Source organism: Methylobacterium sp. GXS13 (assembly GCF_001455965.1).
In the GTDB taxonomy this organism is placed as follows: Bacteria; Pseudomonadota; Alphaproteobacteria; order Rhizobiales; family Beijerinckiaceae; genus Methylobacterium.
Window position 1 is genome coordinate 274209 of sequence record NZ_LKKO01000001.1, and the last position, 57671, is coordinate 331879.

The window sequence follows — 57671 nt, forward strand, 5'->3', positions numbered from 1 at the left end:
GCCCGCTGCGCCCGGAGGCCCGCGCCTGCTGCTGCGCCGCCTCCGCGAAGCGATGGCGGAGCCGGTCAGTCCCCAGGCACGCCTGGACCGCATCGTCGTCCTGATCGCCGCCAACGTGGTGGCCGAGGTCTGCTCGGTCTACGTCCTGCGCGACGACAACACACTCGAACTGTTCGCGACGGAAGGTCTGAACCGCGAGGCGGTGCACCGGGCGCGGATGCATGCCGACGAGGGCCTCGTCGGCCTGATCACCCGCACCGCCGAGCCGCTCTCCCTTTCCGACGCGCAGAACCACCCGGCGTTCTCGTACCGACCGGAGACCGGTGAAGAGGCCTATCACGCCTTTCTGGGCGTGCCGCTGCTGCGGGCCGGCAACACGCTCGGCGTGCTGACCGTCCAGAACAAGACCTACCGGGTCTATTCCGAGGAGGAGATCGAGGCGCTCCAGACCACCGCGATGGTGCTCTCGGAGATGATCGCCTCGGGCGAGCTGGAGGGCCTGGCGCCGGATGCCGGCACCGCCGCCCGCCGACCGGTGGTCGCCCGGGGCATCGCCCTGGCGGACGGGATCGGGCTGGGCCACGTGGTGCTGCACGAGCCCCGCGTCGTCGTGAAGACGCTGATTGCCGAGAATGTCGAGCGTGAGGTGGCGCGGCTCGACGCGGCGATCGAGGAGGTCCGCTCGGCCATCGACGCGCTGGTCGAGCGTGGCGACCGGATCGGCACCGCCGAATCGCGCGAGGTGCTGGAGACCGTCCGGATGTTCGCCCACGACAAGGGCTGGCTCCGGCGGATGCGCGAGGCGGTGGCCTCGGGCCTGACCGCAGAGGCCGCGGTGGAGCGGGTGCAGTCGGACAACCGCGCCCGGATGATGCGCCAGTCGGACCCGTATCTGCGCGAGCGCCTGCACGATCTCGACGACCTCGCCAACCGGCTGCTGCGCACCTTGACCGGACCCGAGGCGGGCGGCACCGTCGTCCTGCCCGAGAACGCCATCCTGGTGGCCCGCACCATGGGGCCTGCGGCGCTGCTCGACTACGATTCCTCGACGTTGCGCGGCATCGTTTTGGAGGAGGGCGGGCCCACCAGCCACGTGGCCATCGTGGCGCGAGCCCTCGGCATCCCGGCGGTGGGCGAGGTCGAGAACGCCTCGGCCCTGTGCGACGCCGGCGATGCGATCATCGTCGATGGCGTGGCCGGCGAGATCCACGTCCTGCCGGGCCCCGAGGTCGAGGCCGCCTATGCCGAGATGGTGCGCCTGCGCGCCCGCCGGCAGGAGCAGTACCGGGCGCTCCGCGACGTCCCGGCCCAGACCCGGGATGGCGTGCGGGTCGGCCTGAATCTCAACGCCGGCCTGCTGGTGGATTTCAGCCACCTGCACGAGACCGGCGCCGAGGGCGTCGGCCTGTTCCGGACCGAATTGCAGTTCATGGTCGCCCAGCGCATGCCGTCGGCGGCAGAGCAGCAGGAGCTCTACCGCAAGGTGTTCGCGGCCTCGGCCGGCAAGCCGGTGACGGTGCGGACCCTCGATATCGGCGGCGACAAGATCCTGCCCTACATGGCCAAGCTCGAGGAGGAGAACCCAGCGCTTGGCTGGCGGGCGATCCGCATCGGCCTCGACCGGCCGGCATTGTTGCGGATGCAGCTCCGCGCGCTGTTGAAGGCCGCCGACGGCGACCCGCTCAAGATCATGTTCCCGATGGTCGCGACCGTGGACGAGTTCGTCCGCGCCCGGGGCATCGTCGAGCGCGAGAAGGCCTATCTGCGCCGCCACGGCTACCAGCTGCCGACCGAATGCCGCCTCGGCGCGATGGTCGAAGTGCCCTCGCTGCTGTTCCAGATCGACGAGATCGCCAAGGAAGCCGACTTCCTCTCGGTCGGCTCGAACGACCTGATGCAGTTCCTGTTCGCTGTCGACCGGGAGAACCGCCGGGTCGCCGACCGGTTCGATCCGCTCTGCGTCGCGGCCCTGCGGGCATTCCGGCTGATCGCAGAGCGGGCTAACGCCGCCGGCTGCCCGGTGACGGTCTGCGGTGAGATCGGCGGCCGCCCGCTCGACGCGATGGCGCTGATCGGGCTGGGCTACCGCAGCCTGTCGATGTCGCCGGCCGCCATCGGCCCGGTCAAGGCGATGGTGCTGAGCCTCGATGCCGGCGCCATCACCGAGCTGATCGACACCGAGATGGCCCGGATGCACGACGGCGATTCCCTGCGTCCGGCCCTCACCGCCTTCGCGCATGCCAACGGCGTACCTATCTAACCGGTGATGCGACCCTTGCCGAAGGTTCGGCCGGGGTTGTACGGCACAGCCTCGATGCGCTGCGGCGTCCGCGCTCGGCGGAAATCGAATTGGGGTGGGGGACCTGTCGAGCCGCATGCGTCGGCCTTCCGATCCCGCGCTCCAACCCCTGAGACAAGACTTCGCCCGGCCCGGAACGTCGTGCGCAAAAACCTGCAGAAACACGGGCGATGATCCCCTTTCCCTCCGAGCGCCTCGACGCCATCCTGGCGCGTCATGAATTCGTCACCGCACAACTCGCCACCGGCGAGGGTGAATCCGAGACCGTGATCCAGCTCTCCCGGGAGCTGTCCGACCTCGATCCCGTGGTGGACGCGATCCGCACTTATCGAGCGGCGCTCGCGAACCTCGCCGATCTCGAGGCGATGATCGACGAGCCGGGGACCGACCCCGAGATGCGCGCGCTGGCCGCCGACGAGAAGCCGGAGGCCCAGGAGCGGCTGGAGGCGACCCATCGGGCCCTTCAGCTCATGCTGCTGCCCAAGGACGCAGCCGACGAAAAGAGCGCGATCCTGGAAGTCCGGGCCGGCACCGGTGGCGACGAGGCGGCCCTGTTCGCCGGCGATCTGTTCCGGATGTATGCGAAATACGCCGAGTCGAAGGGCTGGCGGGTCGAGGTGATCTCGGAGAGCGAGGGCACGGTCGGCGGCTTCCGCGAGGTCGTTGCCGAGGTGAAGGGTAAGGGCGTGTTCGCGCGCCTCAAGTTCGAGAGCGGCGCCCACCGGGTACAGCGGGTGCCCAACACCGAGACGCAGGGGCGCATCCACACCTCGGCGGCCACCGTGGCGGTGCTGCCGGAGGCCGAGGAGGTGGACATCGTGGTCAACGATGCCGACCTGAAGATCGATACGATGCGCGCCCAGGGCGCCGGCGGCCAGCACGTCAACAAGACCGAGTCGGCGATCCGCATCACCCACCTGCCCACCGGCATCGTGGTGTTCGTCCAGGAGGAGCGCTCGCAGCACAAGAACCGCGCCCGCGCCATGTCGCTGCTGCGCGCCCGGCTCTACGACGCCGAGCGGACCGCCAAGGATTCCGCCCGGGCCGCGGACCGGCGGGCGCAGGTCGGGTCCGGCGACCGCAGCGAGCGGATCCGGACCTACAACTTCCCGCAGGGCCGGGTGACCGACCACCGCATCAACCTGACGCTCTACAAGCTGGAGGAGGTCATGGCCGGCACGGCGCTGGATGAGGTCGTCGACGCTCTGATCACCGAGCATCAGGCGGAACTGCTGGCCTCTGAGGGGATGGCCTGAGCCGTACCGTGACGGCGGAGACCAGCCAGGGCCTGTCGCGCCGGGAGGCCCTGTGCCGGAGCACCGCTCGGTTGAGCGCCGCCGGCATCGCGGAGGCGACGGGCGATGCGCGCTTCCTGATGCTGGGCCTCCTCGGCCTTGAAACCCGCGACCTCCTGCTGGACGGGGACACAATCCTCAGCGTGGACGCAGCAATGACCCTTGATGCGGCTCTGGCGCGGCGGCTCTTGGGAGAACCGGTGGCCCGGATTCTCGGCGCCTGGGAGTTCTGGGGCCTGCCGTTTCGGCTCGCCCCCGAGACGCTGGTGCCGCGCCCGGACACGGAGATCTTGGTGGAGGCGGCACTTGCCGCCGTGCCGGACCGGAATGCGCCGCTTCGCTGCCTCGACCTCGGCACAGGCTCCGGCTGCATCCTGGTAGCGCTCCTGAGCGAGCTTCCCCACGCTCTCGGGATCGGGGTCGACCGTTCACCGGGCGCCCTGCACATGGCGCAACAGAACGCGATGGCGAACGCGGTCGATCGCCGGGCGGCCTTCATGGCGGGAGATTGGTGCGACGCCCTCCGGGCCGGGTTCGATCTCGTCGTCTCGAACCCGCCCTACATCGCGGATGATCTGATTCAGGACCTCGACCGGGATGTGCGCGCGCATGACCCGCGTGCGGCCCTCGCCGGCGGCCCGGACGGCCTCACTGCCTATCGGCGGATCCTGGAGGGTGTGCGGGCGAACGCCCTTCTCGCGCCGGGGGGGCGGCTCCTGTTCGAGATCGGCTACGACCAGGCGGACTCTGTTCGCGATCTGGCACGCACCGCCGGCTTCACGGATCGCGGCCTCAAACGGGATCTGGCTGGCCATGACCGTGTGCTGATCTTCAGCCTTTCATCCGGTCACACGGATGCCTAAGTCTGGACCGACGATCGGTGCGTTGAGAAAATGCTTGTTGCATCTCCTTGGGAACGCTAGAGTCCGCTTGAAGATCGCGAACGGTTCGTTAAGACGGACGATTGTAAGGTCGGTGACGATCTCTGGTCGCCGCTTGGTTCGCTGATCCCCCGTACCGTTGGACTGGAGCGCGCGTTTGATCGCGCGGCGGTTCGACAGCACTCGAACCTGACAATCGACTGGTTTCTGGCGTCTGGCCCGGGCGCGCGGTGCGAGGGATGGTCAGGCAGTTGCGCGGACCGCGGAGCGGTCGAATGCGCGGCTTTACCGGGTGCATTTAGCCGGAGCGCGTCTGAAGATCGACGCCGGACGCCCCGAAGAACTGTCGTTTGCGTGAACGAGGGTCACTGAAGACCGATGAGACCAAACCAGAATCGACGGATGCGCGGCCGCAACCGGCCCAAAGGTCCGAATCCGCTGACGCGTTCGTACGAATCCAACGGCCCCGACGTCAAAATCCGCGGCACCGCGCAGCATATCGCTGACAAGTACGCGCAGCTTGCCCGGGACGCGCAGGCGGCCGGCGATCCGGTGGCGGCGGAAAACTATTTCCAGCACGGTGAACACTACTTCCGGATCGTTTCTGGCGCCCAGGAGCAGAACCGCCCGGCTAATACCGGCGGCTATGCCAGTCGTTCCTACGAGGACGACATGGACGAGGGGGACGACGAGGGTCAGGGCAACGGCTCGGGTCAGAACGGCCACGCCTATAACGGCTACGACGAAAACGATCCGGGCCAGCAGCCGCAGCCCTACGAGATGCGCCAGGAGTCGAACCAGGACGGCCGCCAGCAGGGCCGCGACCGGTTCCAGAACCGCGACCAGCGCCGGTTCGACAATAACGGGCGCCCGGACTACCGGCGCCAGGACCAGCCCCGGCAGGACTACCAGCGCCAGGACACGCAGCGGCAGGACACGCAGCGACAGGATTATCAGCGCCCGGACTACCGGCAGGATCGCCAGGACAACCGACAAGAGAACCGTCAAGACGCGCGCCAGGATTACGGCCGGCAGGATTATCGCCAGGACCGTCAGGACGCTCGTCAGGACGCTCGCGGCGACCAGAACCGCTACGAATCCGGCCGTTCCGACGCCGCACGGCCGGAGACCCGGCAGCAGGAGAACCGGCAGGAGAACCGGCAGGACGTCCGGCAGGAAAACCGGCCGGACAGCCAGCGGGAGGCTCGCTCGGACGAGCGCCAGCCGCGTCGGTCCGAGCCCCGGAGTGAGGCTGCGCCCCGCAGCGAGGCGCCGCGCCAGGCCGAGCCCGCGCCCCGTCGTGAGCGCCGCCGGGAAGCAGCCCCGACGCCGGTCACCGCCGAGGATCCGGCCAGCCTGCCGGCCTTCCTGATGACGCCGCCCCGTCCGGTCGCCGCAACGACGCCTGTTGAGCAGCCAGCGGCCGCACCGGCGCCCGAGGCCCCCGTCGAGGAGGCACCGGTGAAGCCGCGTCGCCGTCGCCGGCCGCGCTTTGAGGGTATCGCTCCGGAAGAGGGCGAGGCGCGGGCACCCACCGAGGACGCACCGACCGAGTAAGTCGATACGTCGAAGCCGTCGGAACAAGCCGTCCTGGGAAACCGGGGCGGCTTTTTGCTGGCCCCCAGCACTGCGCAATCGGATCAGGCCCGGGCGGCCCGCCAGTCCGGATAGGCGTGGACCCGGTGGATCAGCCGACGGCGTCGGTCGATCTCTCCGAAGGGCGCGAGTTCCCAGTCCCAGGCTTCGGCCGGCTTGGGAAGTGTCACGCCGAACATCAGATCGAGGGTGTTCGTCACCCGGCCGGCGCGGTCCTCCTCGCGCTGCACCGTATCGGTGATCAGGCAGACTCGCCCGGTCCCGGCGGCCAGCCGGTCGAGGGCGGCGAGATGGGTCTCGACGAGCTGTGTGCCGAGCCGCGGGGGCGCCTCGCGGCCCCGGGCCTCATAGGCTTCGATCGGCACGATCGGCAGTTGCGACAGGAGATTGGCCGAGACGATCAGATCGGCTCCCGCGCAGATCTCCCGGAGGTCGGGATCCGTCAGCCCGGCGCTGATCTCCGCGGTCATGAGCCCGACGTCGCTGTGTCGCCGGGCGGCCAGCCGCGCCGGCCAGGGGTGCACCGCATCCACCAAGTGCACCCGGTCGAACAGGTCGGCGAGCGCGTCGAGCGGCACGTCGTCGAGGAGCCCGGAACCCAGCACCACGGCCGACCCTCGCTCGGAGGTCGCTTCGGCGGCGGCGATGATCGCGCCGCGGGCGCGCATCAGGTGCGGCGCCCAGGCCGCGCAGCAGCGACGCGAGCGGGCATGGAGCAGGCCGCTCTGGCGGACATAGCCAAGTCGGCGTAGGCGCCGGGGCGCGGGATTGACCAGCGACAGCGCCCACGCGACCAGCATCGGTCGCGGCTTAAGCCTCGTCCTCCGCCGCTGCCGCGGCCCGGGCCGCCGCGCTGCGATAGCCCGTGGCCAGCACGTAGAGCTCGCTCGAATCGGACCGGCTCGCCGCGGGCTTCACGTGGCGCACGGCGGTGAAATCCCGCTTCAGGTCGGCCAACAGGGCGTTCTCGGTGCCGCCCTGCAGGACCTTGGCGAGATAGGCGCCGCCGGGGCCCAGGATCTCGCGGGCGAATTCGGCCGCGGTCTCCGCCAGCCCGATGATCCGCAGATGATCGGTCTTCTTGTGGCCGGTGGCATTGGCGGCCATGTCGGACAGAACGATATCGGCCGGTCCGCCGAGCATCGCGGTGAGCTTGGCCGGCGCCTCGGGATCGAGGAAGTCGAGGGTGATGAATTCGACCCCCGCCATCGGCTCGATCTCCAGGAGGTCGATTCCGACGACGCGGCCGGTGGCGCCCACGATCCGCGCGGCGACCTGCGACCAGCCGCCGGGGGCGGCGCCAAGATCGACCACCCGCTGGCCGGGCTTCAGCAGCTTGTAGCGCTCGTCGATCTCGATCAGCTTGTAGGCCGCGCGCGAGCGATAGCCCTCACGCTTGGCCCGGGCGACGTAGGGATCGTTGAGCTGGCGCTCCAGCCAGCGCTTCTGCGACAGGGTCCGGCCGCGCCCGGTCTTCACCCGTTGCTTGAGTTCGCCGCGCACGCCCCCGGTGGAGCCCGCGCCGCCGCGCCGGTCGCTCATCGTAGGGTCCTCATCGGACGGCCTTCCGATTCCAGACGCCGTCCTCCCGCATCATGTTCATCAACAGTCCTTCGCGCAGGCCTCGGTCGGCGATGCGCAGGCGTTCCGACGGGAAAGCCCGCCGGATCGCTTCCAGGATCGCGCATCCCGCCAGCACCAGATCCGCCCGGTCTCGGCCGATGCAGGGATTGTCGGCCCGCTGTTCAAGGCGGGTGTCGAGCAGATCGTCGATGGCGGTCGAGACCTCGTCGTCGCTCATCCACAGGCCATCGACCCGCCGCCGCTCGTAGCGCGCCAGGCGCAGATGCATGGCGGCGATCGTCGTCACGGTGCCGGAGGTGCCGAGCAGGTGGAAATGCGGGGCCGTGGCAGCCGCCGCTGCCCGAAGCGCGAAGGCGGACAGCTTCTCGGCCACCTCTTCGACCATGCCCTCGAACATCCGCCGGGTCACCTCGGCACCGCCATGGCGCTCGGCCAGGGTGACAACGCCCACCGGCAGGGAATCCCAGGCGCGGATCCGCAAGGTCGGGTCGGTGGACGGGTTGGCGGCCTCTCCGTCGAGCCAGGCGATCTCGGTCGAGCCGCCCCCGATATCGAAGATCACGACCGACTCGGCCTCGGGATCGGCGAGGGCTGCGCAGCCGGTCACCGCGAGATAGGCTTCGGTCTGGCGGTCGACGATCTCGAGATCCAGGCCGACGCCCCGCCGGACGCGGTCGACGAAGGCCGCGCCGTTCACAGCCAGACGGCAAGCCTCCGTGGCGATCACCTTGGCCCGCCGCACGCCTCGGCTCTGCATCTTGGTCCGGCAAATGCGCAGGGCCTCGACGGTACGCTCGATCGCGGCCTCGTTGAGCCGGTCCGAGGTGCCCAGCCCCTCGCCGAGCCGGACGATGCGCGAGAAGGCGTCGATCACCCGGAAGCCGCTGAAGGTCGGCTCGGCGATCAGCAGGCGGCAATTGTTGGTGCCGAGGTCCAGCGCCGCGTAGGCGACGCGCCGGCGATCACGGCCCGGTAGCGGGGCCGGCGTCTTGAGCGGCGCAGCGCCGGGCGAAATGCGGGACGGCGCGGCCGCAGCGGTCTCGTCCCTCATCGGCGCGGCCGTCGGTCCTTCGGGTCGGCCGGGAGCGTTGCGCTCGGCCATTCGTGATGAAAGACCCTACAGGGTCGGTCGGGAACTGCAATGTCGGATCGAGACCGTACTCAGGCGACGGCCTTCATCGCGCTGGTCCGGCGCGGGATCGGCCGCAGCAGGCTCTTCACTTGGGAATAGGGGCGGGGGCGGTTGATCACCTCGTCGAGGCGCGACCACAGGGTCTTGGGCGAGAACGGCTTGGCGATGATCTCGTTGACCCCGAGCGCCACCGCCCGGTCGACCACGTTCCGACGCGGCTGGGCAAGCATCAGGATGATCGGGATGGTGGGGCAGGGGGAGGTCGCCGGCGTGCGCGCGAGCCGGATGAACTCTTCCCCCGACAGGATCGACAGATCCCAGTCGATGATGCTGATGTCAGGCTTGCTCTCCGCCAGCACACCCAGGGCCTCGGCGCCGTCCGGCGCCTCGAGCACGCGCTTGATGCCGACCCGCATGAGCATGTCGCGCACGATTCGCCGGATATAGAGGCTCTCGTCGACCACCAGGGCCGAGAGATCGGGGAAAGACGGAGTCGCGATCATGGCCGTGTGCCGTTGCGGGGCGCACCGCGAGGTTAGCCGAACAGCCTTTGCGTTTCGCTAACGCCCTTGTCCGCAAAGCGAACGCCCGGTCGGCCGGCGTCGTCAATCTATGTTGTTTGCAGCAAGAAAGTAACGAAACGGGCGCGTCTTGGCCAAGAAGGTCCTTGCGGTCAAGGCCCGATTGCGTCAGGACTGGGGCGTTATTCTTGGTTACCGCGACCGGGGGTAATGATAGTGCGGGGCGTGGGCTGTCTGGGATGGCGCGCACGCGGTATTCGAGACCAGGGCGGCGGACGGTTTTTGCGAGCTTTCGATGGGACGTGGTCGTGATTTCAGGGGGCCGCAGAAGCGCGGCTTCGACGAGAGTGGCGAGCCGAGATGGCCTGATCAGGCTCCCCCCAGCGGCGGATACGGCGGTGGTGGTTTCGGTGGTGGCGGCGGCGGCGGTTTCGGCGGTGGCGGTTTCGACCGTGGCCCGGCCCGTGGCGGTGCGGCACCGGTCGCAACCGGACCGGAGCGTGATGCGACGGTCAAGTGGTTCAACAAGGAGAAGGGCTTCGGCTTCGTCGAACTCGGCGACGGTTCGGGCGATGCCTTCCTCCACATCCGCGCCGTCGAGGCTGCCGGCCACGACGACCTGATGCCGGGGACCCGGCTGACGGTCACCACAGCGCAGGGTCAGAAGGGTCCGCAGGTCACCAGCGTCACCAGCGTCGATACCTCCACGGCCGAGGCGCCTGCGCCCCGGCGCGAGATGCGCCCGCGCACCGGCGGCTTCGGCGCCGATCGCTTCGGCGGCGGCGGCGGCGGCTATGGTGCTGGCGGCGGCGGCGGTTACGGCGGCGGCGGTGGCGGCGGTTATGGTGCCGGTGCTGGCGGCGGTGGCCGTGCGGCCTCCGGCCCCTCGGTCGAGATGAGCGGTACCGTGAAGTGGTACGATCCCGCCAAGGGCTTCGGCTTCGTCTCGGTCAACGATGGCGGCAAGGACGTCTTCGTTCACCGTTCGGCTCTGTCCCGCGCCGGCCTCGAATCGCTGGCCGAAGGTCAGCAGGTCACCCTCGGCGTCGTCGAGGGCCAGAAGGGCCGCGAGGCTTCGAGCATCAACGTCGAAGATTGATCGGCCCCGCGGCCGTCTTGCTGCCGCGATCCGTGAGAATGCTGAAAGGCGGCGGTCCCGAGCGGGGTCGCCGCCTTTCGTGTTCCGGGACTGCCATGCGTTACCTCCTGATGCCGACGATCCTGCTCGTCCTCGCGAGCGTTCCCGTTCGAGCGGAGGATTTCAGCGGCTTCTATGCGGGCGTGAACGCCGGCTACGCCTTGGGCAAGGAGCGGGACCGGTCCGTTGGAATCCCCGTCACGGAACCCGGCGCCGGGGCCGCCGGCCCCGGTACCGGTCCCGATCTGCCGCCGAGTGCGCGTGATGCGGCCGCCGGGCTGCAGCGATCGAGCCGAGGGACGCCTGCGGCGGGCCGCTGACCCACCGGGTTTCCACCAGCGAACAGCCGAGCAATTCCCTGATGGCTCGGGCTATGGCGGCACGACGACATCTCGAAACGTGTCCGCTGAGCCGAGCTCGGCGCCGACCGCGGTAACGCTCACCCACCGCCACGTCTCGAGGTGTCCGGTGATCGCGGACCGCCAGGCCTCCAAGGAGCGCTCTTGTCGTTGCCGTGATCCCGGGAGCCTTCCTTCCGAGTGGCGCCGCGCGTCGCCGCCTCGGGGTGGGGCGAAGACTGATACGAGCGTTCGCCGATGGATGTCGCCCTGCGAATCCATCGCCTAAACAGCTCTCTGCACACTGGAATCGTTCCCAAACATAGCCGTTGCGAGTCCCCGTCGGCCGCTGCTAGGCCGCCTCATGGGATTACGAAACCGGGAGACCGCGCGATGAGCGCTCGCCCTATGCCGGGATTGACCGACCGTCTCTCCGTGGCCGGACGCGTCGTGCTAGCGGCGTTCGGGGGTTACGGCGTCGCGGCTCTGTCGACGGCTCTGTTCGCGCTCGCCCTGCCGTTGCCGCGCTCGGAGGCGGTCTCGACCGGGACGCTCGCGAGCTTCGCGATCATGGCCGGGGCGGTGGTCTGGGTTTTCTCCGCCCGGACCCTGCGTCGTGCGGCTCTGGTCCTCGGTGTCATCGCGGCGCTGCTGGCGGCCGGATTGTGGCTCGCCGGGGCGTTCTCGCCGACGGTCGTCCCATGAGCCATGCCCCGCGAAAAAGCTTCCGGCAGTCGATGGCGTGGCTGCACACCTGGTCCGGGCTCGTGGTCGGCTGGGTGCTGTTCGCGATCTTCGTCACCGGCACCGCAAGCTATTACCGCACCGAGATCTCGCACTGGATGCGGCCGGAGCTGAGCGCGCCCACGGCCGATCCGGCCACCGCGGCCACCCGCGCCGCCGCGTTTCTCGGGCGGACGATGCCCGATGCCCTGGCTTGGTCCGTCAAGCTTCCCACCGCCGAGCATCCGACGGCGGAGGTCTACTGGTGGAACAACCCGGCCGGACCGTATCACCACGCGCTCCTCGATCCCGCCACCGGCGAGCCGTCTCAGGCGCGCGACACCAAGGGCGGCGATTTCCTCTACCGCTTCCATTTCGAGCTGAGCCTGCCGCCGGTCTGGGGCCGCTGGATCGTCGGGATCTGCGCGATGATCCTGCTGGTCTCGCTAATCAGCGGGATCGTCACCCACCGGCGGATCTTCGCCGATTTCTTCACCTTCCGGCGGGACAGATCCGCCCAGCGCGGCTGGCTCGATGCCCACAATGTCGTCGGGGTGCTGGCGCTGCCGTTCCACCTGACGATCGTCTATACCGGCCTCGTCGAGCTGGGGCCGCTGCTGATGCCCTGGGGGGTGAAGGCCGCCTACCAGGACGATATCCTGGCCTATTACGCGGAAACCGGGATCATGGCGGCGGGGCGCAAGCCCGCGGGCCAGCCCGGCACCCTCATGCCGCTGGGCGAGATCGTCGCCCGGGCGACCGCGGCGCATGGGGAGGTGCCCGAGGTCGTGATGGTGACCGGGCCGGGCGACGCGGCCGCGAGCGTCACCGCGTTCTTCGAGGAGCCGCCCGGACTTGCGCATCTTCATCCGCAGATCGTCTATGCGGGCGATACCGGCGCCGAACTGTCGCGAACGGGCGACGTCGCCGCCGCGACCCGTACCGGTGCCGTGATGATCGGCCTGCACGAGGCGCACTTTGCGGCCGCGCCTCTGCGGGTGTTGTTCTTCATCTGCGGCGTCATGGGCGCCGCGACCATTGCCTCTGGCCTTGTCCTGTGGACCGTCGCCCGGGCGCCGAAGGGCGCAGATCCGGCAGGCTTCGGGCTGCGTCTTGTGCGCATCCTGAATCTCGGAACCATCGCCGGATTGCCCACGGGCCTCGCAGCCTACTTCCTGGCCAACCGCCTGCTCCCCCTCGACCTGGTCGGCCGGGCGGATTGGGAGGTGCGTGGCTTCTTTGCCGGCTGGATGCTCGCCGCCCTGGCGGCGCTGCTCTACCCGAAGGCCAGGGCCTGGCCCGCCGCGCTCGGAGTGGCGGCCCTTGCCTTCCTGGCCATCCCCCTCGTCGACGCGCTCACCATCAACGAGACGCGGTTCCTCGGGTTCGATGCGGCGATGCTGGCTGTGGCCATGCTCCTCGCCCTCGGTGCCCGCCTCGCGTCCCGGCCGCGCCGTCAGATGCGAGCGGCCCAACCGAACCGGTCGCGGGCGGTCGAAGCGTGACGGTACCTGCCGTGGTGCTGAGCATCTGCCTCAGCTTCTCCAGTTTCGCCGCGCTTGCGCTGAGCCTCGATCGGCATCACCGGGCCGTGTTCCGCGTGCCTGCCCCCCGGAACCGGACCCGAGGCCTGCGGGTGGCCGGCTGGTGCGGGCTCGCGGTGGCTTTCGCCGCCTCCGTCGCCTGCAGCGGCTGGAATTTCGGACCGGTCCAGTGGATCGGCGGGCTCACCGGAGCGGCGCTGCTGGTGGTGGCGGTGATGTCCTATCGGCCGGCATGGCTGCGGGCCGCGGCGGTCGCGGCGCTGCCGCTGGCAATGCTCGCCCTGCCATTCGCCCTGGGATCCTGACACCGCGTCGGTCACACCGGCCACGCTCACGCTCAAGGTCAGCAAGCCGTCTTAAGACGGCTGTCGAAGTGTTGGCCGAGCAATCGTCGGTGGCACCGGACATTCGGACGGTCTTTGTAACGACATCGGGCAGTTCCGAACCATTCAAAAATTGTCCTCTCGCGATCCTGATCGGGAAGGCGTAGGATCACCGCACTCGCGCACTGGCCAAAAGTCCAGCTTGATTCGGCAGGCCAAAAGTCATTGGCTGCCACCCGAGCCGAACCGGGCCAAGCCGAAACAAGCGGCGGTCCGCGTACCAGCTTCAGCCCAAGAGCCGCGGTTCGCGAGGCCGGGGCTTATGGAGGGAACAGAGCCATGAACAAGCCGGAATTCCTGGGCGACGCCCGGACCAAGTCGCCCTTCTCGGCCCGCTACGACAACTTCATCGGCGGCCAGTGGGTCGCGCCGAGCGCCGGCCGCTATTTCGAGAACACCTCGCCGATCACCGGCAAGGTGATTTGCGAGGTCGCCCGCTCCGACGCGTCCGACGTCGACAAGGCGCTGGACGCCGCCCATGCGGCCAAGGAATCCTGGGGCCGCACCGCCCCGGCCGAGCGCGCCCGCATCCTCAACAGGATGGCCGACCGGATGGAGGAGAACCTCGATCTGATCGCCCTTGCCGAGACCTGGGACAACGGCAAGCCGATCCGCGAGACCACCAACGCCGACATCCCCCTGGCGATCGACCATTTCCGCTACTTCGCCGGTTGCGTCCGCGCGCAGGAAGGCTCGATCTCCGAGATCGACCACGACACCGTGGCCTACCATTTCCACGAGCCGCTGGGCGTCGTGGGCCAGATCATTCCGTGGAACTTCCCGATCCTGATGGCGGTTTGGAAGCTCGCCCCGGCGATCGCCGCCGGCAATTGCGTGGTGCTGAAGCCCGCCGAGCAGACCCCGGCCTCGATCTTGGTGGTGATGGAGCTGCTGGCCGACCTGCTGCCTCCGGGCGTGATCAACATCGTCAACGGGTTCGGCCTCGAGGCCGGCAAGCCGCTGGCTTCCTCGCCGCGCATCGCCAAGATCGCGTTCACCGGTGAGACGACCACCGGCCGCCTGATCATGCAATACGCCTCGCAGAACTTGATCCCGGTGACCCTCGAGCTGGGCGGCAAGTCGCCGAACATCTTCTTCGGGGACGTGGCCAACGAGGACGACGACTTCTTCGACAAGGCCCTCGAAGGCTTCACGATGTTCGCCCTCAACCAGGGCGAGGTCTGCACCTGCCCGAGCCGCGCGCTCGTGCACGAGTCGATCTACGACCGCTTCATGGAGCGGGCGATCAAGCGGGTCGAGGCGATCACCCAGGGCTCGCCCCTCGATCCGGCCACGATGATCGGTGCCCAGGCCTCGGGCGAGCAGATGGAGAAGATTCTCAGCTACATCGATATCGGCCGCCAGGAAGGCGCGCAGCTGCTCACCGGCGGCGAGCGCAACGTCAAGGACGGCGAGCTCGCCGAGGGCTTCTACGTGCAGCCGACGGTGTTCCGCGGCCACAACAAGATGCGGATCTTCCAGGAAGAGATTTTCGGACCGGTCCTGTCGGTCACGACCTTCAAGGACGATGCCGACGCGCTGGCGATCGCCAACGACACGCTCTACGGCCTCGGCGCCGGCATCTGGACCCGCGACGGCACCCGCGCCTACCGCTTCGGCCGGGCGATCCAGGCCGGCCGGGTCTGGACGAACTGCTACCACGCCTATCCGGCCCACGCGGCCTTCGGCGGCTACAAGCAGTCCGGCATCGGCCGTGAGACCCACAAAATGATGCTCGATCACTACCAGCAGACCAAGAACATGCTGGTCAGCTACTCGGCCAAAAAACTTGGCTTCTTCTGAGTTCTGGTCCGGGTCATCCCCCGAGCCGACTTCACCCCGGCCTCACGGCCGGGGCTTTTTGTTTTGGGGCGGGGGCGATAGCTTTCGCGACGCCATCTTGACCGCGCAATTTATCCAACCCGCCCCCTCATCCTGAGGTGCCCGGCGATCGACGATCGCGGGGCCTCGAAGGAGGCCTCCAGGGATCGCAAAGCCTTCTGAAGGGCTCCTTCGAGGCTCGCTGCGCTCGCACCTCAGGATGAGGGGAGGGTAGGAAGGTCCGATTCGGCAGCGGGGCCGATCCGGCGCGCCGTAGAAATCCGGATCCCGGCACGCATATCCAACAACCAGAATGGGAGGGCAGCATGAGTGCGATCTCGACGCCGGAGGCTACCACCGCCGAGCAGGTCGGCGCCGACGGTACGCCGCTGCGGGTCACCGCGACGCCTGCGGCTCTCGCACTGATCGATGAGCTGCGGTCCGACTACGGCCCGGTGATGTTCCACCAATCCGGCGGCTGCTGCGACGGGTCCTCGCCCATGTGCTACCCGGTCGGCGACTTCATCATCAGCGACGGCGACGTCCATCTCGGGCAGGTCGGCGGCGCGGATTTCTTCATCTCCCGCTCGCAATTCGCCGTCTGGAAGCACACTCACATCCTGCTCGACGTGGTGCCGGGACGCGGCGGCATGTTCTCTTTGGAAAACGGGCGGGAAAAGCGCTTCCATATCCGCTCGCGCCTGTTCACCGAGGCCGAGAACCGGGCGCTCGAGGGTGCCTGCAAGCTCTAGGGCGGGGAGGGGAACGATGGCGACTGTGAAGCTGTGGAGCGATGCCGAGGCGGAGGCCGACCCGCGGGTCCAGGCGGTGTTCGCCGAAATCCGCGCGACCCGGGGCTCGGACTTCATCAACAACTTCTGGCGCGGCCTCGCCAACGATCCGGGGCTTCTGGAGCGGACCTGGGCCAGCCTCAAGGTCGTGATGGGGCCGGGCAGCCTCGATCCGCTCACCAAGGAGCTGGTCTACATCGCGGTCTCGATCGCCAATGGCTGCACCTACTGCATCCATTCCCATACCGCGGCGGCGGGCGCGAAGGGTTTGACCCCGGAGCAGCACGGCGAGTTCCTGGCGGTGGTTGGCATGGCGAACCAGACCAACGCCCTGGTCAACGGCATGCAGATCCCCGTGGATGCCGCATTCAAGGTGGGGGAGTTATGAGCACCAGATCCGAGACCTCACGGCCGGGCCTGGTGGTCCTGCGCGAAAGCGCGCCGTTCCGCGGCAAGCAGGGGCATATCTATCGCCCAGCCATCTCGGCCGAGGCCGTGGGCGCCAAGGCGCTCCACATGCAGCTTCTGGAGATCCCGCCGGGCGAGCGCGCGCACGCCCACAAGCACGAGTCGCACGAGACCGCGATCCACGTGCTGTCCGGGATCTCGGGCTGCTTCTGGGGTGAGCGGCTGGAGCATCACGTGATCGCCGGGGCCGGCGAGTTCGTCTACATCGCCGCCGACGTGCCGCACCTGCCCTACAACCGCAGCCAGACCGAGCCGGTCACCGCGGTGATCGCCCGGACCGACCCGAACGAGCAGGAGAGCGTGGTGCTGCTGCCGGAGCTCGAAGCCGGGGTCGATTGGTCGAAGGCGGAGGGTTAGGCGTCGCAGGTTTGAGGCCGCCGTCGATGACGGAGTGCGACAGGCCGCGTCTTTCGTACGGGCTTGCGGATCCACCCATCGAGGTCGGTAGAAGACACGGGAAGCACCGCGGCTCTCCCTCCCCCCCCCTGCGGGGGAGGGTGGCCCCCGAAGGGGGTCGGGAGAGGGGAGCGACGGTGCAGGGTTGAGCTGCGCCCGTCATGCCGGTCGCGCCCTGTCCTGAAGCCGGGTTCCCCTCTCCCGACCCGGCTTGACGGCCGGCCCACCCTCCCCCGCAGAGGGGGGAGGGAGACGCGCTTGGGGTCAGCCTTTTGCCCTTATCCGGCAGCGATGTGTGAGAACGTCGTAGCCCACGCGGATGAGGGAACCCACGCCCTGTCCGAGCGCTCTGGCCTGTCGGTGGACGCGCCTGCCTCCGCTTCATCGTCGGCCGTAGGGGAACCGATCCGATAGATTAACGGCCTCCCAGAATGAAAGCGGGGGTGGGAGAACCCGGCCGAGCACTTTGATCGAGCTATTGGCCTCGGCACCGCTCTACCGCTGCTCGCTGCGCTCGTTGGCCAGCCGTTCGGCGCGGGTGCGCTCGTCGGCGGAGAGCCCCGACAGCGTCTGGTCGAGCCAGGCGTCGGACAGGCCCTGCGCGGCGGCGGCGAGGTTCCAGGCCGCGGCCTCGATCGGGTTTTTCGCAACGCCCCGGCCGACCGCATAGAGCCGGGCGACCCGGTTCTGCGCGATGGCGTTGCCACGGGAGGCGGCGTGCAGGAAATAGCGGGCGGCCGACCGCTCGTCCTTGGTCACGCCGTTGCCGTTAAACAGCAGGATCGCGTACTCGACCTCGCTGGCGAGATCGCCGTTATCGGCCCCGCGCCGGAACCACTGGGCCGCCTGGCTGGCGTCCTTGGGGACGCCGCGGCCCTGGAGATAGAGCACGCCCAGATCGTGCTGGGCGGGGCCGATCTCGGCATCCGCGGCCTTGCGGAACTGCGCCGCGGCCGCGGTCTCGTCGGCGGTGGCGCCGGTGCCGATCAGGATCAGGCCGAGATTGTAGGCTGCCGTGGCCGAGCCGTTGGCGGTGGCCTGTTCCAGCCAGCGCCGGCCGGCCTTCGGGTCCTTCGGCATGCCGCGGCCGTCCAGCGCCATCAGGCCGAGCGACGACATCGCGGCGGCGTCGTTCTGGGCGGCCGCGAGCCGATACCATTCCGCCGCCTTCACGGGGTTCTGCTTGACGCCGAGCCCCTGGTTGTAGAGCTCGCCCAGCAGCGTCATCGCCGGCGCGTCCTTCGGGTTTGCCTCGATGCGCTTCGTCGCTTCCCGGAAGGCGGTGACGTACTGGCCGCGCTGGTAGGCGCCGTAGGCGAGATCCGCCGGCTGGCCGCTGGCGGGCGGGACGGCCCCCCGGGAATAGTTCGGCGTATAGGGGCTGGGCAGCTCCGGCATCGTCCTCTTGTCGGACGGTGCCGCGGTCTTCCCCGGGTCGAGCGGCCCGGACCCGGCCAGCGCCGGCATCGGCAGCGCCGCAACCAGGAAAACCGCGAAACGCAGGGCGCGGAGGCTCACGCCGCCTGCCCCGCCAGTACGGCCTGCGCCCGGGCGACGGCGTCGGGCTCGGCCAGCCACAAGCCACTCTCCAGGCCGACAAACTCGGCGCCGGTGGCCGCCAGCGGACCGATCTCGTCCGCCGCCGCCGCGACCGCGACGCACGGCGTCTCGAAGATCTCGACCCACCATTCGGCGCGGGCCAGCACCGTCTCGGCCTCGGGGGCGACGCCGTCCGGATAGACACCGCCGACCATGAGGTAGTCGATGCCGGCCTCACCCGCCTCCATGGCGCCGTGCTTGGTCTCCAGCCCGCCCGCCCCGAGGATGCGGCCATCCCGAAGTCGGTCGCGCAGATCCTTCAGGTCGCGCGGCTTGTCGACATGCACGCCGTCGGCCCCGCCCCGGGTCGCCACCGAAACAAGATCGCCGGTGAAGCCCGGGCAGGCCACCACCAGGGCCGCCCCGGTCTCCTGTGTGATCGGTGCGATCTGCTTGACCCGGGCGGTGAGCCCGCGCTCGTCGGTGGCGGCGATGCGCAGGATCACCGCCGCCACATCGCCCGCCTTGCAGGCCGCGCTGAGCGCGGCCGCGAAGGCGTCCATGCCATCGGCATCCAGGTTGTGGGGCCCGAGAAGGGCGAGGCGTTGCTGACTGCTCATCGGACGGGTCGGTCGGCGCGTTACTGCGGGCCGATCTTCGGATCCAGCGAGCCGCTGGCGTAGCGCTTGGCCATCTCGGAGACGGAGATCGGCCGGATCTTCGAGCCCTTGCCGGCGGTGCCGAACTCCTCGAAACGCTGCTTGCACAGCTTGGTCATCGCCTCCATCGCGGGCTTCAGATACTTGCGCGGATCGAACTCGGACGGGTTCTCGGTGAGCACCTTCCGGATCTGACCGGTCATCGCCATGCGGTTGTCGGTGTCGATGTTGATCTTGCGCACGCCGTGCTTGATGCCGCGCTGGATCTCCTCGACCGGCACGCCCCAGGTCGGCTTCATCTGGCCGCCATACTGGTTGATGATGTCCTGCAGGTCCTGCGGCACCGAGGACGAGCCGTGCATGACGAGATGGGTCGTCGGCAGGCGGCGGTGGATCTCCTCGATCACGTTCATCGCAAGCACGTCGCCGTCGGGCTGGCGGGTGAACTTGTAGGCGCCGTGGCTGGTGCCCATGGCGACCGCGAGCGCGTCGACCTTGGTGGCCTCGACGAACTTCACCGCCTCGTCCGGGTCGGTGAGCAGCTGGTCGTGGCTCAGCGTGCCCTCGGCCCCGTGGCCGTCCTCGGCCTCGCCCTGGCCGCTCTCCAGCGAACCGAGCACGCCGAGCTCGCCTTCCACCGAGACGCCGGCCCAATGGGCCATCTTGGTGACGTTGCGGGTGATCTCGACGTTGTAAGTGTAATCCGCCGGGGTCTTGCCGTCGGCCTTCAGCGAGCCGTCCATCATCACCGAGGTGAAGCCGTACTGGATCGCGGTGGCGCAGGTCGCTTCGTTGTTCCCGTGGTCGAGATGCATGCAGACCGGGATGTGCGGGTAAATCTCGACCAGGCCGTCGATCAGCTTGGCCAGCACCACGTCGTTGGCGTAGGCGCGGGCGCCACGGCTCGCCTGCAGAATCACCGGCGAGTCGGTGGCGTCGGCCGCCGCCATGATCGCCAGACCCTGTTCCATGTTGTTCAGGTTGAACGCGGGTACGCCGTACTCGTGCTCGGCCGCGTGGTCGAGGAGCTGCCTCAGGGTAATCCGTGCCATGGTGGTCTGTCTTCCCGCTTGCCGTCTGGTGGTCCGCCCGATCGCCGCCGGCGCCGGAAATCTAGTGTGCCTCGCCGTCCAGGCCGGCGATCAGGTTCTCGATGTCCTTGACGCAGGCATCGAATTCGCCGGCCGAGGCGCGCATCGTCGCGAGCAGGGCGAAGGCCTTGCTCTGATCCTGCGGGATCGTGGCTTCGAGACGATCGATACGCGCCAAGGTCTCGGTCCGCGATTGCACGATCTTCGCCTGAACGTCCCTCAGGATCTCGATCGTCACCGTTTCCAGATTCTCGCTCATCGACTCGTCCCTGGCCGCTGGTGGCCAAGCTCTAGATAGGTGTGCGACGACGCCGGGCGAGAACCCGATGCCGCCGCCCGGTTGTCAGCCCCTGGCCCGCAGCGCCTCGACGCCCGGCAGGGCCTTGCCTTCGAGCCATTCGAGGAAGGCGCCGCCCGCGGTGGAGACGTAGGTGAAGTCTGCGGCCACGCCCGCATGGTTGAGGGCGGCCACGGTGTCGCCGCCGCCGGCGACCGAGACGAGCTGACCGGTCTTGGTGCGCGCAGCTGCGTGCTGGGCGGCCGCAACGGTCGCGGCATCGAAGGGCGCGAGCTCGAAGGCGCCGAGCGGGCCGTTCCAGACCAGGGTCTTGGCGTCGTCGATGGCGGCGTTGATCTCGGCGACCGAGCGCGGGCCGGCATCGAGGATCATGCTGCCCTCGGGCACGCAATCCACCGGCACGGTCTCGTGCGGGGCCTGGGCCTTGAATTCGGTCGCCGCCACGGCGTCCACCGGCAGGATGATCCGGCAGCCGGCTTTGTCCGCTGCCGCCAGGATGCGGGTGGCGGTCTCGGCCAGATCCTTCTCGCACAGGGACTTGCCCACGCCCTTGCCCTGCGCATGCAGGAAGGTGTTGGCCATGCCGCCGCCGATCACCAGCATGTCGACCTTGGCGACGAGGTTCTCCAACAGATCGATCTTCGACGACACCTTGGCACCGCCGACGAGCGCGATGACCGGGCGCTGCGGCGCCTCCAGGCCCTTGGTCAGGGCTTCGAGCTCCGCCTGCATCTCGCGGCCCGCAAAGGCCGGGAGGCGGTGGGCCAGGCCCTCGGTGGAGGCGTGGGCGCGGTGGGCCGCCGAGAACGCCTCGTTGACGTAGATGTCGCCGTTGGCCGCGAGCGCGTCGGCGAAGGCCGCCTCGTTCTTCTCCTCGCCAGCGTGGTAGCGCGTGTTCTCCAGGAGCAGGACGTCGCCGTCCTTTAGCGCCGCAATGGCCCTGGCCGCCTCGTCGCCGACGCAATCGGCGGCGAAGGCGACGGTGCGGCCGAGCGCCTGGCTCAGCGCCGGTACCACCGGCGCCAACGTATCCTTCGGCTCGCGCTTGCCCTTGGGGCGGCCGAAATGGGCCAGCAGGATCACCTTGGCGCCCGTGTCGGCGACCTCCCGGATGGTCGGGACGACGCGCTGGATCCGGGTTGCGTCGGTGACGCGACCGTTCTCCATCGGCACGTTGAGATCGACGCGCATCAGCACGCGCTTGCCCGTCAGGGAACCGGCGTCGTCGAGGGTGCGGAAGGCGCTCATGCGGTCCTGTTCGGGTCGGTGATTACTGAACGGTGGTGGTGGCCGGCGCCGGGATCAGGCGGTCGAGATTCAGCCGTTGCACCGCGACCAGCAGCACGACGGTGAGGATCGCGGTGATCACCGCGGTCAGCACCAGCGCCCCGGTGCCGGGCAGGCGCCGGGTGCGATCGGCGAGACCGCGCATTTCGGTGCGCAGGGCGGCGAGGTCGGATTGCCGGGCGGATTCGTTCATCCGGTTGGCGGCGTTCTCGACCTTGTCCTCGACCCGGGACAGCAGCGCCTCGGAGCGGGCATACTTGTCCTCGATCCGCGAACACTTGTCTTCGATGCGCGCGAGCTGATCGATGAGATGGCTGGCCGGCAGACCCTGCGCCGGCGTCGTGGCGACCGGAGTCGCGGTCGGCGGTGGCGGAACGGGTTTCGGCGCGGGCGTTACGACAGCGCCCTGTCCGCTCGACGTGCCCTGCGAAGCGTCGGTCATCCCGGGAGAATTCCTGGTTCGAGGTGAGGCCGTTCGGTCCTGGAAGACGCCCGCCGGCCCTGAGACGGTCGGCGGGCGGCGCGCTTCAGATGAGCTTGGCCATCGCCACGGCCGTATCGGCCATGCGGTTCGAGAAGCCCCACTCGTTGTCGTACCAGGTCAGGATGCGCACCAGCACGCCGTCCATCACCTTGGTCTGGTCGAGATGGAAGGTCGAGGAATGCGGGTCGTGGTTGAAGTCGATCGACACGTTCGGCTGGTCGGTGACGCCGAGCACGCCCTTGAGCGGGCCGGCGGCGGCGGCCTTGATCGCGTCGTTGATCTCCTGGACCGAGGTCGCGCGCTTGGCCGTGAACACCAGGTCCACCGCCGAGACGTTCGGGGTCGGCACGCGGATCGCCGTGCCGTCGAGCTTGCCCTTCAGCTCCGGCAGGACCAGGCCCACAGCCTTGGCGGCGCCGGTCGAGGTCGGGATCATCGAGAGCGCGGCGGCGCGGCCCCGGTAGAGATCCTTGTGCATCTGGTCCAGCGACGGCTGGTCGTTGGTGTAGGAGTGGATCGTGGTCATGAAGCCGCGCTCGATGCCCACCGCCGCGTCCAGCACCTGGGCGACCGGCGCCAGGCAGTTGGTGGTGCAGGAGGCGTTCGAGACGACGAGGTGCTCGCGCGTGAGCTTGTCGTGGTTGACGCCGTAGACCACGGTCAGGTCGGCGCCGTCGGCCGGGGCCGAGACCAGGACGCGCTTGGCGCCGGCATCGAGATGGGCCTTGGCCTTGTCCTTCGCGGTGAAGATACCGGTGCACTCCAGCGCGATGTCGACGCCGAGATCGCGGTGCGGCAGCTCCGCCGGGTTGCGCACGGCCGTGACCTTGATGCGCCGGCCGTTGACCACCAGGAACTCGCCGTCCACCGCGACCTCGCCGGGGAAGCGGCCGTGCACGGAGTCGAAGCGGAGCAGGTGGGCGTTGGTTTCCACCGGGCCGAGATCGTTGATCGCCACGACCTCGATGTCGGTCCGGCCGGCTTCCGCGATCGCGCGCAGCACGTTGCGGCCAATGCGTCCGAACCCGTTGATGGCAACCTTCGTCACGGCGTCACTCCTTCCTGATGCGGCTCACCGCGCGCCGGACCCGCGGGGCGGTCTCGGCTGGCCCGCCTCCAAGCCGACCGGGCCGGGCGGCTCTGGGCGGGCGGGTTTGAACCTGCGATGAACCGGGCCGGGAGAGGCCGGGCTCCGCCACCCTCACGCGTCGGCTCCGACGGCGGCGGCTGGGGCCTCGGGACTGTCACGGACCGGCCATCCGGCATGTCTGGCAGTATGTCTCTTGCGGTCTCTTTCGAGAGCGCGCGGCTGTCTAACATGGCGCCTCCACCTGTCAAACGCACGCCTGTGACAAACACGGGCGTATCCCACATCCAATAAACAGGCGCGGGTGACGGCGATTGCTGAGCCGCGCGGGTTACAGCCTTTGGCAATCACAATGCACGCGCCACGGGCCGTCAGCCTGTCCTTCGCGCGCGCTTGCGCCGACCCGCTCTCCAGTGCGGCGCCGCTTTGGCGGGCGGGCGCCGACATTTCGGACTGGCATTCCGGGCGCATCCGGCCGAAACTTGCACCCCCGAAGCATCGACGTCGCCCGAAAGCCGGACCCCCGGTTCGGGACGATGCGTGCGGCGAGCGGAGCCCCATGGCCGACGACAGCACAGAGACGACGCGCCCGATCGACGACGCCTTCGCCCGGCTCGACGCCGCGCTGGCCCGCCTGGACGCGGTCGTGGCCCGCCGCCTGGAGGCCGACGTTGCGCCCGACGACCGGGATGCCGAGCTGGCGCTGATGGACGAGGACCGGGCGGGCCTGCGCGCCGCCCTCGACGCGGCGAGCGCCCATCTCGCCGATGTCGAGGCCACGACCGGCGTGGTGGGCCAGAGGCTCGACCGCGCGATCGAGACGGTGCAGGGCGTGCTCGGCCGCGCCTGACCCGAACGCCCCGCCGCACGGAGCTGCTGTTGCCCCAGATCAACGTGACTATCGACGGAAAGCTCTACCGCATGGCCTGCGGCGCCGGCGAGGAGGCCCACCTCACCGGGTTGGCCGAGAGTTTCGGGGCGCGCATCGGCGAGATGCGCCAGAGTTTCGGCGAGATCGGCGACATGCGCCTGCAGGTGATGGCCGCCCTCACCATCGCCGACGAGCTGGCCGAGCTGCGCACCCGCCACGCCGCCCTCGAGGCCGAAACGGCCGCGCTGCGCCAGACCGCCGAGGCCGCCGAGCGCAGCCGCGCGGAGGACGCCGCCCGGGCGGCCGATGGGATCGGGCGGGCGGCCGAGCGGATCGGGAAGCTGGCGGATTCGCTGGGTGGGAGCGGCGCGGGGAAGGGTGGGGTGGCGCGGGAAGTGGTGTGAGAGAGCAAGAGTAAAATCTTACCACGTTCGGTTGGTAGAGATTTTTACTTGGCAGGCAACGGGATAGAGTTCTTAAACTCGGATTGTTCCACGCACACCAAAAGAATAACTGACACCATTTTCGTCGGAGATAGTTGTAGAACCACGTCTCATCTTGGGTCGAGCTTGCCGATCCATATGACAGATTATGGATCGGCAGCTAAAATCATGAAACAGAGGCCTGAAGACCACTTGCGTCATCCAGCAAAGGCCTAATGAAGATCGTAACGAGGCGCCAGACGATTGTATCGCCATCGGCGAGCGTCTGACCGTTTTCGGAAGGTTTTTGACTATACGGTATGACCTTCCTCTCGAGCGAGCCTTTCAGTAGACGATTTTTATCGACGAAGTTGCTGTCATAGACATAATACTGCCATGAGAAAATAAATCTATCATCCGGATTGTAGGAGACAAATCTTTTGCTATCTGGAGATAATGTTCCGCTGCTATCTTTGCCGACGTAAGTTCCGGCCGCATATTCCCGGCGTGGCTCTGCAATCTGTCGTGATTTTGCCGGTGTACGGTGTATAATTTTGATTTCGTTCAGGAATTCGCGGCGCCCTGCCCCTAGAGAGCCGCAAAAATCGAAGATAGGACGCGTTGTATTTGGATCAGCGAGATCCAGCCTGCGTGCTTCCATCATGACTTCTTTGATACTGCAGTTTGAGGGCATGTGTATATCTTCCCTCTGATAATACATGCCCGCCACATCTAAACTGACGTGAATGATGGACATTCTGGCTCTCCTCCGCAACGATTTCAATATAAGACGAAAACTTAAAAAGGAAAAGCTTTTTTAACTATCTAATCGACCGCACACTCTTTCGATTGCTGTAATTAATTTACAGTGTTGGGCATAAATGTTGAATTTTAACGGCGATTAAAAAATTTAGCACTGCTCACGAAGCAGATAAAGGCTTGTTATATAATATTAAATCAAAGACAAATATTTTATGGAGCAAATCCCAGTGAAACTTCATCACTTCGAGTTGATATTTGTCTCACGCTTAAGCCGCGCCCCACGTGGTGGGTCTATTCAGTCCCTTGCAGCATCTGCAAATGGAGCCGCCGCTGACGTCGAATATTGCGTCAATTCATACGTTCACACACTGCGCTCAGTCCTGGGGAACCAATCAAGAGATGGTCGCACTTCCAGCTGGCAGGGCTGCGGCGTTCGGTGGGAGGCGTGACGGCACGCCGTAGCGCACCATCCTCCCTCAACCCACCGTCTCCGCGATATACCGCCCCAACGCCGCCGCGGCCCGCAGCATGTGCGCGCGCATCCGCCGGGCGGCCAATTCCCCATCGCCTTCGGCAATCGCCGAAAGAATCTCGCCGTGCTCGTCCCGGGAGCGGCGGATCCGGTCGGCGTGGCGGAGCTGGGTCCGGCGGAAGGCGGCCAGGCGCTCGCGAATCGCCAGGGCCTGCTCGGCCATGAAGCCGTTATGGGTCGCCGCGTAGAGCGACTCGTGGAAGGCGCGGTTGAGCCGGTCGTAGGCGTCCACATCCCCGGCCTCCACGGCGGCGGCGGAATCCTCGTGGAGGTCCATCAGCCGGCCGCGCTCCAGCGGCGTCATCCGGTAGGTCGCGAGCCGGGCGCACATCGCCTCGATCTCCGCGGTGGTCTCGAACATGTCGGCGATGCGCTCGGGCGTCAGCCGGGCCACCACCACGCCCCGCCGGGGCCCGGCCTCCACCAGCCCCGAGGCCGCGAGCTGGCGCAGCGCCTCCCGCACCGGCGTGCGCGAGGCGCCGTAGCGCTGGGCGAGGTTCTGCTCGTCGAGGGCCGTGCCGGCCGGGAGCTCGCCCGAGGTGATCGCATCGGTGAGCGCGTTGCGGATCCGGTCCGAGAGCAGGCCGCTGTCGATCTTCTGGAATTCGCCGTGCATCGATTGGTCCCGCGCCCTCGCGGATGCTCAACCGACCAGCGCCCGCACCGTCAAGTAGAAGATCGAGGGACCGACCAGGCAGCCGATCCCGGTGTGGAAGGTCGCGGTGAGCGCCCCGTAGGGCACCAGCTTCGGGTCTGTGGCCGCGAGCCCCCCCGCGACCCCGCTCACCGTGCCCATCAGCCCGCCATAGGCCATGGCTGAGCGGGGGTTGTCGAGACCGATCAGCTTTGCAACCAGAGGTGTGCCGACCATCACCATCACGGCCTTGGTCACCCCGGTGGCGATGGAGAGCGCCATGACGGTGGAATCCGCCCCGATCGCCGCCCCGGTCACCGGCCCGACGATGTAGGTGATCGCGCCGGCCCCGATGGTCGTGATCGAGACTGCGTCGTGATAGCCGAACGCCACCGCGGTGAGCGTGCCGACGAGGAACGGGATGATCGTGCCGAGCGCCAGCGCCAGCACGCCGATCAGCCCGGCCCGGCGGGCCTCCGTCACGTCGACCTCGAAGGCGGTGGCGACGATGGCGAAGTCGCGCAGCATCGCCCCGCCCATCAGGCCGATGCCGGCCAGGGCCGGAATGTCGGCGATGCCCTTCTTCCCGCCGGTGTAGAGCCCGCCGCAATAGGCGAGCCCCAGCCCCAGAACGATCGCGATGGCCGAGCCGTGAACGCGGCCCCTGGTGAAGCGTTTGGCCGCCAGGTTGGAGACGAGGATCAGCGCCCCGACCACCGCGAAGGCCGCCACCAGGCTCTGCTCGATGAAGACGTGCTCGATGCCGTGCCAGATCTGATGCCCGAGTTCCATGGCGCTCACCCCCGCTTTCCGGCCGGCACCGGATCGGCCTCGCCGCCGATCACCGACCCGCCATGCTCGACCTCCGGGCTGCCCGGGTCGCGCCGGCCGATCCGGCTCAGGAGCGCGACGGCGCCGAAGCACAGGACGAGCGAGCCGGTGGCCGCGATGATCACGATCGGCCCGCCGCTCACCGCCGCGACCACGTTCTGCTGGGCCGCCATGGCGACCACGATCGGGATGTACATGCCGGCCCAGAACTCGACGCCGAACTGCACACCCTTGGTCAGGCCGCCCCGGCGGGAGAGCCAGAGCCGGGCGACGATCAGCAGGATCATGGCGATGCCGACACCGCCGACATTGGCCTTCACCCCCAGCGCGACACCGAGGAGATCGCCGAGATACACGCCGATCAGCGTGCACGCGGCCAGGAGGGCGACGCCCAGGACGATCATCGGCGCGGTTCTCCGGCATGACCGGTCTCGGAGCGACGGGGCGCCCGTCTCGACACGCTCGGCATGGGGCGTTTCCTTCCCGAATCGGTTATCTCTTGATTGCCGGCCAGTATGCAGGATATTGACAGTTCAACAATCCCGTATACGAAACTGTGATAGTACCGGCTTTGAAAATGCAAGGTGGCGGGCATATTCTGCCTCTCACATACCGAGGGAGACAGCCGGATGACAGAGTGGCGCGCCGAGAGGCAGGCCCGCGATGCACGCATCCAGGCGGGTCGCGCCCATGCCGACGGCAAGGTCGTCCCGGCCGGATCCGTCATCGACCTGCTGGAGGCGGTGCTCCGCCCCGGTGATCGGGTCTGCCTCGAAGGTGACAACCAGAAGCAGGCGGATTGTCTCGCCCGGGGGCTCGCCGCCTGCGACCCGGGCAAGATCCACGACCTGCATATGGTCCAATCCGGCATCGTGCTGCCGGAGCATCTCGACGTGTTCGAGACCGGCATCGCCAAGCGGCTCGACTATTCCTATTCCGGCCCGCAGGGCGCCCGCATCGCCAAGATGCTCTACGGCGGCCAGATCCAGCTCGGCGCGGTGCACACCTATCTCGAGCTGTTCGCCCGGTACTTCGTGGACCTGACGCCCCACGTGGCGCTGATCGCCGGCGTCTCGGCCGACCGGGACGGCAACCTCTATACCGGCCCGAACACCGAGGACACGCCCACCGTCGTGGAGGCCACCGCCTTCAAGAACGGCGTGGTCATCGCCCAGGTGAACCAGATCGTCGATACGGTCCCGCGGGTCGACATCCCGGGCGACCGGATCGACTTCGTGGTCGAGGCCGACACGCCGTTCTACGTCGAGCCTTTGTTCACCCGCGATCCGGCGGCGATGACCGAGACCCAGATCCTGATCGCCATGATGGCGATCAAGGGGATCTACGCCGAGTACGGCATCCGCCGGCTGAACCACGGGATCGGCTTCGGCACGGCGGCGATCGAGCTGCTGCTGCCGACCTACGGCGAGAAGCTCGGGCTCAAGGGCCAGATCTGCACCCATTGGGCGCTCAACCCGCACCCGACCCTGATCCCGGCGATCGAATCCGGCTGGGTCAAACAGGTTCACTGCTTCGGCTCGGAAGTCGGCATGGACCGCTACATCCGGGCGCGCCCCGACATCTTCTTCACCGGGGCGGACGGCTCCCTGCGCTCGAACCGGGCCTTCTGCCAGACGGCCGGTCTCTATGCCTGCGACATGTTCATCGGCGCGACGCTCCAGATCGACCTGATGGGCCATTCCTCGACCATCACGCAGTCGCGGGTGGCGGGCTTCGGCGGCGCGCCCAACATGGGCTCGGACCCGCATGGCCGCCGCCACCCGTCCGATGCCTGGATGAAGGCGGGCCGCGAGGGCCAGATCGTCGGCGACCCCGCGCTGATGCGCGGCCGCAAGCTGGTGGTGCAACTGGTCGAGACCTTCGGGGAGAAGCTGGTGCCGACCTTCGTAGAGACGCTCGATGCCCTGGAGCTGGCGAAGAAGATCGGTCTCGAACTGGCGCCGGTGATGATCTACGCCGACGATGTGACCCACATCGTCACCGAGGAGGGCATCGCCAACCTCCTGCTCTGCCGCGACGCCGACGAGCGCGAGCAGGCGATCCGCGGGGTGGCCGGCTACACCGATGTCGGCCGCGGCCGGGACCGCGCCAAGGTCGAGGAACTGCGCGCCCGCGGGGTGATCCGCCGGCCGGAGGATCTCGGCATCGAGCCCCTCGACGCCGACCGGGCGCTGCTCGCCGCCAAGTCGATCAAGGAACTGGTTCACTGGTCGGGCGGCCTCTACGAGCCGCCCGCGAAGTTCCGCAACTGGTAGAGCCGATCACGATATTTCCCCTCCCCCTTGCGGGGAGGGATCAGGGGTGGGGGTGGTGCAGACCCAAGCGGCCCGGTGCCTCCTGAACCACCCCCACCTCCATCTCCTCCCCGCAAGGGGGAGGAGAGGCGTTCGCAAGGAACAGTCGGATGGAATCCCTGACCTTCCGCCACACCACCAAGAAACCACTGCCCGGCTCGGTGCCGAACGCCATCACGGGCGTGGTGGCCTCCGGCAATCTGGAAATCCTGCTGGAGCGGGTGCTGCCGCCGGATGCCTGCGAGGTCGCGATCGAGACCCCGATCGCCGGCTACGGCGCGGTCTGGGAGGCGGTGGTGGCGGATTTCGTCGCCCGGGCCCAGCCCGGCGGCCTGCGCATCAGCATCAATGACGGCGGCGCCCGTCCCGACACCGTGTCCCTGCGCCTGCTTCAGGGCGCCCGGCTGATGGAGGCCTGACCATGGCTGGCGTGCGCCCCGCGAGCACCGACCCGGACGCCTTGAGCTGGTACGAGGCCACCGCGCGCCAGCGCGTGGTCGCCCTGGCCGATCCCGGCACTTTCCAGGAATTCCTGCCCCCGACCGAGCGGCGCATGAGCCCGCACCTGCCGCTGTTCGACCTACCGCGGGCTTTCGACGACGGCATCGTGGTCGGCCGCGCCGCCCTCGACGGCAAGACGGTGCTGGTGGCGGCCCAGGAGGGCCGGTTCATGGGCGGGGCCTTCGGGGAGATCCACGGGGCGAAGCTCGTGGGGCTGCTGCGCGCCGCGCTCACCCTGAAGCCGGCGGCGGTGCTGATCCTGTTCGATACCGGCGGCGTCCGGCTGCAGGAGGCCAATGCTGGCGAGACCGCCATCGCCGAGACCATGCGGGCGATCATCGACGTCCGGGCGGCCGGGATCCCGGTCATCGGGCTGATCGGCGGCCGGGCCGGCTGCTACGGCGGCGGCGGGCTCATCGCCGGCACCTGCTCGCGGCTCGCCGCTTCCGAGGGCGGCCGCATCTCGGTCTCCGGCCCCGAGGTGATCGAGACCAACAAGGGCGCGGAGGAGTTCGATTCCCGCGACCGGGCGCTGGTCTGGCGGACCATGGGCGGCAAGCACCGGCGGCTGATCGGCGGGGCGGACGCCTTCTGCGCCGACAGCGTCTCGGCCTTCCGCAAAGCCGCCCTCGACCTGATCGGCCGGGCACCCGCCTTCGACCTCGCGACGCTGGAGGCCGAGCAGGCCCGGCTCGAATCGCGCCTCGCGCGCTTCGGCGATTGCCGGGACGCCACGGATGTCTGGGCCCGGCTCGGCGTCAACGACCCGGAGGCGGTGCCCGCCATGGACACGCGCGCCTTCGACGAGACCGTGTCCCGGGTAAGGGAGGCCGACCATGACGCTCGCTGAGATCCTGGCCGGGTTATTCCCGCAGGGCCATTCCGTCACCGTGCGCGACGGCCTCGTCACTGGGGCTGGCCGGTTCGCGGACGGAACCCTTCACGTCGTCGGGGTCGACGGCGACACGCCCCTCGGGGTCGACGGGGCGCTCGTCCTGTCCCGCGCCGTGCTCGACGCGGTGCGGGCCGGCGACAAGGCGCCGATCCTGGTGGTGGTCGATTCCGACAGCCAGCGCATGAGCCGGCGCGACGAACTCCTGGGTCTCAACGAGTGCCTGGCCCATCTCGCCAAGGCGCTGCTGCTCGCCGACCGCTCCGGTCACCCGACCATCGGGCTGATCTACGGCCACTCGGCCGCCGGCGCCTTTATCGCCACCGCGCTGGCGACCCGGATCCTGGCGGCGCTGCCCGGCGCCAACCCGAGCGTGATGGATCTGCCTTCCGTGGCGAAGGTGACCAAGCTGCCGCTGGACAAGCTCCAGGAGATGGCGAAATCGACGCCGGTCTTCGCCCCCGGCCTCGACAACATGGTGGCGACCGGCGCGGTCCATGTCGTGCTCGATCCGGGCAAGCCGCTCGACGGCCAGATCCGCGACCTGATCGCCAACCTGAAGCCCGGCGACGACCGCGACCGCCTCGGCGAGGAGCGCGGCGGCCGGCCGGTGGCGCGGGGGATCGGCGCGGCGGTGATCGCCCAGGCCGGGCGGGGATAGGCGCCCACGCCGCGCTCGCAATGACGAAGCGGGAATCTGACGATGGTCGAACCGGATGGACCCGATCGAAATTCCGCTCGCAGCGCCGTAGCTTGGACGGAACAAGGTAATCCACTCCGTCAGTCCGGTGCGCCGCAGGCGAGCCCGGAATCCAGAGCCGCCGGCGGTGCACGCGACTGACACGACGGCGTATCTCGATTCCGGACGCCGCTCACGCAGCCCCGGACTGACGGGGTGGCAGCTCCACCGTTGAGACATGTCGGAACAAGGCCGAAGACCGGATTTCACGATCCCCCAATGCCTCAGCAAACGATCGCGGATGGGACAGACCCTTCAAACAACCATCGAGAGCCGGCCACCCGGCACCCATAGCCGGCAGGACCTCGTCCGCGTCGATCCCCACGCCTGGGCGGCTTGGCTCCGCAGCCGCGACGACCTCGCCGCCGTGCCGCATCTCGCCGGTTGGGCCGAGGCAGGCCGTCCGCTGATCGTCCGCCGCCGCGTCCCGGGGGAGGGTGCCGAAACCGTGCCCCTCGGCCTGCCGCTGCCGCCCGCCGACGGCAAGCGGCGGATCGGCCTCGCCCTGCCGGCCGAACACCTCACCCGAATGGACGGGCCGAGCCTGGTCGAGGCCGCCGCCCACGCCCCCGCGGCATGGGGCGGAACCATCGCGGCGCTGGTCGCGCTCGGCGAGCGCTACGACCTGCATCCCCGCCCGTTCGGCGGCCTGCTCTGGCAGGCCGTGACCGGGCTCCCCTATCTCACCGCGACGTCGGACCTCGACCTGCTCTGGCCCTGCCAGGCGCCCATTCCAACCGGCCTGCTCGACGGGCTCGCGACCATCGCGGACATTGCACCGATGCGCCTCGACGGCGAAATCCTGTTGCCGGACGGGACTGGCCTGCACTGGCGCGAACTGCGCGACGCTCCCGAAGGCGGGACGGTGCTGGCCAAGGGCCTGGACGGGCTGGCGATGCGTGCGGTCGCTCCCCTGCGAACCCGGACAACCGCATGAGTGTCGCGATCCTGCTCTCCGGCCAGGGCGGCCAGCATCCGGGGATGTTCGACCTCACCGCCGACCAACCCGCAGCGCAGGCGGTTTTTTCCGCGGCGACGGCGATTCTCGGCGGCACCGATCCGCGCGACCTCGCCCGAAGCGGCGGCGACGCGCTCCACGCCAACCGGGCCGGGCAGATCCTGTGCTGCACCGCAGCGCTCGCTGCCTGGCGGGCGCTGGGATTCACCGGCCGGGCCATCGTGGCCGGCTACAGCATCGGCGACCTCGCCGCCTGGGGCGTCGCCGGGCAGATCGCCGATGCCGACATCCTGGCCCTGGCCTCCCGCCGCGCCGAGGCCATGGACGCCGCCTCGGGGGAGGGGTTCGGCCTCGCCGGTATCCGGGGCCTCGGCCTCGACGCCCTCGAAGCCCTGGCCGTGCGGCACGATTGCCACCTCGCCATCCGCAACGCCCCCGATAGCGGCGTGGTCGGCGGCGGGCGCGACGCCCTCGACGCCCTGTGCCGGGAGGCCACCGGGGCCGGGGCGCAGCGGGCGGTCCTGTTGCCGGTGAACACGCCCTCGCACACGCCGCTTCTGGCTGAGGCCAGCACCGCCTTTCGGAACGCCCTCGGCACCATCACGCTGAACCGCCCGCCCGCCGGTGCCCCACGGCTGGTCAGCGGTCTCGACGCGACGACCATCTTCCGGCCCGACGACGGCCTCGACAAGCTTGCCCGTCAGATCTCTCACACCCTCGACTGGGCGGCCTGCCTGGAGGCCTGCCGGGAATACGGCGCCGATCGGGTTCTCGAACTCGGCCCCGGCCACGCCTTGGCGACCATGGCGCGCACGGCGCTGCCGGATGCCCGGGTCCACGCCCTGGAAGAGTTCCGGTCGATTACCGGTGTCGCCGAATGGCTGGCCCAACCGTAGAGCGTAGACGGGGCCCATGCGAAGACTTGGCCCATGACCCCGCAATTCTTCGCCGGAACCGGCAATCGCGCGTCCGGTCTGACTTCGCTGCGAAGACGATGCGCAGAGCCGCCTCACCTTGACGCGCAGGCCGCCGCGGTCGTAGCAGCCGGGCAGCAACGGGACGGGACGGATTCATGACGGGCAAGCGCGCGCTGATCACGGGGGTGACGGGCCAGGACGGCGCGTACCTGGCGCAGCTGCTGCTGCAGAAGGGCTACACGGTCACCGGCATCGTGCGCCGCTCCAGCCATGCCGGGGTGTTCGACCATAGGTTGAAGTGGCTCGGCATCCTGAACGATGTCGAACTCGTGGACGGCAACCTGCTGGATCAGTCGGCCCTCCTGCGCATCGTCCAGAGCGCCAAGCCCGACGAGATCTACAACCTCGCCGCCCAGTCCTTCGTCACCTCGTCCTGGCAACAGCCGCTGCTCACCGGCCAGGTGACCGGTCTCGGTGCCGTCCATATGCTCGAATGCCTGCGCTCGGTGGCGCCGAATGCGCGCTATTACCAGGCTTCGACCTCCGAGATGTTCGGCCTGATCCAAGAAGCGCAGCAGAGCGAGACGACGCCGTTCTATCCGCGCTCGCCCTACGGCGTGGCCAAGCTCTACGCCCACTGGATGACCATCAACTACCGCGAGAGTTTCGGGCTGCACGCCTCGAACGGCATCCTGTTCAACCACGAGAGCCCGCTGCGGGGCGTCGAGTTCGTCACCCGCAAGGTCACGGACGCGGTGGCACGGATCAAGCTCGGCATGCAGAAGGAGCTGCGGCTGGGCAACATCGACGCCAAGCGCGACTGGGGCCACGCCCGGGACTACGTCCAGGCGATGTGGCTGATGCTGCAGCAGGACAAGCCCGACGACTACGTCATCGCGACGGGACGGACCACGACGGTGCGGGACATGTGCGTGATCGCGTTCAAGCATGTCGGGCTCAACATCGACGATCACCTGATCATCGATCCGGCGTTCTTCCGTCCGGCGGAGGTGGAGGTGCTGCTGGGCAACCCGGCCAAGGCGAAGGCGACCTTCGGCTGGGAGGCGGAGACGTCGCTCGAGGCGCTCATCACCGAGATGGTCGACGCCGACATCAAGCGCCTCAGCGCCAACGCCTGAACGGCCCTGCGCCGGCCGGTCTCGCCACCGGCCGGGTTCGGGCCCATATCGCGCGCGTCATTCGCGAGAGAGGCGCGCCGTGAAAACCTATCAGCTTTACATCGACGGCCAGGACGTCGACCCGGTCGAGGGCTCGTGGTTCGAGTCCGTCGACCCCTACCGCGGCGAGCCTTGGGCTCGGATCCCGCGCGCCTCAAAAGCCGATGTCGACAAGGCGGTGGCCGCCGCCAAGCGTGCCATGTGGGACGGGCCCTGGGCGACCATGACCGCCTCGGCCCGTGGCAAGGTGCTGCGCCGGATCGGCGATTTGGTTGAGCGCGAGGCCAAGGCGCTGGCTGAAGTCGAGGTTCGCGACAACGGCAAGCTGTTCGCCGAGATGTACGGCCAGACCCGCTACCAGCCGGAATGGTGGTGGTACTATGCCGGCCTCGCCGACAAGGTCGAAGGCGCCCAGGTTCCGATCGACAAGCCCGAGACCTTCGCGTTTACCCGGCACGAGCCGGTGGGCGTGGTCGGTGCGCTGACGGCCTGGAATTCACCGCTGCTGTTCGTGGCCTGGAAGTGCGCACCCGCCCTTGCAGCGGGCTGCGCCGTGGTGGTCAAGCCTTCGGAATTCGCGTCCGCCAGCACCTTGGAATTCGCCCGCCTGACCAAGGAGGCGGGGCTGCCGGACGGGATGTTCAATGTCGTCCCCGGCTATGGCGGCGAGGCTGGCAGCGCCATCGTGGAGCACCCGGATGTCGCCAAGATCACCTTCACGGGTTCGGATGTCACCGGCGCGAAGGTCTACGAGGCGGCCGCGCGCCAGATCAAGCGGGTGTCCCTCGAACTCGGCGGAAAGTCGCCCAACATCGTGTTCGCCGATGCCGACCTGAAGGCCGCCGCCGCGGGGGCGATCTCGGGCATCTTCGCCGCCACCGGGCAGACTTGCATCGCCGGGTCCCGCTTGCTCGTGCAGAACAGCATCCGCGAGGCGTTCGTCGAGCGACTGGTCGAGTTGGCGCGCACGGCTCGGCTCGGCGACCCGATGCAGGCGGATACCAATATCGGACCGATCACCACACCACCGCAATACGCCAAGGTGCTGGACTACATTGCACTCGCCAAGCGCGAGGGCGCGCGTTGCGTGCTTGGCGGCAATCCCGCCACCGGTCCCGGCGTGATTGGCGGTCAGTTCGTCGAGCCGACGATCTTCACCGGCGTCACCAACGACATGCGGATCGCCCAGGAGGAAGTGTTCGGCCCGGTCCTGTCGATCATCGGGTTCGAGGACGAGGCCGAGGCGCTCAAACTCGGCAACGATGTGATCTACGGCCTCGCGGCCGGCGTCTGGACCCAGGATATCGGCCGGGCACTGCGCATGTCGAAGGGCCTGCGCGCCGGGACGGTCTGGGTGAACACCTACCGGGCGGTGAGCTACATGATGCCGTTCGGCGGCATGAAGCGCTCCGGCATCGGCCGCGAGAGCGGCATCGAGTCGATCCGCGAATACCTCGAGACCAAGAGCGTCTGGATTTCCACCAGCCGCGACGCGCCCGAGAACCCGTTCGTGATGCGGTAGTCCATTGGCCGGCGCAGGGGTACTCGATCTCTGTGCCGGCGGGCCCCTTACTTTGAAAAATGCGTGGTCGACATCCGGTCGGTGACGAGTTCGAATGGCACCCAATCGTATTGCTGCACCGTCTCATGGCGGATCAGTTTCAGGGCATCGTCGATCGCCCGGCGCGCCTGAAGGCCGGCATCCTGATAGACCGTCACGGCCATGCGCTTGCGCTGCATCGCCGTTAATCCCTCCGGTGTCGCATCGACCCCGCCGATCAGGATTCGATCGGGTGGGAGCCCGGCCGCCGCGACCGCGTCGGCTGCCCCGATCGCCATCTCATCGTTGTTGGCGACGATCGCGTCGAGCGCGAGACCCTTCGCCAGCCATCCAGCCACGAGCGAAGCGGCCTTCTTGCGGTCCCAGTCCGCGGCGCCTTCCGCGACAACGCTGAAGCCTGGGAAAGCCGCAGCCACTTCCTTGACTCCGCGCGTGCGCAGGGCGGTCGCCGAGTGGCTCGGATGCCCCTCGATGATCGCAATCCGTCCCTTGCCGTCAAGCATCTGCGCGAGCTTCCGCATCTGGAGTCGTCCGGCGACAAGATCGTTCGGCAGGACAAACGCAATGCGCCCGGCAAACCAGTCTTCGCGCGGACCGTTGTTGGCGTAAACGAGCGGGATGTCGGTCTCTTGGGCGAGGCGCGTGATCGTCGCGTTGGCCAGAGGATCGACCGGAAGGATCAGTAAGGCATCGACCTTCGCGGTAATGAACTGCCGAACCTGCTCGATCTGGGTCTCGCCAGCGCCCTCCGGCGCGTAGACGAATTGCACGGCGACGCCGGGAACGGACTTCGCGTAGCTTTCGATGCCGTCGCGCAGCAACTGCGTAAAGCCGTTCGGCTGAACCATCGCGACGCCGATCGTCGTCGCCAGGGCCGGCGTCGCCAAGCTGGCGAGGACGAGGGCACAGGGCGTGGACCGCCGGATCATGGCGAGGACGCAGGCCCGAAAGGAATGGATGCCAGACCGGCATGCGTGCCGGCCGGCGTCAGTCTTCCGGACGATGGTCCAGCCCCGGAGCGTTCGGATCATGGTAGTTGCACCTGCCTGGAGCGGCCGCCGCCCTTTGAAAGCAGTTCGGCGCCGACAATCATGTAAGATTGAAAGTTTCGAGGCGGCCTCGATGGCGCCGATTCTGTTTGATAGTGGGCATGCCTGACCGGCCCCGGCGGCGAGACCGTGTCAGGCGGCCCGGATGCTGTCCAGGAACCGCTGGACTTCCTCGCCCAGGCGCGCGGCATCGCTCGACAGGGCGCTGGCCGAAGTGAGCATCCGGTCGGCCGCGGCGCCGGTATGCTCCGCCGTGCCGGCGACCGTGGCGATGTTCGCCGTGACCTCACCGGTGCCGTTGGCGGCCTGGGCGATGTTGAGCACGATCTCCTGGGTGGCGGCGCCCTGTTCCTCGACCGCCGCGGCGATCGAGGCGGCGGCCCCGCTCATGTCTCGAATCCGGGTCGCGATCCCTTCGATCGCGGCGACGGCGTCGGACGTGGACGCCTTGATGACCGAGACGTGGCCGGCAATGTCGTCGGTTGCGCGCTTCGCCTCGCCTGCCAGTTGCTTGACCTCGGCTGCGACCACTGCGAAGCCCCGGCCGGCATCACCGGCCCGCGCCGCCTCGATGGCGGCGTTGAGAGCGAGCAGGTTGGTCTGTGCCGCGATCTTGGCGATCAGCCCGACCACGTCACCGATCCGGTCCGCCGCGCCGCTGAGGATCTGAACGAATGCGATCGTCTGGGCTGCCTCCGCAGCCGCGCCGCTGGCCATGGCGGAGGAGAGTTCGGCCTGGCGGCCCACTTCCTGAACCGACGCCCCGAGCTCGTCGGCGGCCGCCGCGATCATTCGCACATTCGACGCAGCCTGCTCGGCCGCGGCTGCCACTGTCGTCGATTGGCTGGCCGTCTGTCCGGCCACCTCGCTCATCTGGTGCGCCGTTCCCTGGAGCTGCGTCACCGCGGAGGCGACCGTTTCGACGATCCCACCGACCGTCTCATCGAAGCGCTCGGCCATATCGCGCAAAACGACTTTGCGGTGCTGCTCCGCCTCCAGTCGAACTCGTGTGGCTTCCTCTTCCAGAGACTTGGTGTGCAGCATGTTGTCCTTGAAGACCTGCACGGCTCCTGCGATGGCACCGATCTCGTCAGCCCGATCGCCTCCCGGGATCACGACCGCGAGATCGTTCTCGGCGAGGCGGGCCATCACCTGCGTGATTCTCGCGATCGGCGCGGCCACCCGGCGCACGATGAACCAGCTGATCGCCAGGGTCAGAATCGCCGCGATACACAGGGCTCCGATCACCGCCAGCCGCGATGTAGCCCCGACCGCATCGGCCGCCGCCGTCTGCTCGAATGCCCGTGCCTGCCGATGGACCAGGACGGAGTTCACAGCCTGGGTGAAGGCGATAGCGTCGGTTTGGAACGGCTCGGCGAACACCGTATCGGCCAGCTCGCGCTCACCGGCCCGATCGAGCGCGGTCGCCTCCGCCTCGACGGCGAGGAAGTGCTGCCAGGCTTCGCGCAACCGATGCGCCAATTGCTGCTCATCGGTCCCGGCGATGGTCGGCGCATAGGCGCTCCAGGCCTCTGAGAATGCCTCCTGCGCCCTGAGCGCATCCGTCAGATAGCGGCGGCGCTCCTCCTCCGAATGGGCATTGTGGGCCAGGACGTCCAGCGCCCGAAGCTCCTGGCTCAACTCTTTCATGCGTCCGAGGATCGTGACCGCTTTGATTTCCCCGGAGATCGATCGGCTGACGTCGTTGATCATGCCGATGCGGAATACAGAAAATATTCCTATAGAAGCAGAGACAATAAACAGCGCGACCGAAGACCCGATGATGATGGAACGCAGATTTAAAGACGAAGTTCTTCGCGACTGTGATAATGCAGAGTCCATATGGCAAACCTAAGAATACTGATATTTATGTCCTATCATAGTCTCGGAAATAAATCAACAAGACAGCATAACGTTTTTTAGGCTAGTAAGTCTTGTTGTTTTTCCGACGTATATTAATTTGCCGATCAAATATATTACAATATGATAATGTATATTGTCAGCTCGATACGAAGACCCAGCAAGTCCGCTCCGAATTGCGTTGGAATTGGCGATCGTAAGGCCGGACGTATCAACCGATGCCGATTTCCGGAACCGCCGTCGGCGACGTCTGCCGAGGTGGTGCGGACTGGAATCACCGAAGCGCGATAACGGTTGCGGATGAAGTTGGCGATGTTCGGGGCGGTGAGCAGGGCGGCGAGGCGCAGGATCCGCCCGCCCTTGTCCAGGGCCTGCGTGGTCATGAGAACGTTTGCGCGTAGGGGCTACACTCGACACGCTCCAGAGCGAGAGCATCCTGGGCCGGTACGAGCACAGTTTCGAGGGCGTCGTTGCCGGTGAAGATGGCGAGGGTCACGTCGTCGAGGAAGCGCGGCAGCTTCGCCGATTCGACCTCTAAGGTCTGAGAAACTTCGAGTTTGCGTCGGTGTCTTCGTCCCTCAGACGAGCGTTTGGGCTGATATCGCGGCAGGTCTCGATGAGGGTCACGGGTAGATCTGGCGCCAGCTTGTGCGCAACGAATTCCAGGATCTCCGCATGCGGTACCGAGGAAGCAACCACTCGTAAGGAGGCCGCCGCCCTGGCACCCCAGGCTGCTAAAGCCAGCGCTCCGGTCAAGACGGTTTGACAGGGATGTCTCGCGCAGGAGGCTGCGGAAAGGCTACCGCATCGATCTGGCGATCGGTACAATCCCGATGGGCTCGACGACGTCGGGCTCGGTCAGGGATGGGCCGCGCTTGCGAACAGTGCGGGCGGATCGTTCAGTAGGATCGATCGCAACGCCAGCGCAGCCTCGTGCGGCGTGCGTGTGAGGGCGCGGCGCACGGCTTTGATCAGCCCCGTGCAGATTGATGGAACGAGGCGGTGTCCAAGACGCACTTCACGATTCCGGATTTCTGGGGCCTGCCGTGCAAGGAGCGCGGCCAAGCCGGCGCTTCCCGGCCGCACGCGTTTGAGTGTTTCATCAAGGGTGATGAGATCACCCGCAGCGACGGCGTCACAAGTTTCGGCCGCCGTCAGGTCGGTGAGGACGACCAAGCCCAGGGCGCGAATGGTCGTGTCGTCGGCCGCGCGGAACTGACGCCGCATCGCGGCCGAGGCCCGCTGGCGCAGACCTTCAACAGCCTCCGCCTCCGTGCGTCCGGCCAGGTACCCATCGCGATACCAGATGGCCGCTTCATCGACCGCCGCCTGATCCGCCGCGGACAAGATTGGAAAATTGCGCAGGATTTCTACCCGGGCGCCCTGAAGACTCGGATCGGCATCGAGGGTGGAATCCGGGAAACGATCGTTCGCGACCATCTCGGTCACGACGCCGGCCGCCCGCAACTGCGCAGGATCGGGAATCCAGATGTCCTCAGGCGCCACAGACATGGTCCGCGCTACGAAATCCGGTGTCACGCCAGCTGCGAGATAGGCTGCGCGCTCGGCCCCTGGATCGACCGCCTCGAATTGGCCCCCCGGCCCGAGCTCATAGGGGGCGTGAAAGCCGAGCTGCCCGCCTGCGGCCAAGAAACGGGTGCGTCCGCGGACGAAGATGAGGGTGCAAGCCGACGCGCAGACGTCGGGGACGTAGGTGGTGAGACTGCGTTCCGCGACCAGCGCCCCAAGGGCTTGCCCCTCGTCGACCAGGCCGCCATCGCTGGTGAGATGGATGCGCTCCACGTTCGGGTTCGCCGCCAGCAAAGCCGCTACGCGTGCCGCCACGCCCTCGGTGAGATCGCCGGCCAACCGGATGTCCCGGCCGCCCGGGCCGAGGGCCACCCGCGTGTCGGCTTCCGTCGGCTCGCTGGAGGACGCAGCCGATTGCGAGGTGAACGCAGGCGCCGGGACCGAAGCCATGATTTTGGTCAGCGGCGAGAGTGCGACAAACCCGGTGGCTCCGATGGCAAAGGCGCATAGACCTGCTTTCACCGGGCGCCCCCATCCGGGCGTTTCAATAAATCGCATGGCGAGGCTCTCCAGCCCATGCCGCCGCGCACGGGGCGTGCTGCGAACGCGCACTATTCGCAGCTCCCATCGAAACGACAGGCGTATCGTTGCTAATGAGGCGTGGAGCCTATTGAAGGTAGGCGACGAACATCTCGGCGACGGCGCGGGCCGCGTAATCTGCCGGATTCTCGCCGCGCTGCACCGGGAAGGCGTCGACGATCATCCGCCCGCGGAGGATCTGCTCGACCTCGTCGGCCATCAGCCCCTCGGCGAGGGCATTCGCCAGGGCTGCGCGTCCGTGGGCGTGATGGCGGGGCAGATCGCCGGACAGTGCGATATCTTGAGCGGAAGTGGGGACGAGAAAAGCCTTCAGGGCTTGCGCGTCACGGGATGTGGGGGGCGTCAGCGTGTCGTGCGTGCGCATCGTGCGTCATCTCCAAGGCTAGGTTGCGTGTCGATCTCGGTTTCGAGAACCGACAACACCGCGCCCAAGAGGATTTTGCCGCCATAGCTCTACGTGCGTTGACGATCACTCTGCCCTCCATCCGCCAACTCTGACGATCTGCATCGGGAACGGGCTGAGAATAGTACCGAGGGACGGGAATGTGCTCCCAAATTACGGTTGCATCGCAGACTGGATCCCTCGTCCATAAGCCGTGCAGGAGCAGGGATCGGCTTCCGGCCCGCGTGCGGCGTGGTCGTTTTGCCCGGCGCCAGCCTTTCGCAATCGGCGTGGCGACGATCCACTAGCCACTCGACTCAACGTCTCGCCATGGGCTCCGACCAGTCGGACCCCGACGGCTTTTGTTCCAAATTGTGCCAAGGATACGAAGATCAGTCCGCAAGCTGTTTGGTACTGGTTCGACGAAGAGGCTTCGCTACGGTTCCGCGCTCAATCACCGCCTTCGAATGCCTTGCGACGGTGCCGACGGGTATGTTCGGCAACTGATCGCGTCGTAGCCGCTACGCACGATGCCAAGCTTGCTGTGTCGATCGCATGGTGCACAACGACATCTTCTAAATCGGCGACCCGTAGTGTTTGACGGAGTGCCGATATTTGCCGCTTCGCTTTGTGCCCACGCGATCAGAAGTGACGGCGTAGCAACACTTTATGGAGGTGACTGAAAGATCAAACGGCCGAACGACTGTCTGCATCGGTTCTATCACTACGCCGACCATCTCAACTGCAACTATCGGCACGGACCCCTGCGGTTCTGCAACACGCCAATCCGACGATTGCTGAACACAAGGATCCGACAGCCCATATCAATATGGTCAAGATCTTTGAGGCCAAAGTTTTAGGAAAACTGCCAGTCTGGGCTGTAGACTGCCACGTAGGATGAGTGGTTGGCGCCCCAAGCCGGGTCGACCATTTTGGCAAGCGCTTTGCGCGCAAGTTCCATGCGTTGTGGCCGGTCGTCCGCAGGAAATTCAGGGCTACCCAATGCAGCAATGCAAGCGTTGAGGCAGGATCGATATTGGCCGGTATTGAACGCCATCACGGCAAGCTTGTCCTGCATGCCATAGCTGTACATCCACGGCTGAATGAAAAGTCCATCGGCAGGCATCGATAATTCGACCCCTGCTTCTGCATAATGAAATCCCTCGACATAGCGTTTTTTAATCTGGCAGAATCGGCTTGCATGATAACGCGCCTCGATCCGGCGCGGATTAACTTCGATGGCTTGATCAAAGACAGCAAGCACGTTGTCGAACGGCTCTTCCAATACCTCCATCAACAAGGCTGCGCTGAGAAAGCTGATATAGATTTCTTCCGTCCAAAATCCTAGCTTCGTTCTCTTTAAAAAATACTTCAGTGCCTTGCGATGCTCTGCGAAATCGCGATAGCTTTGCGCAAGATAAAACGTGTACCGTGAAATCAGGAACGGATCTTTTTCTTTTTCCAGGGCCTTTTCAAGTACTTTGGCGTCGCGAACATAAGTCATCTCATCACGGCGGCGCGCACCGTCATGGCCTCGACGCATTGCGATCGGCAGCGTCCCCGTCCAAACTAGATCCTTGCACTCCGCAAATTCGTGCAGGACGCCGCGGTAGCGCCAAGGCAGTGTATTCTTGAACAGTTGCGTGCGGGGATACCGCATCGTCGTGTCATGGATCTGGAGACTGTACCCGGGCGCATCAAGATGCGGCATCACGAAGCCGGCCGGGACAATCAACTCATCGTCCGCATCAATGACGATCGTATAATCACCATGTGGCCGGGCGAGATCCAGGGCTTCTGTGCGATTATGGGCGAAATCGACCCAGGGTCGCTCCACCAAGGTACCCGGTACATCGGCTAAGGCGGTCCTGATAATGTCTTGCGTCCCATCGGTCGAACCGGTGTCGACGATGATCCAATGATCTATAAATGGGCGTACTGATGCGAGGCACCGCCGAATAACCGGCGCCTCATTCTTAACAATCATAGAGAGACAGAGTTTCTGACCGGAAGGAGTCATCTCTAATAGACTTCTCGATGCAACAATATGCAAGACTTAGGGTTTGTGATTCCGTCTTGTAGCGAGCCGTTATCGCTTTCGCAAAGGAAAAAACCATCATATTTTTGGAGGTTTCAAATTTTAATATCTAAAAAGTTGAAGACTATTCAATATATAAACTGCTATTACGCATTAGTGTCAATTATCCGCGCAGTGGTGATTTAAAATACCAGAATGGCCCAGTATTCGTAGAACTTTTGACTGTCCTTACTGAACTGTCAATTTTCCGCGGCATCAGATTGCGAAAGCCGCGTCTGTGAGTGTCGTATCCGAGGCCTCGTCATGAGAAAGAGGGCATGTCTCAGTGTCGGGCGCATCGAAGGCGCTCGGTTGCCGTGTGCGCCAGAACCGACGGTTCGTCCTACCCAACACAAAAAGCAAAGTTCACGTCCCGCCGGCACCACGGTGACGAACAAGGTCGATCGTCGATAGGCCTGCGGGGAGCTGAATCATCCTGGCTGGATCAGTCAGATCTCATGCCCCCTTGTCCGCACACGCAACGCGCGCCGCTGCGCACACGCCGATCCCGACCGACACGCGGCGCGCCGAGCCTCGGCTCAAGCCCCCACCACCATACCCATCTCTCACCCCACCGCCCGCGAGGCCTCCCGAACCTGGCGGGTCGCGCGGTCGACCTGTTCGCTGGCCTGGGCGATCGTGTCCATGCCCGCTGCGATGGTCGAGACGCCGTGGGAGGCGGTCTGCATGCTGCCGGACATCTCGCGGGTCACCGCCGATTGCTCCTCCACCGCGGCTGCGATGGTCGAGGAGACCTCGTTCAGCGTCCGGATCGTGCCCTGGATCGCGTCGATCGCGCCCACAGCCTCCCGCGTGGCCGATTGCGTCGCCGCGATCTGGCCACGGATCTGGTCCGTGGCCCGCCCGGTCTGCTCGGCCAGGGCCTTCACTTCGGAAGCGACCACAGCGAAGCCGCGGCCCGCTTCTCCGGCGCGCGCCGCTTCGATCGTCGCGTTGAGCGCCAACAGATTCGTCTGTGCCGCAATCCCGGCGATGAGGCCGACCACGTCGCCGATCTGGGTGGCTTGATCGCTCAGGCCGGCCACGATGCCGCCGGTATGCTGGGCCTGTGTCACCGCTTGCCCGGCGATCGAAGCCGCGTGGCTCACCTGCCGGCTGATCTCGTTCACCGAGATCGAGAGCTGCTCAGCCCCCGACGCCACCGCTTGGATATCGTCGGACACGCGGCCGACCGTATCGGCCGCTGTCCCGGTCTGGCGGGTGACGTCCGCCACGGCTTGCCCGATCGCGTCTAGATCCGTGTCGATCGCCTGCCGGGCTTCGGCGCGACGCTGGCGCTCGCGGACCTGCACGGTGATGTCGGTGGCAAACTTGACGACCTTGACGGGGCGGCCGCTGTCATCGCTGATCGGGTTGTAGGTCGCTTGGATCCAGACCTCGCGGCCGTCTTTCCCGATTCGCCGATACTCGGCGGACTGGAACTCGCCGCGCCCCAGCGCCGCCCAGAAGGCGCGGTAGGCCTCGCTCGACCGCTCAGCCTCGGTGACGAACAGCCCATGGTGGCGGCCGACGATCTCGTCGAGCGCGTATCCGACGGCGCTCAGGAAATTCTGGTTGGCGCTCAGGATCGTCCCGTCGAGGGCGAAGGCGATGACCGCCTGCGAGCGGTGCAAGGCGGCGATCTGCCCGTCGAGGTCGAGAGCCCGCAGCTTTTGCGCCGTGATGTCGGTGGCGAACTTGATGATCGTGGTCGGCCTGCCGGCCCGGTTCAATACCGGGTTGTAGGTCGCCTGGATCCAGACCTCCCGCCCATCCTTCCCGATGCGCTTGTACTCGGCAGTCTGGAAGGCGCCGCTCCGGAGCTTATCCCAGAGGTGTCGGTAGGCCTCGCTGTCGCGTTCCGCCGGGTCGACGAACAGGCTGTGAGGACGACCGCGGATCTCGTCCAGCGCATAACCCATCACCGACAGGAAATTCGCGTTGGCATCCAGGATCGTGCCATCGAGGGCAAACTCGATCGTAGCCAGCGACCGGTTCAAAGCCGCCCACTTAGCCCGCTGATTTCGTCCACCGGCCAGGCGATCGAACATCGTTTCCTCCAGATGCGCGGACCCGCTGCAGGGCGCGTGTTGGGACCGCCCCGGGCAGCGCCGATGGCCGGCCCAACGCGGTCTCGGCAATCCCGGCGCGCCAGTAACAGCCACGCCTTGATCACGCGTTAAATCAATGAACGCATCATAAACTATGACAAATCGCATTGCAGCCGAACATGTCCAAGCAAATTTTTTCAGTCGCACGCAGGGGTTGCAGCCTTCCGCTGCTATTTTCATTGCGGTGGAATGGGCGATGAACGCATCGACCATCATTGTCGAACGACGGAAACGCCAGATTTCCTATCAAGTGATGCCTGGCGGTGCTCTGTAGCCGTGGGCGAAGAACCGTAACGGCGATGCGCCCCGCGAAAATGCCTCCTCATCTCAGCCGGGCTTGCGGTTTCGCCTCTCCGATGATGCCGTTTCGAGATGGAATGCATCCGCCCGTGCGGGACCGAAGAGCGTCTCGGTGCAACGTGTCCGTGCACGGATGCCGACACAATGAACTTGAAAGCGCGCCACGAGTCACAGGAATGTGAGACGGCTGGCCCCAAGATCGGCCCCTTTCACGGCAACACAGCACGCCCCCACGCTTCAACCTGCCAGGAAGCGCAGCTGCGACGGTGGAGGCGCCGATCATCGAAACTCTCACCGGCATCGGCGGTATGGGGCCGCCCAACGGTATCCGGTCGCCGCGATGCCAGGTGGATGTTCAGTCTGTTCGGCTGAGCGTCGCTTCGATCCGGCCGTGTGGCTCGTCCGTCGGCAGAAACACGGTGCCGTGATTCTCCAAGCCGAAAGGGTTCAGGTCGATCGGTACGTAGTGCTTGTTCGGCATCACGAAGGCGATCTCGGTCACCTCCGGAACTGCCGCCAGCACGGCCTCGCCCATCCGGTACATGCTGTCCTGCACGCCGCGACTGTAGGTGGTTCCGAACACGGTGAGCAAGGTCGCGAGGATCCGCGCATTGGCGGTCTCGCAAGCTGCCGGCTGCGCCGACCAGGTCCAGGTCGCATCCATGCTCGTGGCGGCGATCCGGTCGGTCGTGTCGGGAAGCGTGCGGTAATCGTCCGCCACGAAGCCGGCCCAGCCCGATTGGGTGGTCTTCATGAAGGTGTAGCCGCGCAGTCCGGACTTCAACATCGATCCAGCCCGGCCGGCCTCCAGCCCGACATATCCGAAGCCGTTGTCGTCTCGGGTGAAGGTGTGGCCGTGGTGTACACCGTCGACAGCGTGGCGCAGCCAGCGGGTCTCCTCGGCCTCGATCGTGACAATCTCCACCTGCGGATAGGTCTTCAACAGCACCTCAGCCACGGCGGCGACGAACCCCTCCGTATCGAGGGACAGATTCTTCGCCGCCGTGACGTTGACGATGTTCTTGATGCTGTCGGTGGCGATGCAGGATCGGTTGTCGCCCTGGGTCCAGGCGGCGTCGAAGCGTCCGGTCAGCAGCACGGACAGCGTCAGCTCCCGCGGGACATGGTGGTCACCCGAGCGGGTCAGCCGCATCACCCGGACCCGATCCTTTCCGTAGCGCGATGCCGTCAGAGCCATCATGATCTCCGAGAAGAAGCCCCCGCCCGGGCCCGTGCCGAGACGGAGCTTAGGGTGGGAGCGAGTGCTTCTCCAATGCAAGGCAGCGCACCGGCAGGCATATTGCTAGCCTGACCGGAAGCCTGCTGGCAGGAGGCCAGGGAGCGGCGGTGGACCTCAACACGATCGAGACCGTGATCCGGCCCCGGGACCGGGCCGACCTGCCGGACTGGCGAGACGGGGATGTCTGCCTGGCCGGCGGGACCTGGCTCTTCTCGGAGCCTCAGCCCGGAAAGCGGCGGCTCGTCGACCTGACGGCGCTCGGCTGGGCACCCGACGCGATCACGGCGGAAGGTCTGACGCTGGCGGCGACCTGCACCATCGCTGAGCTCGATCGACTGGAGCTGCCGCCAGACTGGATCGCCGCCCCATTGGTCGGGCAATGCTGCCGGGCACTGCTCGGATCGTTCAAGGTCTGGAACGTCGCCACGGTCGGCGGCAACCTGTGCATGGCCCTACCGGCCGGGCCGATGATCGCCCTGGCCGCGGCCCTGGAGGCCATTTGCACGATTTGGGCGCCGGACGGGAGCGAGCGCCGTCTCCCGGTGACGGAGTTCGTGCTCGGGCCGCAGCAGAACGCCCTTCGACCCGGGGAAATCCTGCGCAGCCTGACGTTTCCGGCCTCCGCCCTGACCCGGCGCACCGTGTTCCGGCGCATCAGTCTGAGCCCGAACGGCCGCTCCGGGGCGCTGCTGATCGGCACGCGCGATTCGGCCGGCGCCTTAACAATAACCGTCACGGCCTCGATCCGCCGGCCCCTGCGCCTTGGCTTCGCGGCCGTGCCGCGTCGCGATGCACTCGAGCGCGCGCTCGCGGAGACGATCCCGGACGAGCTCTATTACGACGACGTGCACGGAGCGCCGGACTGGCGCCGGCACATGACCCAGCACCTCGCCGGAGAGATTCGCGATGCGCTGGCGGATGGGGCGCCGGCATGAGGCTCACGATCAACGGCCAGAGGCACGATGGCGCGCCGCGCCCCGGGCAGTGCCTGCGCACCTATCTGCGCGAGGCCGGCTGGTTCGGGGTGAAGAAAGGCTGCGACGCGGGCGATTGCGGCGCCTGCACGATCCATCTGGATGGCGAGCCCGTGCATAGCTGCCTGTTCCCAGCCTTCCGGGCCGAGGGGCGCAGCGTCACCACCATCGAGGGTCTGGCCGGGTTCTGCCGGCCGGAGGATGCGGCGCCCGACGCCCTGCACCCGATACAGGCGGCCTTCCTGGCAGCCCAGGGCTTCCAGTGCGGCTTCTGTACGCCGGGCATGATCATGACCGCGGCCGCCCTCGACCAGGGCCAGAAGCGGGATCTCGGCATTGCCCTCAAGGGCAATCTCTGCCGCTGCACCGGCTACAGGGCCATCCGCGACGCCATCGCGGGTAGGGCGCATCGTGACACCACGGCGGGCGGCGATCCGATTGGCCAGAGCCTGCCCGCCCCGGTCGCTTCCCAGGTGGTCACCGGGCGAGCCCGCTTCACCCTCGACGCGCCGCCGGCCGACGCGCTCCATATGAAAGTTCTGCGCTCGCCCCATGCCCATGCCCGGATCGTGGCAATCGACACCACGGAGGCCTACGCTATTCCCGGCGTCGTCGCAGTCCTGACCTATGCGGACTCGCCGCAGCGTCGGTTCTCCACCGGCCGCCATCAGGATCCGCGCGACGACGCTGCCGACACCCTGGTGCTCGACGCGATCCTGCGCTTCGTCGGCCAGCGCGTCGCCGCGGTGGTGGCGGAAACCGTCGCGGCCGCCGAGGCCGGCTGCCGGGCGCTGCGTGTCACCTACGAGGTCCGCCCGGCGCTCCGCGATCCGGATCGGGCCCTCGCTGCGGACGCCCCGACAGTTCACGATCCGTTGGACCGACCTGGCGATGATGCGCCGCCTCTGACCCGCCACCCGAACCTGAGCGCGGAGGTGCACGGCGAGGTCGGCCATGTCGAAGCAGCCTTCTCCGAGGCCAATCTGGTCTACGAACAAACGTTTCGGTCGCAACGGGTCCAGCACGTCGCCCTGGAGACTCATGGCTGCCTTGGCTGGCGCGACCCGGATGGACGCCTGACGCTCCGGACCAGCAGCCAGGTGCCGTTCCTGACCCGTGACGCTCTCTGCAACCTATTCGGGTTTGAACGCGACGCCGTGCGGGTGGTCTGCGCCCGGGTTGGAGGCGGCTTCGGCGGAAAGCAGGAGATGCTGACCGAGGATCTCGTGGCGCTCGCAGTCCTGCGCACCGGCCGACCGGTGATGTGGGAGCTGACCCGCCAGGAGCAATTCACCGCCACGACCACGCGCCACCCGATGCGGGTCACCGTGAAAGTGGGCGCGCGCCGGGACGGCCGACTCACCGCGATCAGCCTCGAGGTCCTTTCGGAGACCGGCGCCTACGGCAACCATGCCGGCGGCGTAATCCATCACGGCTGCAACGAGGTGCTGGCCGCCTATGCCTGCCCGAACAAGCGGGTCGACGCCTGCGCGGTCTACACCCACGCGCTGCCGGCCGGTGCCTTCCGGGGCTACGGCCTGAGCCAGACGATCTTTGCGTTGGAATCGGCTCTCGACGAGGTCGCGCGGTCCCTCGGCATCGACCCGTTCGATCTGCGCCGGATCAACGCCGTTCGACCGGGCGACCCGATGGTGTCGAACAGCCTGGAGCCGCACGACGTGGTGTACGGCAGCTACGGGCTGGACCAGTGCCTCGACCTTGTTGAGCGTACCCTGAAATCCGATCCGGGCCCGGAACCCGAGCCCGGCTGGCGCGCAGGGACCGGCATGGCGATGGCCATGATCGACACGATCCCGCCCCGCGGCCACCACGCCGACGCGCATGTGAAGCTGGATCCGGAGGGCCGCGTCACCGTGCGGATCGGAACGGCCGAGTTCGGCAACGGCACCACCACGGTCCATCGCCAGATCGCCGCCTCGGTGCTCGGCATCGCGCCGGACCGCGTCCACGTCGCGGGCGCAGACACCGACGCGGTCGACCACGATACCGGGGCCTACGGCAGCACCGGCACCGTCGTGGCCGGCCTCGCAGTGCTCCGCGCCGCCGAAGCGCTGGCGGAACGGATCCGCGAGCGCGCCGGGGAGCTCTCCGGCGCGGAGCCGGCCGCCTGCAGGCTCGCGAGCGGCATGGTGGAGACGCCGAGCGGCCCGATGGCACTGAGCGAGATCGGCCCGCTCGCGGCGCGGGGCCGGGCCGATGGCAGCCCGCGCTCGGTGGCGTTCAACGTCCAGGCCTTCCGGGTCGCGGTCCATCCAGTGAGCGGCGAGGTCCGCATCCTCCGTAGTATCCACGCCGCCGATGCCGGCACGGTGATCAACCCGATGCAGTGCCGCGGCCAGGTCGAGGGCGGGGTCGCGCAGGCGATCGGCGCCGCCCTCTACGAAGATCTGGCGATCGATTCCGACGGCCAAGTCGTCACCCAGGCGCTGCGCGATTACCACATCCCGGCCTGCGCCGACGTGCCGGAGACCGAGGTGCTGTTCGCGAACACCCATGACAGCGTCGGCCCCTTCGGGGCAAAGTCCATGAGCGAATCGCCCTACAATCCGGTGGCGGCGGCGCTCGGCAACGCGATCCGCGACGCCACCGGGGCTCGGCTTACTGCGACGCCGTTCGCACCCGACAGGATTTTCCGCGCCGTCATGGCTGGCGTGAGCGGGGAGGGGTGATGGACGTCAAGCGCGAGGCCGCGATCCCAGCCTCCGGTCCAGCAGGCTTTCTGGAGCGGCAGTTCCGGCTTTCCGAGCACGGCACCACCGTGCGCACGGAGCTGCTCGCCGGCCTGACCACCTTCCTGACGATGGCCTACATCGTATTCATCAATCCCAGTATCCTGGCCGATGCCGGCATGCCCAAGGGGGCAGTGTTCGTGGCGACGTGTCTGGTCGCGGCGCTCGGCTCCCTGGTGATGGCACTCTACGCCAACTATCCGATCGCCCTGGCGCCCGGGATGGGGCTCAACGCCTATTTCGCCTACGTGGTGGTGCTCGGCATGGGCTTCACCTGGCAGGCCGCCCTCGGGGCGGTGTTCATCTCCGGGCTGTGCTTCCTGGCGGTCACCCTCACGGGCCTGCGCGCGATCATCGTCGAGGGCATCCCGCGCTCGATGCGGATCGCCCTCACGGTGGGGATCGGGCTGTTCCTGGCCGTGATCGCGCTCAAGAATGCCGGCATCATCGCCGCGAGCCCCGCGACCTTCGTGACGCTCGGCGACCTGCACAAGCCGAGCACGGTGCTGGCGGTGATCGGCTTCCTGATGGTCGCGGCGCTGTCAGCCCGGAAGGTGAAGGCGGCGCTTCTCACCAGCATCCTCACCGTGACGGTCCTCAGCTTCATCTGGGCCGGCAACGCCTTCCAGGGCGTGGTCTCGCTGCCGCCCTCGATCGCCCTGACCCTGTTCGCCCTCGACCTCTCCGGCGCCCTGTCGGGCGGACTGCTCCACGTCGTCCTGGTGCTGTTCCTGGTCGAGCTGTTCGACGCCACCGGCACGCTGATGGGCGTGGCGAGCCGGGCCGGCCTGCTCGCCGAGGGACGGATGCAGCGGCTCGATCGAGCCCTCATGGCAGACTCCGCCGCGATCTTCGTAGGCTCCCTACTCGGCACGTCGAGCACCACGGCGTATCTGGAGAGCGCCTCCGGGGTGGCGGAGGGCGGCCGCACCGGGCTCACCGCCGCCACCGTGGCCGTGCTGTTCCTGGCCTGCCTGTTCTTCGCGCCGCTGGCCGGTGCCGTCCCGCCCTACGCCACCGCGCCGGCCCTGTTCTACGTCGCCTGCCTGATGCTGCGCGACCTCGTCGACCTCGCCTGGGATGACCCCACCGAGGTGATCCCAGCCTGCGTGACAGCCCTGCTCATGCCCTTCACCTACTCGATCGCCACCGGCGTCGCTTTCGGGTTCATCACCTACGCGGCCTTGAAGCTGCTGACGGGCCGGGCTTCGGAGGTCAAACCGGTGGTCTGGGTGATCGCGGCCCTGTTCCTGTACAAATTTGGCGAGACCGGCAGCACGCATTAGCGGAACACGCGACGGTTCTCTGCCTGCTCCGCAACCATCCCCTGTCTTGCCTGGGTGCTGCAGGGGGCGATCCAGCGCCACTTGTCTGCAAGGCGAGTGTTCAGGCCGTCGGCCTCTCCGAATCCCAGCGCCGCCACGCGGCTCCCCAAGGCCGGATGGGATCTCGCGTTTCGGCGCCACGTCCGCAGGGCAGAGCTGAACTCTGCCAGCCTGTTCTGTCCGGCCGCTGACCTGAAATCGCCGTCCTTGGTCCGGGCCGGTTTTGTCCGTGGGATCGTAAAGAGCAGAGGCTGGAAGCCGACTACCTTACGGTAGCTTCGACCCGTCAGCGGCAGCCGTCGCCTTCGACGGCTGCCGCGCGCTTTGGCGCTGTTACGTCAGGCGAGCCGCCGCCCAGGCGATGTGGTCGGCCATGAAGGTCGAAATGAAGAAATAGGAGTGGTCGTAACCCTCGCGCATGTTGAGGGTCAGGGCGATGCCAGCCTTCTTGCAGGCTTCCTCCAACAGCCACGGGCGCAGGCCGTCCTGCAGGAAGCTGTCGGCGGTGCCCTGATCCACCAGGAACTCCGGGAAGCGCTTGCCGTCCTCGATCAGCGCTGTGGCATCGTGGGCGCGCCAGGCGGCCGGGTCGGACCCGAGATACTTCTCGAAGGCAGGCTTCGACCAACCGGCCGTGGAGGGCTGGGCGATCGGCGCGAAGGCGGAGCAGGACTTGAAGCGGTCCGGGTAGGTCAGCGCGATGGTAAGCGCCCCATGGCCGCCCATGGAATGGCCGAAGATGCCCTGGCGGGTCATGTCGGCCGGAAATTCCTTCGCGATGAGCGCCGGCAGCTCGTCCGTGATGTAGCTCCACATCCGGTAGTTCTTGTCATAGGGCGCCTGCGTGGCGTCCAGATAGAAGCCGGCGCCGGAGCCGAACTGCCAATTGCCTTCCTCGTCCGGGATGCCGGGGCCGCGCGGGCTGGTATCCGGGGCCACGATGATCACGCCGTGCGCGGCGGCGGCAGCGCGGTACTCGCCCTTGTCCATGACGTTGGCGTGCGTGCAGGTGAGACCCGACAGGTACCACAGCACCGGGACGGGGCCCTTCTCGGCCTGGGGCGGCACGAACACCGCGAAGGTCATCGGGCATCCCGTGGTCCGGGCATCGTGCTTGTAGACGCCTTGCGTGCCGCCGTGGGCGCGGGCCTTCGAGATGGTTTCCATCGGCTGGGATCTCCTGCTCGGGACGCGAAAGCCCCGCTCGAGGGCCGGATCGCCGGCCCGGGGCTTCGCGAATGCGGGGATATGCGAGGGGCTCCCCGGCCTTGCGGGCGGGGGAGCCCCGGATCTGTTTATCTCAGTAGACGACCACGGACCGGATCGACTTGCCCTCGTGCATGAGGTCGAAGCCGTGGTTGATCTCGTCGAGCGGCATGGTGTGGGTGATCAGATCATCGATATTGATCTTACCCTCCATGTACCAATCGACGATCTTCGGCACATCCGTGCGGCCGCGGGCGCCGCCGAAGGCCGAGCCCTTCCAGACCCGGCCGGTGACCAGCTGGAACGGACGGGTCGAGATCTCGCGGCCGGCCTCGGCCACGCCGATGACGATCGACTCGCCCCAGCCGCGATGGCAGCACTCGAGCGCCTGGCGCATCACGTGGACGTTGCCCGTGCAGTCGAAGGAGAAGTCGGCACCGCCGCCCGTGAGATCGACGATGGCCTGGACCACCTTGTCGGTGCCGACCTCGTTCGGATTGATGAAGTCGGTCATGCCGAATTTGCGGGCCATGGCCTGCTTCTCCGGGTTGATGTCGACGCCGATGATCTTGTCGGCACCCACCATCCGGGCGGCCTGAAGCACGTTGAGGCCGATGCCGCCGAGACCGAACACCACCACGTTTGCGCCGGGCCAGACCTTGGCCGTGTAGATCACAGCGCCGATGCCGGTGGTCACGCCGCAACCGATGTAGCAGATCTTGTCGAAGGGGGCGTCTTCGCGGATCTTGGCCAGCGCGATGGCGGGCAGGACCGTGAAGTTCGAGAAGGTCGAGCAGCCCATATAGTGGAAGACGGTGTTCGATCCGGAGGGGCTGCCACCGGTGGAGACGCAGGAGAAGCGGCTCGTGCCGTCCGGCATCACGCCCTGGCCCTGGGTGGCGCGGATCGCGGTGCACAGGTTGGTCCGCTGCGAGAGGCAGGACTTACAGTTGCGGCATTCCGGCGTGTAGAGCGGGATGACATGGTCGCCGGGCTTCAGCGCGGTAACGCCGGCGCCGACCTCGCGGACGATGCCCGCGCCCTCATGGCCGAGGATCGCCGGGAACTTGCCCTCGGAATCGAGGCCCGAGAGGGTGTAGGCATCGGTGTGGCAGATACCGGTGGCCATCAGCTCGACGAGAACCTCGCCGGCCTTGGGCCCCTCGATATCGATGGTCTCGATCGTGAGGGGCTTCTTGGCCTCCCACGCGACCGCGGCGCGCGTCTTCATCACGTGTTCCTATTGTCTGGACGATCACGGACGGCGTCGAACGGCCGACTCTTCGGCGCGCGACGCTCCAGGGCGGCACACCGAACGGTCCGAAAATCTGTCGCGTGTGTGATGCTTCTGGCGCCAGGATGCAACGTCTGCGTCCGCGTTTTACGGCCTGCGCCCGGCGTTCTGGCAGGTTCAGGGTGTGCGTCGCACCCCGGACGCTTAGGTCGCGCGCTGACGTCGCCGCGCATTCGTACCGTGCTCTGACCCGGACCAGGGAGCTTGGCCGACGCACCACCTTCAGGCCGGAGCCGGTACCGATTCCATCCGTTTCCGCGACACCGCCCGCGGCGTCGGCGGAGAGGCGAGACGTCGGTTGGCTTACCCCGACTGTACCGGAGCCTGTTTACAGAGACCAAGGTTAAAGCTGCGTCGAGGCGTTGAGATCCGAGGTGGTCTTGCGGACCCCTTCCAGGGCCCATCAGGACATCCTGCCTGAGCACAAAACCGCGCCGTGGCCGCGACGGACCGTGTTGCGATCAGCTGAGAAGTCCGAGACCGATCCCGCTGGCGTGGCAATCCGGTTACCCGCGATTGGGGCGAGGCCGCCGAGCCGATCTATGTCCGGGATCGTCAGGGCGAAGCTCGGGATACGGCCCGGGTCAGAACAGACGGTGCCAACCGCGTCACGGACCGACGTCACCGGCAGGGTGTGATCCGGTCGTAGCGCGGCTCGGCCGCCTCGTTTCCGCAGTGCCGATCACTCCGCGTGATGGATCGCCAAGACGACCTGGGCCTGGCTGTAAGGCTTCGGTACGAACTGACCGTGGTCTGGCACTTCCCGGTCGGCGAACCGATGCCGGCCGGACGTCAACACGAGACGAATATCGGGCCAGGTCCGGTGGACACGCTCTGACAGGGTCATGCCGCACATCGATCCTGGCATGTCGACATCCGTGAACAACACGCCAATGTCAGACCGATCATGCAGGATGAACCACGCTTCGTCCGCATGGCGCGCTTCGATCACCGCGAAACCCGCATCCTCCAGTAACTCGACGGCGTTCATCCGAACGAGATCATCGTCCTCGACGACGAGAATGATGGACGATTCCGGGGCGCGCTTCAGCGACATGGCCGATCAACCGGCAAATCCGGAATCGGTTGCGCATCGGGATGGTGATTGCAAAACTGTCGCGTCAGTCTCCCGTCGCCGACAACGGAGCCCCGAACGAGGGAGCAAACCGGCCGACACGGGGCTCTGGATCCCGGCGGCAGAATCCCGCTTCTCGACCTTTGGCTTGTTCAGAACGCTCATGGCTGACGATCCCGCACTGACCGGTGACGAGTGGACGCTCGCCAGTTTTACCGGGGCGATACACCGGGGCGGGGTCGGTTTGTGGGCCTGGTCCCCGGAACGACGCCTGGCACAGCTTGACAGTTTGTGCCGGGCCTTTTGGGGGACGACTGAGCCTCTGGTGGGCATCGACACACTGTTCACCAAGGTCAATGCCGAGGATCGCCATGGGATGATGCTGGACTGGACGGCAAGCGCGACCGAGCCGCAGCCTTACAGCTTCGACTTTCGCATCGGCGAGGGGGCCGAAGCACGCTGGATCTCCGCCCGCGGTGTCGGCGGCGATGCCGGCCGGGTGGGCGATTGGGTTCAGGCCATCTTCCTCGATATCACCGACCGCAAGCGCGCGGAGGAGGCCGAGCACTTGCTCACCGCCGAACTCGCGCACCGCGTCTCGAACATGTTTACGGTCGCCCGCGCCCTCACCGCCATCGTCGCTCGCGAGGCCAAATCGACCCCGCATTTCGCAGAGGACCTATCCCGGCGGTTCGGTGTCTTGCACGAGGCGACCACCTTGGCGACCCGTTCGCACAAGCTCGACCAAGGCAACGTCAGGCTGCGGGATCTCGCCGAGCGCATCCTGGCCCCCTACCAGCATGATGCCAACATCACAGTCGACGTCGAGGATGCTGCCGTGACCAGCTCCGACCGGATCAACGACTACGCGATGATCTTCCACGAACTCGCGACGAACTCAGCGAAGTATGGAGCGCTCTCGGCCGGGGGCAGGCTCACGCTGACCGGGCGCATCGACGGCGATGCCGTGAAACTGACGTGGGAGGAAGGGGCCGCACCATCCGGAGCGGCGAAGGCTGAAGGCACAGGGTTCGGCTCGCGTCTTCTCAAACAGACCATCGAGCGCAGCCTGAGGGGAAGCTTCCAGCGCATCATCGACGATGGCGGACTGCACTTCGCGATGGTCGTTCCGGTCAAATGAGGCTTTGGGCGACGTCGCGATGGCCTAACCTGGAGGTTATGGGCCGGTCGATACACGGGGATGGCCGTGAAGATTGATGCCGTTGCCCGACCGCGCGAGGGCACCCACAGTTTGCTTCGGCGAGCAGGGGACTGACCCCGGCAATCAGCGCCGCCGTCACCCGCGGCGGCGCCTAGGCTCGACAAGATCGCGCCCGCTGCGCCGGAAGGTATGCTCTTGGGCTTTCCTGTGGATCCACGCGCCGTCTCGGTCGGACAGCGATCGCGTTGCTTATAAGTCTGCCTACTTG

At 67.2% G+C, this 57671-nt stretch carries 53 protein-coding genes (1 of these 53 only partly in view); 27 read left to right on the forward strand and 26 right to left on the reverse strand.

What is annotated here, in order from left to right; translation table 11 throughout:
* The 4 genes from ptsP to AO398_RS01460 all read left to right on the forward strand — a co-directional run.
* A protein-coding gene (ptsP, locus tag AO398_RS01445; protein WP_058190220.1) for a phosphoenolpyruvate--protein phosphotransferase crosses the window boundary here: on the forward strand, positions 1-2260 show its 3' portion. Its footprint begins 2 nt before the window's first position; the window shows 2260 of its 2262 coding nt (coding positions 3-2262); only part of the start codon is in view: it crosses the left edge, with 1 base visible at position 1; its stop codon occupies positions 2258-2260.
* A gap of 209 nt (positions 2261-2469) precedes the next feature.
* The gene (gene prfA, locus AO398_RS01450; RefSeq protein ID WP_058190222.1) at positions 2470-3555 is read left to right on the forward strand and encodes a peptide chain release factor 1; all 1086 of its coding nucleotides are present in this window, start codon (positions 2470-2472) and stop codon (positions 3553-3555) included.
* 8 nt (positions 3556-3563) lie between these two features.
* A complete protein-coding gene (prmC, locus tag AO398_RS01455) occupies positions 3564-4457 on the forward strand; it encodes a peptide chain release factor N(5)-glutamine methyltransferase (RefSeq protein ID WP_058190224.1) in 894 nt (297 codons plus the stop codon).
* A gap of 420 nt (positions 4458-4877) precedes the next feature.
* Positions 4878-6032, forward strand: coding sequence for a DUF4167 domain-containing protein (locus AO398_RS01460; RefSeq protein WP_058190226.1), 1155 nt, complete (start codon positions 4878-4880; stop codon positions 6030-6032).
* A gap of 83 nt (positions 6033-6115) precedes the next feature.
* On the opposite strand, the gene AO398_RS01465 is transcribed toward AO398_RS01460, so the two are convergent.
* From AO398_RS01465 to AO398_RS01480, 4 genes are all read right to left on the reverse strand, one after another.
* The gene (locus tag AO398_RS01465) at positions 6116-6871 is read right to left on the reverse strand and encodes a hypothetical protein (RefSeq protein WP_058190228.1); all 756 of its coding nucleotides are present in this window, start codon (positions 6869-6871) and stop codon (positions 6116-6118) included.
* 10 nt (positions 6872-6881) lie between these two features.
* Positions 6882-7613 (reverse strand): RlmE family RNA methyltransferase, encoded by a 732-nt coding sequence (locus AO398_RS01470; RefSeq protein ID WP_058190230.1) that lies wholly within the window; start codon positions 7611-7613, stop codon positions 6882-6884.
* A gap of 10 nt (positions 7614-7623) precedes the next feature.
* Complete coding sequence (locus AO398_RS01475) at positions 7624-8706, reverse strand: Ppx/GppA phosphatase family protein (protein WP_058190575.1); 1083 nt, start codon at positions 8704-8706, stop codon at positions 7624-7626.
* A 110-nt stretch (positions 8707-8816) separates the two neighbouring features.
* A complete protein-coding gene (locus AO398_RS01480) occupies positions 8817-9290 on the reverse strand; it encodes a response regulator (RefSeq protein WP_058190232.1) in 474 nt (157 codons plus the stop codon).
* A 313-nt stretch (positions 9291-9603) separates the two neighbouring features.
* On the opposite strand from AO398_RS01480, the gene AO398_RS29655 reads away from it, so the two are divergent.
* From AO398_RS29655 to AO398_RS01525, 9 genes are all read left to right on the forward strand, one after another.
* Positions 9604-10407: a cold shock domain-containing protein gene (locus AO398_RS29655; protein ID WP_058190235.1), complete on the forward strand. Its 804-nt coding sequence runs from the start codon at positions 9604-9606 to the stop codon at positions 10405-10407.
* 95 nt (positions 10408-10502) lie between these two features.
* Positions 10503-10766, forward strand: a complete 264-nt coding sequence (locus tag AO398_RS01490) for a hypothetical protein (protein WP_058190237.1) — start codon at positions 10503-10505, stop codon at positions 10764-10766.
* 411 nt (positions 10767-11177) lie between these two features.
* On the forward strand, positions 11178-11489 hold the full coding sequence (locus AO398_RS01495) for a hypothetical protein (RefSeq protein ID WP_058190239.1): 312 nt from the start codon (positions 11178-11180) through the stop codon (positions 11487-11489).
* Positions 11486-13012, forward strand: coding sequence for a PepSY-associated TM helix domain-containing protein (locus tag AO398_RS01500; protein WP_082643080.1), 1527 nt, complete (start codon positions 11486-11488; stop codon positions 13010-13012). Before AO398_RS01495 ends, AO398_RS01500 begins: the two co-directional genes overlap by 4 nt.
* Positions 13009-13356 (forward strand): DUF3325 domain-containing protein, encoded by a 348-nt coding sequence (locus tag AO398_RS01505; RefSeq protein WP_058190242.1) that lies wholly within the window; start codon positions 13009-13011, stop codon positions 13354-13356. Before AO398_RS01500 ends, AO398_RS01505 begins: the two co-directional genes overlap by 4 nt.
* Before the next feature lie 357 nt (positions 13357-13713).
* Positions 13714-15237 carry an aldehyde dehydrogenase gene (gene adh / locus AO398_RS01510; RefSeq protein ID WP_058190243.1) on the forward strand — a complete coding sequence of 508 codons (1524 nt, stop codon included), beginning with the start codon at positions 13714-13716 and terminating at the stop codon, positions 15235-15237.
* A 344-nt stretch (positions 15238-15581) separates the two neighbouring features.
* On the forward strand, positions 15582-16007 hold the full coding sequence (locus AO398_RS01515; protein WP_058190245.1) for a DUF779 domain-containing protein: 426 nt from the start codon (positions 15582-15584) through the stop codon (positions 16005-16007).
* A gap of 16 nt (positions 16008-16023) precedes the next feature.
* Positions 16024-16434 (forward strand): carboxymuconolactone decarboxylase family protein, encoded by a 411-nt coding sequence (locus AO398_RS01520; protein ID WP_058190246.1) that lies wholly within the window; start codon positions 16024-16026, stop codon positions 16432-16434.
* The gene (locus AO398_RS01525) at positions 16431-16871 is read left to right on the forward strand and encodes a cupin domain-containing protein (RefSeq protein WP_058190247.1); all 441 of its coding nucleotides are present in this window, start codon (positions 16431-16433) and stop codon (positions 16869-16871) included. Before AO398_RS01520 ends, AO398_RS01525 begins: the two co-directional genes overlap by 4 nt.
* Before the next feature lie 534 nt (positions 16872-17405).
* Here the strand turns inward: AO398_RS01525 and AO398_RS01530 are convergent.
* The 7 genes from AO398_RS01530 to gap all read right to left on the reverse strand — a co-directional run bounded on the left by AO398_RS01530 (position 17406) and on the right by gap (position 23316).
* Entirely contained in the window at positions 17406-18377 is a 972-nt protein-coding gene (locus AO398_RS01530; RefSeq protein ID WP_058190576.1) for a tetratricopeptide repeat protein, read from the reverse strand.
* Positions 18378-18424: 47 nt separating this feature from the next.
* Positions 18425-19069: a thiamine phosphate synthase gene (locus AO398_RS01535; RefSeq protein WP_058190248.1), complete on the reverse strand. Its 645-nt coding sequence runs from the start codon at positions 19067-19069 to the stop codon at positions 18425-18427.
* 20 nt (positions 19070-19089) lie between these two features.
* Complete coding sequence (fba, locus tag AO398_RS01540) at positions 19090-20160, reverse strand: class II fructose-bisphosphate aldolase (protein WP_058190249.1); 1071 nt, start codon at positions 20158-20160, stop codon at positions 19090-19092.
* Positions 20161-20221: 61 nt separating this feature from the next.
* Complete coding sequence (locus tag AO398_RS01545) at positions 20222-20458, reverse strand: hypothetical protein (protein ID WP_058190250.1); 237 nt, start codon at positions 20456-20458, stop codon at positions 20222-20224.
* An 84-nt stretch (positions 20459-20542) separates the two neighbouring features.
* A complete protein-coding gene (locus AO398_RS01550) occupies positions 20543-21745 on the reverse strand; it encodes a phosphoglycerate kinase (RefSeq protein WP_058190251.1) in 1203 nt (400 codons plus the stop codon).
* 22 nt (positions 21746-21767) lie between these two features.
* A complete protein-coding gene (locus tag AO398_RS01555) occupies positions 21768-22226 on the reverse strand; it encodes a hypothetical protein (RefSeq protein WP_058190252.1) in 459 nt (152 codons plus the stop codon).
* A gap of 85 nt (positions 22227-22311) precedes the next feature.
* On the reverse strand, positions 22312-23316 hold the full coding sequence (gap, locus tag AO398_RS01560) for a type I glyceraldehyde-3-phosphate dehydrogenase (RefSeq protein WP_058190253.1): 1005 nt from the start codon (positions 23314-23316) through the stop codon (positions 22312-22314).
* A gap of 598 nt (positions 23317-23914) precedes the next feature.
* Between gap and AO398_RS01565 the strand changes: the two genes are divergently transcribed.
* Both AO398_RS01565 and zapA read left to right on the forward strand, forming a co-directional pair.
* Positions 23915-24205: a DUF4164 domain-containing protein gene (locus AO398_RS01565; RefSeq protein ID WP_058190254.1), complete on the forward strand. Its 291-nt coding sequence runs from the start codon at positions 23915-23917 to the stop codon at positions 24203-24205.
* 29 nt (positions 24206-24234) lie between these two features.
* Positions 24235-24630, forward strand: a complete 396-nt coding sequence (gene zapA, locus AO398_RS01570; RefSeq protein WP_058190255.1) for a cell division protein ZapA — start codon at positions 24235-24237, stop codon at positions 24628-24630.
* A 205-nt stretch (positions 24631-24835) separates the two neighbouring features.
* On the opposite strand, the gene AO398_RS28020 is transcribed toward zapA, so the two are convergent.
* The 4 genes from AO398_RS28020 to madL all read right to left on the reverse strand — a co-directional run bounded on the left by AO398_RS28020 (position 24836) and on the right by madL (position 27811).
* Positions 24836-25405 carry a hypothetical protein gene (locus AO398_RS28020; protein WP_152997369.1) on the reverse strand — a complete coding sequence of 190 codons (570 nt, stop codon included), beginning with the start codon at positions 25403-25405 and terminating at the stop codon, positions 24836-24838.
* A 481-nt stretch (positions 25406-25886) separates the two neighbouring features.
* A complete protein-coding gene (locus tag AO398_RS01575; protein ID WP_058190256.1) occupies positions 25887-26558 on the reverse strand; it encodes a GntR family transcriptional regulator in 672 nt (223 codons plus the stop codon).
* A gap of 27 nt (positions 26559-26585) precedes the next feature.
* Positions 26586-27350, reverse strand: coding sequence for a malonate transporter subunit MadM (gene madM, locus AO398_RS01580; RefSeq protein WP_058190577.1), 765 nt, complete (start codon positions 27348-27350; stop codon positions 26586-26588).
* A 23-nt stretch (positions 27351-27373) separates the two neighbouring features.
* Positions 27374-27811, reverse strand: coding sequence for a malonate transporter subunit MadL (gene madL / locus AO398_RS01585; RefSeq protein WP_058190257.1), 438 nt, complete (start codon positions 27809-27811; stop codon positions 27374-27376).
* Between the two features lie 225 nt (positions 27812-28036).
* Here madL and mdcA point away from each other — a divergent pair, with 225 nt between their 5' ends.
* From mdcA to AO398_RS01625, 8 genes are all read left to right on the forward strand, one after another.
* Positions 28037-29683: a malonate decarboxylase subunit alpha gene (gene mdcA / locus AO398_RS01590; protein WP_058190258.1), complete on the forward strand. Its 1647-nt coding sequence runs from the start codon at positions 28037-28039 to the stop codon at positions 29681-29683.
* A gap of 149 nt (positions 29684-29832) precedes the next feature.
* A complete protein-coding gene (gene mdcC / locus AO398_RS01595; RefSeq protein WP_007568076.1) occupies positions 29833-30141 on the forward strand; it encodes a malonate decarboxylase acyl carrier protein in 309 nt (102 codons plus the stop codon).
* Positions 30142-30143: 2 nt separating this feature from the next.
* The gene (locus tag AO398_RS01600; RefSeq protein WP_058190259.1) at positions 30144-31073 is read left to right on the forward strand and encodes a biotin-independent malonate decarboxylase subunit beta; all 930 of its coding nucleotides are present in this window, start codon (positions 30144-30146) and stop codon (positions 31071-31073) included.
* Positions 31060-31776, forward strand: a complete 717-nt coding sequence (gene mdcE, locus AO398_RS01605; RefSeq protein ID WP_058190260.1) for a biotin-independent malonate decarboxylase subunit gamma — start codon at positions 31060-31062, stop codon at positions 31774-31776. Before AO398_RS01600 ends, mdcE begins: the two co-directional genes overlap by 14 nt.
* Positions 31777-32095: 319 nt before the next feature.
* Positions 32096-32791: a malonate decarboxylase holo-[acyl-carrier-protein] synthase gene (gene mdcG / locus AO398_RS01610; protein ID WP_058190261.1), complete on the forward strand. Its 696-nt coding sequence runs from the start codon at positions 32096-32098 to the stop codon at positions 32789-32791.
* Entirely contained in the window at positions 32788-33708 is a 921-nt protein-coding gene (locus AO398_RS01615) for a malonate decarboxylase subunit epsilon (RefSeq protein WP_058190262.1), read from the forward strand. The genes mdcG and AO398_RS01615 overlap by 4 nt, the downstream gene beginning before the upstream one ends.
* Before the next feature lie 176 nt (positions 33709-33884).
* The gene (gene gmd, locus AO398_RS01620) at positions 33885-34868 is read left to right on the forward strand and encodes a GDP-mannose 4,6-dehydratase (RefSeq protein WP_058190263.1); all 984 of its coding nucleotides are present in this window, start codon (positions 33885-33887) and stop codon (positions 34866-34868) included.
* A gap of 79 nt (positions 34869-34947) precedes the next feature.
* A complete protein-coding gene (locus AO398_RS01625) occupies positions 34948-36429 on the forward strand; it encodes an aldehyde dehydrogenase (protein WP_058190264.1) in 1482 nt (493 codons plus the stop codon).
* Between the two features lie 47 nt (positions 36430-36476).
* Here the strand turns inward: AO398_RS01625 and AO398_RS01630 are convergent, their stop codons facing one another.
* The 8 genes from AO398_RS01630 to pucL all read right to left on the reverse strand — a co-directional run bounded on the left by AO398_RS01630 (position 36477) and on the right by pucL (position 47575).
* On the reverse strand, positions 36477-37355 hold the full coding sequence (locus AO398_RS01630; protein ID WP_244498628.1) for a substrate-binding domain-containing protein: 879 nt from the start codon (positions 37353-37355) through the stop codon (positions 36477-36479).
* A 294-nt stretch (positions 37356-37649) separates the two neighbouring features.
* Positions 37650-39359 carry a methyl-accepting chemotaxis protein gene (locus AO398_RS01635; RefSeq protein ID WP_082643081.1) on the reverse strand — a complete coding sequence of 570 codons (1710 nt, stop codon included), beginning with the start codon at positions 39357-39359 and terminating at the stop codon, positions 37650-37652.
* A gap of 134 nt (positions 39360-39493) precedes the next feature.
* Positions 39494-39760: a hypothetical protein gene (locus AO398_RS29255; RefSeq protein ID WP_244498629.1), complete on the reverse strand. Its 267-nt coding sequence runs from the start codon at positions 39758-39760 to the stop codon at positions 39494-39496.
* Between the two features lie 475 nt (positions 39761-40235).
* A complete protein-coding gene (locus AO398_RS01640; RefSeq protein WP_244498631.1) occupies positions 40236-41519 on the reverse strand; it encodes a hypothetical protein in 1284 nt (427 codons plus the stop codon).
* Between the two features lie 55 nt (positions 41520-41574).
* A complete protein-coding gene (locus tag AO398_RS01645) occupies positions 41575-41871 on the reverse strand; it encodes a hypothetical protein (protein ID WP_058190268.1) in 297 nt (98 codons plus the stop codon).
* A gap of 874 nt (positions 41872-42745) precedes the next feature.
* Complete coding sequence (locus tag AO398_RS27210; RefSeq protein ID WP_244498632.1) at positions 42746-43876, reverse strand: glycosyltransferase; 1131 nt, start codon at positions 43874-43876, stop codon at positions 42746-42748.
* 656 nt (positions 43877-44532) lie between these two features.
* Positions 44533-46017, reverse strand: a complete 1485-nt coding sequence (locus tag AO398_RS01655) for a PAS domain-containing methyl-accepting chemotaxis protein (protein ID WP_058190270.1) — start codon at positions 46015-46017, stop codon at positions 44533-44535.
* Between the two features lie 715 nt (positions 46018-46732).
* Positions 46733-47575 (reverse strand): factor-independent urate hydroxylase, encoded by an 843-nt coding sequence (gene pucL / locus AO398_RS01660; protein ID WP_058190578.1) that lies wholly within the window; start codon positions 47573-47575, stop codon positions 46733-46735.
* Positions 47576-47724: 149 nt separating this feature from the next.
* Here pucL and AO398_RS01665 point away from each other — a divergent pair, with 149 nt between their 5' ends.
* Genes AO398_RS01665 through AO398_RS01675 form a run of 3 tightly spaced genes read left to right on the forward strand, consistent with a single transcriptional unit; the run spans position 47725 to position 52627 of the window.
* On the forward strand, positions 47725-48552 hold the full coding sequence (locus tag AO398_RS01665) for an FAD binding domain-containing protein (RefSeq protein ID WP_058190271.1): 828 nt from the start codon (positions 47725-47727) through the stop codon (positions 48550-48552).
* Positions 48549-51281, forward strand: coding sequence for a molybdopterin cofactor-binding domain-containing protein (locus AO398_RS01670; RefSeq protein ID WP_058190272.1), 2733 nt, complete (start codon positions 48549-48551; stop codon positions 51279-51281). The genes AO398_RS01665 and AO398_RS01670 overlap by 4 nt, the downstream gene beginning before the upstream one ends.
* The gene (locus AO398_RS01675; RefSeq protein WP_058190273.1) at positions 51281-52627 is read left to right on the forward strand and encodes an NCS2 family permease; all 1347 of its coding nucleotides are present in this window, start codon (positions 51281-51283) and stop codon (positions 52625-52627) included. Before AO398_RS01670 ends, AO398_RS01675 begins: the two co-directional genes overlap by 1 nt.
* Before the next feature lie 372 nt (positions 52628-52999).
* On the opposite strand, the gene fghA is transcribed toward AO398_RS01675, so the two are convergent.
* The 3 genes from fghA to AO398_RS01690 form a co-directional block, all read right to left on the reverse strand.
* Entirely contained in the window at positions 53000-53833 is an 834-nt protein-coding gene (gene fghA / locus AO398_RS01680; protein ID WP_058190274.1) for an S-formylglutathione hydrolase, read from the reverse strand.
* A 133-nt stretch (positions 53834-53966) separates the two neighbouring features.
* Positions 53967-55103, reverse strand: coding sequence for an S-(hydroxymethyl)glutathione dehydrogenase/class III alcohol dehydrogenase (locus AO398_RS01685; protein WP_058190275.1), 1137 nt, complete (start codon positions 55101-55103; stop codon positions 53967-53969).
* Between the two features lie 745 nt (positions 55104-55848).
* A complete protein-coding gene (locus AO398_RS01690; RefSeq protein ID WP_058190276.1) occupies positions 55849-56223 on the reverse strand; it encodes a response regulator in 375 nt (124 codons plus the stop codon).
* A 181-nt stretch (positions 56224-56404) separates the two neighbouring features.
* On the opposite strand from AO398_RS01690, the gene AO398_RS01695 reads away from it, so the two are divergent.
* Positions 56405-57382, forward strand: coding sequence for a sensor histidine kinase (locus AO398_RS01695; RefSeq protein WP_058190277.1), 978 nt, complete (start codon positions 56405-56407; stop codon positions 57380-57382).
* Positions 57383-57671: the final 289 nt, after the last annotated feature.

Coding starts and splice junctions, on each gene's coding strand:
- prfA (WP_058190222.1), top strand. CDS start 2,470: ATGATCCCCTTTCCCTCCGAGCGCCTCGACGCCATCCTGGCGCGTCAT.
- AO398_RS01460 (WP_058190226.1), top strand. CDS start 4,878: ATGCGCGGCCGCAACCGGCCCAAAGGTCCGAATCCGCTGACGCGTTCG.
- AO398_RS01465 (WP_058190228.1), bottom strand. CDS start 6,871: ATGCTGGTCGCGTGGGCGCTGTCGCTGGTCAATCCCGCGCCCCGGCGC.
- AO398_RS01470 (WP_058190230.1), bottom strand. CDS start 7,613: ATGAGCGACCGGCGCGGCGGCGCGGGCTCCACCGGGGGCGTGCGCGGC.
- AO398_RS01475 (WP_058190575.1), bottom strand. CDS start 8,706: ATGAGGGACGAGACCGCTGCGGCCGCGCCGTCCCGCATTTCGCCCGGC.
- AO398_RS01480 (WP_058190232.1), bottom strand. CDS start 9,290: ATGATCGCGACTCCGTCTTTCCCCGATCTCTCGGCCCTGGTGGTCGAC.
- AO398_RS29655 (WP_058190235.1), top strand. CDS start 9,604: ATGGGACGTGGTCGTGATTTCAGGGGGCCGCAGAAGCGCGGCTTCGAC.
- AO398_RS01490 (WP_058190237.1), top strand. CDS start 10,503: ATGCGTTACCTCCTGATGCCGACGATCCTGCTCGTCCTCGCGAGCGTT.
- AO398_RS01495 (WP_058190239.1), top strand. CDS start 11,178: ATGAGCGCTCGCCCTATGCCGGGATTGACCGACCGTCTCTCCGTGGCC.
- AO398_RS01500 (WP_082643080.1), top strand. CDS start 11,486: ATGAGCCATGCCCCGCGAAAAAGCTTCCGGCAGTCGATGGCGTGGCTG.
- adh (WP_058190243.1), top strand. CDS start 13,714: ATGAACAAGCCGGAATTCCTGGGCGACGCCCGGACCAAGTCGCCCTTC.
- AO398_RS01515 (WP_058190245.1), top strand. CDS start 15,582: ATGAGTGCGATCTCGACGCCGGAGGCTACCACCGCCGAGCAGGTCGGC.
- AO398_RS01520 (WP_058190246.1), top strand. CDS start 16,024: ATGGCGACTGTGAAGCTGTGGAGCGATGCCGAGGCGGAGGCCGACCCG.
- AO398_RS01525 (WP_058190247.1), top strand. CDS start 16,431: ATGAGCACCAGATCCGAGACCTCACGGCCGGGCCTGGTGGTCCTGCGC.
- AO398_RS01530 (WP_058190576.1), bottom strand. CDS start 18,377: ATGCCGGCGCTGGCCGGGTCCGGGCCGCTCGACCCGGGGAAGACCGCG.
- AO398_RS01535 (WP_058190248.1), bottom strand. CDS start 19,069: ATGAGCAGTCAGCAACGCCTCGCCCTTCTCGGGCCCCACAACCTGGAT.
- fba (WP_058190249.1), bottom strand. CDS start 20,160: ATGGCACGGATTACCCTGAGGCAGCTCCTCGACCACGCGGCCGAGCAC.
- AO398_RS01545 (WP_058190250.1), bottom strand. CDS start 20,458: ATGAGCGAGAATCTGGAAACGGTGACGATCGAGATCCTGAGGGACGTT.
- AO398_RS01550 (WP_058190251.1), bottom strand. CDS start 21,745: ATGAGCGCCTTCCGCACCCTCGACGACGCCGGTTCCCTGACGGGCAAG.
- AO398_RS01555 (WP_058190252.1), bottom strand. CDS start 22,226: ATGACCGACGCTTCGCAGGGCACGTCGAGCGGACAGGGCGCTGTCGTA.
- AO398_RS01565 (WP_058190254.1), top strand. CDS start 23,915: ATGGCCGACGACAGCACAGAGACGACGCGCCCGATCGACGACGCCTTC.
- AO398_RS28020 (WP_152997369.1), bottom strand. CDS start 25,405: ATGTCCATCATTCACGTCAGTTTAGATGTGGCGGGCATGTATTATCAG.
- AO398_RS01575 (WP_058190256.1), bottom strand. CDS start 26,558: ATGCACGGCGAATTCCAGAAGATCGACAGCGGCCTGCTCTCGGACCGG.
- madL (WP_058190257.1), bottom strand. CDS start 27,811: ATGATCGTCCTGGGCGTCGCCCTCCTGGCCGCGTGCACGCTGATCGGC.
- mdcA (WP_058190258.1), top strand. CDS start 28,037: ATGACAGAGTGGCGCGCCGAGAGGCAGGCCCGCGATGCACGCATCCAG.
- mdcC (WP_007568076.1), top strand. CDS start 29,833: ATGGAATCCCTGACCTTCCGCCACACCACCAAGAAACCACTGCCCGGC.
- AO398_RS01600 (WP_058190259.1), top strand. CDS start 30,144: ATGGCTGGCGTGCGCCCCGCGAGCACCGACCCGGACGCCTTGAGCTGG.
- mdcE (WP_058190260.1), top strand. CDS start 31,060: ATGACGCTCGCTGAGATCCTGGCCGGGTTATTCCCGCAGGGCCATTCC.
- mdcG (WP_058190261.1), top strand. CDS start 32,096: ATGGGACAGACCCTTCAAACAACCATCGAGAGCCGGCCACCCGGCACC.
- AO398_RS01615 (WP_058190262.1), top strand. CDS start 32,788: ATGAGTGTCGCGATCCTGCTCTCCGGCCAGGGCGGCCAGCATCCGGGG.
- gmd (WP_058190263.1), top strand. CDS start 33,885: ATGACGGGCAAGCGCGCGCTGATCACGGGGGTGACGGGCCAGGACGGC.
- AO398_RS01635 (WP_082643081.1), bottom strand. CDS start 39,359: ATGGACTCTGCATTATCACAGTCGCGAAGAACTTCGTCTTTAAATCTG.
- AO398_RS29255 (WP_244498629.1), bottom strand. CDS start 39,760: ATGACCACGCAGGCCCTGGACAAGGGCGGGCGGATCCTGCGCCTCGCC.
- AO398_RS01645 (WP_058190268.1), bottom strand. CDS start 41,871: ATGCGCACGCACGACACGCTGACGCCCCCCACATCCCGTGACGCGCAA.
- AO398_RS27210 (WP_244498632.1), bottom strand. CDS start 43,876: ATGATTGTTAAGAATGAGGCGCCGGTTATTCGGCGGTGCCTCGCATCA.
- AO398_RS01655 (WP_058190270.1), bottom strand. CDS start 46,017: ATGTTCGATCGCCTGGCCGGTGGACGAAATCAGCGGGCTAAGTGGGCG.
- pucL (WP_058190578.1), bottom strand. CDS start 47,575: ATGGCTCTGACGGCATCGCGCTACGGAAAGGATCGGGTCCGGGTGATG.
- AO398_RS01670 (WP_058190272.1), top strand. CDS start 48,549: ATGAGGCTCACGATCAACGGCCAGAGGCACGATGGCGCGCCGCGCCCC.
- AO398_RS01675 (WP_058190273.1), top strand. CDS start 51,281: ATGGACGTCAAGCGCGAGGCCGCGATCCCAGCCTCCGGTCCAGCAGGC.
- fghA (WP_058190274.1), bottom strand. CDS start 53,833: ATGGAAACCATCTCGAAGGCCCGCGCCCACGGCGGCACGCAAGGCGTC.
- AO398_RS01685 (WP_058190275.1), bottom strand. CDS start 55,103: ATGAAGACGCGCGCCGCGGTCGCGTGGGAGGCCAAGAAGCCCCTCACG.
- AO398_RS01690 (WP_058190276.1), bottom strand. CDS start 56,223: ATGTCGCTGAAGCGCGCCCCGGAATCGTCCATCATTCTCGTCGTCGAG.
- AO398_RS01695 (WP_058190277.1), top strand. CDS start 56,405: ATGGCTGACGATCCCGCACTGACCGGTGACGAGTGGACGCTCGCCAGT.